General features: G+C 33.3%; 57 protein-coding genes and 3 pseudogenes (2 of these 60 cut by a window edge). 19 read left to right on the top strand and 41 right to left on the bottom strand.

Going from position 1 to position 57,671, the window contains the following annotated elements:
• The 3 genes in view from JX000_RS01600 to pgsB are tightly spaced (at most 26 nt apart) and all read right to left on the bottom strand, a layout consistent with a single transcriptional unit that may run on beyond the window.
• A protein-coding gene (locus JX000_RS01600) for a CapA family protein (RefSeq protein ID WP_037551667.1) crosses the window boundary here: on the bottom strand, positions 1-316 show its start. 758 nt of this gene lie to the left of the window's left edge; the window shows 316 of its 1,074 coding nt (coding positions 1-316); its start codon is at positions 314-316; its stop codon lies off the left edge, out of view.
• 26 nt (positions 317-342) lie between these two features.
• Positions 343-795, bottom strand: coding sequence for a poly-gamma-glutamate biosynthesis protein PgsC (gene pgsC / locus JX000_RS01595; RefSeq protein ID WP_002450119.1), 453 nt, complete (start codon positions 793-795; stop codon positions 343-345).
• Position 796: 1 nt separating this feature from the next.
• Positions 797-1,954, bottom strand: coding sequence for a poly-gamma-glutamate synthase PgsB (pgsB, locus tag JX000_RS01590; RefSeq protein ID WP_206140802.1), 1,158 nt, complete (start codon positions 1,952-1,954; stop codon positions 797-799).
• A gap of 455 nt (positions 1,955-2,409) precedes the next feature.
• Here pgsB and JX000_RS01585 point away from each other — a divergent pair, with 455 nt between their 5' ends.
• Positions 2,410-2,739: a hypothetical protein gene (locus tag JX000_RS01585; protein ID WP_002450121.1), complete on the top strand. Its 330-nt coding sequence runs from the start codon at positions 2,410-2,412 to the stop codon at positions 2,737-2,739.
• A 58-nt stretch (positions 2,740-2,797) separates the two neighbouring features.
• On the opposite strand, the gene JX000_RS01580 is transcribed toward JX000_RS01585, so the two are convergent.
• From JX000_RS01580 to JX000_RS01565, 4 genes are all read right to left on the bottom strand, one after another.
• On the bottom strand, positions 2,798-3,769 hold the full coding sequence (locus JX000_RS01580) for an alpha/beta hydrolase fold domain-containing protein (protein WP_206140801.1): 972 nt from the start codon (positions 3,767-3,769) through the stop codon (positions 2,798-2,800).
• An 81-nt stretch (positions 3,770-3,850) separates the two neighbouring features.
• Complete coding sequence (locus JX000_RS01575) at positions 3,851-4,699, bottom strand: YitT family protein (protein WP_002450123.1); 849 nt, start codon at positions 4,697-4,699, stop codon at positions 3,851-3,853.
• A gap of 313 nt (positions 4,700-5,012) precedes the next feature.
• Positions 5,013-5,345, bottom strand: a complete 333-nt coding sequence (locus JX000_RS01570) for a thioredoxin family protein (protein ID WP_002450124.1) — start codon at positions 5,343-5,345, stop codon at positions 5,013-5,015.
• Between the two features lie 75 nt (positions 5,346-5,420).
• Complete coding sequence (locus JX000_RS01565) at positions 5,421-5,828, bottom strand: acyl-CoA thioesterase (RefSeq protein WP_002450125.1); 408 nt, start codon at positions 5,826-5,828, stop codon at positions 5,421-5,423.
• 217 nt (positions 5,829-6,045) lie between these two features.
• Between JX000_RS01565 and JX000_RS01560 the strand changes: the two are divergent.
• Positions 6,046-7,102, top strand: a pseudogene (locus JX000_RS01560) (zinc-dependent alcohol dehydrogenase family protein).
• 127 nt (positions 7,103-7,229) lie between these two features.
• On the opposite strand, the gene JX000_RS01555 reads toward JX000_RS01560, so the two are convergent.
• From JX000_RS01555 to cidR, 6 genes are all read right to left on the bottom strand, one after another.
• The gene (locus tag JX000_RS01555) at positions 7,230-7,988 is read right to left on the bottom strand and encodes a CPBP family intramembrane glutamic endopeptidase (RefSeq protein ID WP_002450127.1); all 759 of its coding nucleotides are present in this window, start codon (positions 7,986-7,988) and stop codon (positions 7,230-7,232) included.
• 130 nt (positions 7,989-8,118) lie between these two features.
• The gene (ptsG, locus tag JX000_RS01550; RefSeq protein ID WP_206140800.1) at positions 8,119-10,185 is read right to left on the bottom strand and encodes a glucose-specific PTS transporter subunit IIBC; all 2,067 of its coding nucleotides are present in this window, start codon (positions 10,183-10,185) and stop codon (positions 8,119-8,121) included.
• 231 nt (positions 10,186-10,416) lie between these two features.
• Complete coding sequence (locus tag JX000_RS01545; RefSeq protein WP_002450129.1) at positions 10,417-12,156, bottom strand: pyruvate oxidase; 1,740 nt, start codon at positions 12,154-12,156, stop codon at positions 10,417-10,419.
• 44 nt (positions 12,157-12,200) lie between these two features.
• Complete coding sequence (locus tag JX000_RS01540; RefSeq protein ID WP_206140799.1) at positions 12,201-12,890, bottom strand: LrgB family protein; 690 nt, start codon at positions 12,888-12,890, stop codon at positions 12,201-12,203.
• Positions 12,887-13,279 (bottom strand): CidA/LrgA family protein, encoded by a 393-nt coding sequence (locus JX000_RS01535; RefSeq protein ID WP_002450131.1) that lies wholly within the window; start codon positions 13,277-13,279, stop codon positions 12,887-12,889. The genes JX000_RS01540 and JX000_RS01535 overlap by 4 nt, the downstream gene beginning before the upstream one ends.
• A gap of 244 nt (positions 13,280-13,523) precedes the next feature.
• Positions 13,524-14,402, bottom strand: coding sequence for a cidABC operon transcriptional activator CidR (gene cidR / locus JX000_RS01530; RefSeq protein WP_002450132.1), 879 nt, complete (start codon positions 14,400-14,402; stop codon positions 13,524-13,526).
• Positions 14,403-14,585: 183 nt separating this feature from the next.
• Here cidR and JX000_RS01525 point away from each other — a divergent pair, with 183 nt between their 5' ends.
• Both JX000_RS01525 and JX000_RS01520 read left to right on the top strand, forming a co-directional pair.
• Positions 14,586-14,801 (top strand): sterile alpha motif-like domain-containing protein, encoded by a 216-nt coding sequence (locus JX000_RS01525; protein ID WP_002450133.1) that lies wholly within the window; start codon positions 14,586-14,588, stop codon positions 14,799-14,801.
• A 311-nt stretch (positions 14,802-15,112) separates the two neighbouring features.
• Positions 15,113-15,550, top strand: coding sequence for a CHAP domain-containing protein (locus JX000_RS01520; protein ID WP_002450134.1), 438 nt, complete (start codon positions 15,113-15,115; stop codon positions 15,548-15,550).
• Positions 15,551-15,610: 60 nt separating this feature from the next.
• Here the strand turns inward: JX000_RS01520 and JX000_RS01515 are convergent, their stop codons facing one another.
• Complete coding sequence (locus tag JX000_RS01515) at positions 15,611-16,891, bottom strand: hydroxymethylglutaryl-CoA reductase, degradative (RefSeq protein ID WP_002450135.1); 1,281 nt, start codon at positions 16,889-16,891, stop codon at positions 15,611-15,613.
• A 354-nt stretch (positions 16,892-17,245) separates the two neighbouring features.
• On the opposite strand from JX000_RS01515, the gene JX000_RS01510 reads away from it, so the two are divergent.
• A complete protein-coding gene (locus JX000_RS01510) occupies positions 17,246-18,412 on the top strand; it encodes a hydroxymethylglutaryl-CoA synthase (RefSeq protein WP_075777978.1) in 1,167 nt (388 codons plus the stop codon).
• 89 nt (positions 18,413-18,501) lie between these two features.
• On the opposite strand, the gene JX000_RS01505 is transcribed toward JX000_RS01510, so the two are convergent.
• The gene (locus tag JX000_RS01505; RefSeq protein ID WP_124228156.1) at positions 18,502-19,023 is read right to left on the bottom strand and encodes a methylated-DNA--[protein]-cysteine S-methyltransferase; all 522 of its coding nucleotides are present in this window, start codon (positions 19,021-19,023) and stop codon (positions 18,502-18,504) included.
• Between the two features lie 77 nt (positions 19,024-19,100).
• Here JX000_RS01505 and JX000_RS01500 point away from each other — a divergent pair, with 77 nt between their 5' ends.
• Entirely contained in the window at positions 19,101-19,439 is a 339-nt protein-coding gene (locus tag JX000_RS01500) for a YrhK family protein (RefSeq protein WP_002450138.1), read from the top strand.
• 59 nt (positions 19,440-19,498) lie between these two features.
• On the opposite strand, the gene JX000_RS01495 is transcribed toward JX000_RS01500, so the two are convergent.
• The 7 genes from JX000_RS01495 to JX000_RS01465 all read right to left on the bottom strand — a co-directional run bounded on the left by JX000_RS01495 (position 19,499) and on the right by JX000_RS01465 (position 26,064).
• Positions 19,499-19,963 (bottom strand): hypothetical protein, encoded by a 465-nt coding sequence (locus JX000_RS01495; protein ID WP_002450139.1) that lies wholly within the window; start codon positions 19,961-19,963, stop codon positions 19,499-19,501.
• Between the two features lie 140 nt (positions 19,964-20,103).
• Positions 20,104-20,271 (bottom strand): FeoB-associated Cys-rich membrane protein, encoded by a 168-nt coding sequence (locus JX000_RS01490; protein ID WP_049423994.1) that lies wholly within the window; start codon positions 20,269-20,271, stop codon positions 20,104-20,106.
• Positions 20,272-20,283: 12 nt separating this feature from the next.
• Positions 20,284-22,278, bottom strand: a complete 1,995-nt coding sequence (gene feoB / locus JX000_RS01485; protein WP_124228155.1) for a ferrous iron transport protein B — start codon at positions 22,276-22,278, stop codon at positions 20,284-20,286.
• 3 nt (positions 22,279-22,281) lie between these two features.
• A complete protein-coding gene (locus JX000_RS01480) occupies positions 22,282-22,509 on the bottom strand; it encodes a FeoA family protein (protein WP_002450141.1) in 228 nt (75 codons plus the stop codon).
• Positions 22,510-22,721: 212 nt separating this feature from the next.
• On the bottom strand, positions 22,722-24,266 hold the full coding sequence (gene pruA, locus JX000_RS01475; RefSeq protein WP_206140798.1) for an L-glutamate gamma-semialdehyde dehydrogenase: 1,545 nt from the start codon (positions 24,264-24,266) through the stop codon (positions 22,722-22,724).
• Positions 24,267-24,593: 327 nt separating this feature from the next.
• On the bottom strand, positions 24,594-25,154 hold the full coding sequence (locus JX000_RS01470) for a sugar O-acetyltransferase (protein WP_206140797.1): 561 nt from the start codon (positions 25,152-25,154) through the stop codon (positions 24,594-24,596).
• A 40-nt stretch (positions 25,155-25,194) separates the two neighbouring features.
• Complete coding sequence (locus JX000_RS01465; RefSeq protein ID WP_002450144.1) at positions 25,195-26,064, bottom strand: SDR family oxidoreductase; 870 nt, start codon at positions 26,062-26,064, stop codon at positions 25,195-25,197.
• Between the two features lie 192 nt (positions 26,065-26,256).
• On the opposite strand from JX000_RS01465, the gene JX000_RS01460 reads away from it, so the two are divergent.
• From JX000_RS01460 to copZ, 3 genes are all read left to right on the top strand, one after another.
• Entirely contained in the window at positions 26,257-26,463 is a 207-nt protein-coding gene (locus tag JX000_RS01460; RefSeq protein ID WP_002450145.1) for a hypothetical protein, read from the top strand.
• 215 nt (positions 26,464-26,678) lie between these two features.
• Positions 26,679-29,063 (top strand): heavy metal translocating P-type ATPase, encoded by a 2,385-nt coding sequence (locus JX000_RS01455; protein WP_107532344.1) that lies wholly within the window; start codon positions 26,679-26,681, stop codon positions 29,061-29,063.
• A 93-nt stretch (positions 29,064-29,156) separates the two neighbouring features.
• Positions 29,157-29,363 carry a copper chaperone CopZ gene (gene copZ, locus JX000_RS01450; protein ID WP_049424001.1) on the top strand — a complete coding sequence of 69 codons (207 nt, stop codon included), beginning with the start codon at positions 29,157-29,159 and terminating at the stop codon, positions 29,361-29,363.
• 44 nt (positions 29,364-29,407) lie between these two features.
• Here the strand turns inward: copZ and JX000_RS01445 are convergent, their stop codons facing one another.
• The 8 genes from JX000_RS01445 to JX000_RS01410 all read right to left on the bottom strand — a co-directional run bounded on the left by JX000_RS01445 (position 29,408) and on the right by JX000_RS01410 (position 39,949).
• Positions 29,408-30,406 (bottom strand): D-lactate dehydrogenase, encoded by a 999-nt coding sequence (locus JX000_RS01445; RefSeq protein ID WP_002450148.1) that lies wholly within the window; start codon positions 30,404-30,406, stop codon positions 29,408-29,410.
• A 21-nt stretch (positions 30,407-30,427) separates the two neighbouring features.
• Positions 30,428-31,582 carry an aminotransferase class I/II-fold pyridoxal phosphate-dependent enzyme gene (locus JX000_RS01440; protein ID WP_172852457.1) on the bottom strand — a complete coding sequence of 385 codons (1,155 nt, stop codon included), beginning with the start codon at positions 31,580-31,582 and terminating at the stop codon, positions 30,428-30,430.
• Positions 31,583-31,787: 205 nt separating this feature from the next.
• Complete coding sequence (locus JX000_RS01435; RefSeq protein ID WP_124228153.1) at positions 31,788-33,293, bottom strand: phytoene desaturase family protein; 1,506 nt, start codon at positions 33,291-33,293, stop codon at positions 31,788-31,790.
• A gap of 12 nt (positions 33,294-33,305) precedes the next feature.
• Entirely contained in the window at positions 33,306-34,169 is an 864-nt protein-coding gene (locus tag JX000_RS01430; RefSeq protein WP_206140796.1) for a phytoene/squalene synthase family protein, read from the bottom strand.
• Between the two features lie 340 nt (positions 34,170-34,509).
• Positions 34,510-35,250 (bottom strand): aggregation-promoting factor C-terminal-like domain-containing protein, encoded by a 741-nt coding sequence (locus tag JX000_RS01425; RefSeq protein ID WP_002450152.1) that lies wholly within the window; start codon positions 35,248-35,250, stop codon positions 34,510-34,512.
• A gap of 457 nt (positions 35,251-35,707) precedes the next feature.
• On the bottom strand, positions 35,708-37,132 hold the full coding sequence (locus tag JX000_RS01420; RefSeq protein WP_002450153.1) for a polyphosphate--AMP phosphotransferase: 1,425 nt from the start codon (positions 37,130-37,132) through the stop codon (positions 35,708-35,710).
• A gap of 99 nt (positions 37,133-37,231) precedes the next feature.
• Entirely contained in the window at positions 37,232-38,287 is a 1,056-nt protein-coding gene (locus JX000_RS01415; RefSeq protein WP_124228152.1) for a PTS sugar transporter subunit IIC, read from the bottom strand.
• Between the two features lie 288 nt (positions 38,288-38,575).
• Positions 38,576-39,949 carry an amino acid permease gene (locus JX000_RS01410; protein ID WP_002450156.1) on the bottom strand — a complete coding sequence of 458 codons (1,374 nt, stop codon included), beginning with the start codon at positions 39,947-39,949 and terminating at the stop codon, positions 38,576-38,578.
• A gap of 219 nt (positions 39,950-40,168) precedes the next feature.
• Here JX000_RS01410 and JX000_RS01405 point away from each other — a divergent pair, with 219 nt between their 5' ends.
• Complete coding sequence (locus JX000_RS01405) at positions 40,169-40,732, top strand: TetR/AcrR family transcriptional regulator (RefSeq protein WP_002450157.1); 564 nt, start codon at positions 40,169-40,171, stop codon at positions 40,730-40,732.
• 245 nt (positions 40,733-40,977) lie between these two features.
• Complete coding sequence (locus JX000_RS01400) at positions 40,978-41,202, top strand: DUF896 domain-containing protein (RefSeq protein WP_002450158.1); 225 nt, start codon at positions 40,978-40,980, stop codon at positions 41,200-41,202.
• 67 nt (positions 41,203-41,269) lie between these two features.
• On the opposite strand, the gene JX000_RS01395 is transcribed toward JX000_RS01400, so the two are convergent.
• The 3 genes and pseudogenes from JX000_RS01395 to JX000_RS01385 all read right to left on the bottom strand — a co-directional run bounded on the left by JX000_RS01395 (position 41,270) and on the right by JX000_RS01385 (position 42,814).
• Positions 41,270-41,647 (bottom strand): VOC family protein, encoded by a 378-nt coding sequence (locus JX000_RS01395; RefSeq protein WP_124228151.1) that lies wholly within the window; start codon positions 41,645-41,647, stop codon positions 41,270-41,272.
• Positions 41,648-41,678: 31 nt separating this feature from the next.
• Positions 41,679-42,494 (bottom strand): annotated as a pseudogene (locus tag JX000_RS01390) (NmrA/HSCARG family protein).
• Positions 42,495-42,511: 17 nt separating this feature from the next.
• Positions 42,512-42,814 (bottom strand): annotated as a pseudogene (locus tag JX000_RS01385) (DUF2316 family protein).
• Between the two features lie 125 nt (positions 42,815-42,939).
• Here JX000_RS01385 and JX000_RS01380 point away from each other — a divergent pair.
• The 4 genes from JX000_RS01380 to JX000_RS01365 all read left to right on the top strand — a co-directional run bounded on the left by JX000_RS01380 (position 42,940) and on the right by JX000_RS01365 (position 46,146).
• Complete coding sequence (locus JX000_RS01380; protein WP_002450162.1) at positions 42,940-43,491, top strand: TetR/AcrR family transcriptional regulator; 552 nt, start codon at positions 42,940-42,942, stop codon at positions 43,489-43,491.
• A 4-nt stretch (positions 43,492-43,495) separates the two neighbouring features.
• Entirely contained in the window at positions 43,496-44,200 is a 705-nt protein-coding gene (locus JX000_RS01375) for an SDR family NAD(P)-dependent oxidoreductase (RefSeq protein ID WP_124228150.1), read from the top strand.
• Positions 44,201-44,267: 67 nt separating this feature from the next.
• Positions 44,268-45,269: an amidohydrolase family protein gene (locus JX000_RS01370; RefSeq protein ID WP_107532316.1), complete on the top strand. Its 1,002-nt coding sequence runs from the start codon at positions 44,268-44,270 to the stop codon at positions 45,267-45,269.
• A gap of 43 nt (positions 45,270-45,312) precedes the next feature.
• On the top strand, positions 45,313-46,146 hold the full coding sequence (locus JX000_RS01365; protein ID WP_075778497.1) for an alpha/beta hydrolase: 834 nt from the start codon (positions 45,313-45,315) through the stop codon (positions 46,144-46,146).
• A 49-nt stretch (positions 46,147-46,195) separates the two neighbouring features.
• Here JX000_RS01365 and JX000_RS01360 read toward each other — a convergent pair whose 3' ends face one another.
• Entirely contained in the window at positions 46,196-47,053 is an 858-nt protein-coding gene (locus tag JX000_RS01360) for a fructosamine kinase family protein (RefSeq protein ID WP_124228147.1), read from the bottom strand.
• Positions 47,054-47,290: 237 nt separating this feature from the next.
• On the opposite strand from JX000_RS01360, the gene JX000_RS01355 reads away from it, so the two are divergent.
• Entirely contained in the window at positions 47,291-48,358 is a 1,068-nt protein-coding gene (locus JX000_RS01355) for a quinone-dependent dihydroorotate dehydrogenase (protein WP_002450167.1), read from the top strand.
• Positions 48,359-48,444: 86 nt separating this feature from the next.
• Positions 48,445-48,729 (top strand): hypothetical protein, encoded by a 285-nt coding sequence (locus JX000_RS01350; protein ID WP_049424023.1) that lies wholly within the window; start codon positions 48,445-48,447, stop codon positions 48,727-48,729.
• Positions 48,730-48,781: 52 nt separating this feature from the next.
• On the opposite strand, the gene JX000_RS01345 is transcribed toward JX000_RS01350, so the two are convergent.
• The gene (locus JX000_RS01345; protein WP_398575065.1) at positions 48,782-49,468 is read right to left on the bottom strand and encodes an epoxyqueuosine reductase QueH; all 687 of its coding nucleotides are present in this window, start codon (positions 49,466-49,468) and stop codon (positions 48,782-48,784) included.
• A gap of 257 nt (positions 49,469-49,725) precedes the next feature.
• On the opposite strand from JX000_RS01345, the gene JX000_RS01340 reads away from it, so the two are divergent.
• Positions 49,726-50,178, top strand: coding sequence for a VOC family protein (locus JX000_RS01340; protein WP_002450170.1), 453 nt, complete (start codon positions 49,726-49,728; stop codon positions 50,176-50,178).
• Positions 50,179-50,229: 51 nt separating this feature from the next.
• Here the strand turns inward: JX000_RS01340 and JX000_RS01335 are convergent, their stop codons facing one another.
• The gene (locus JX000_RS01335) at positions 50,230-50,817 is read right to left on the bottom strand and encodes a TetR/AcrR family transcriptional regulator (protein WP_049424029.1); all 588 of its coding nucleotides are present in this window, start codon (positions 50,815-50,817) and stop codon (positions 50,230-50,232) included.
• 147 nt (positions 50,818-50,964) lie between these two features.
• On the opposite strand from JX000_RS01335, the gene JX000_RS01330 reads away from it, so the two are divergent.
• A complete protein-coding gene (locus tag JX000_RS01330; protein ID WP_206140795.1) occupies positions 50,965-52,647 on the top strand; it encodes a CocE/NonD family hydrolase in 1,683 nt (560 codons plus the stop codon).
• A gap of 92 nt (positions 52,648-52,739) precedes the next feature.
• On the opposite strand, the gene JX000_RS01325 is transcribed toward JX000_RS01330, so the two are convergent.
• From JX000_RS01325 to panD, 5 genes are all read right to left on the bottom strand, one after another.
• Positions 52,740-54,089 (bottom strand): zinc ribbon domain-containing protein, encoded by a 1,350-nt coding sequence (locus JX000_RS01325; RefSeq protein WP_002450173.1) that lies wholly within the window; start codon positions 54,087-54,089, stop codon positions 52,740-52,742.
• Positions 54,089-55,171 (bottom strand): zinc ribbon domain-containing protein, encoded by a 1,083-nt coding sequence (locus tag JX000_RS01320; RefSeq protein WP_206140794.1) that lies wholly within the window; start codon positions 55,169-55,171, stop codon positions 54,089-54,091. Before JX000_RS01320 ends, JX000_RS01325 begins: the two co-directional genes overlap by 1 nt.
• Before the next feature lie 248 nt (positions 55,172-55,419).
• Positions 55,420-56,481, bottom strand: coding sequence for a TcaA second domain-containing protein (locus JX000_RS01315; protein WP_241004996.1), 1,062 nt, complete (start codon positions 56,479-56,481; stop codon positions 55,420-55,422).
• Between the two features lie 87 nt (positions 56,482-56,568).
• Complete coding sequence (locus JX000_RS01310; protein WP_241004995.1) at positions 56,569-57,417, bottom strand: zinc ribbon domain-containing protein; 849 nt, start codon at positions 57,415-57,417, stop codon at positions 56,569-56,571.
• Positions 57,418-57,575: 158 nt separating this feature from the next.
• Positions 57,576-57,671, bottom strand: partial view of an aspartate 1-decarboxylase gene (gene panD / locus JX000_RS01305; protein WP_206140793.1) — the end only. Its footprint extends 288 nt past the window's final position; 96 of the gene's 384 nt are visible here — the last part of the coding sequence; its start codon lies beyond the right edge, outside the window; its stop codon occupies positions 57,576-57,578.

The following is a 57,671-nucleotide window of genomic DNA, read 5'->3' as shown; positions in this document are numbered from 1 at the left end:
AGTCATTAACTAAAAGCGATGCTGTTGAGAAATCACTATTTTTTAACGGATCTTGTAAACCAGCAAAGACACTATTGAGATTATTTTGTCGAATATGTTTATTTAATGTAATATTGCCTAAATATGTCATTCGGATACTACTTGGATCTTTCGCATCACTCTTAACTGGTACTACTTTGACCGCGCGAATAGCGAAGACTATTAATACTAAAGCGATAAGTAGGACGATGGCTGTATACAATGTATTTCTACGCTTATGCCGTTTAGATTGTTTGAGCAACCATTCGCTTGGCGTTAATCGTTTTTTCTTTTTCATTGTTATTACGCGCTCCTTGTTCTTGATTAATTAATAAAACTGTATAAGAACAAGATGACATATGTAATACATGTTAATAACATTGTAGATGATAATGTTATTACAACACCTTGTTTTTGAATTGTGTTAGCGATGATACCAGGAATTACTACCCCAATACCGGAAACTTCGACCATTTCAAATGGGGTCAATGGATAAATCAAATCAAATATAAACTTCAATACCATACCTGTTAGAATCATGGCTGCGAACTTTCTTCTACCATATAAAATAACCCATTTACTAATACCGTTATTTACAATGAAGAATGTTAAACAACTAATTATAAGTACTGATAAAAGCATGATGGGTTGATCAAAAATTAAAGCTAAATAACCTGGTACAACCAGTCCTGCAGGGTTAATACCAAATTTCTCAGCAAAAATAAGACTGAGAACGACACCTACAAATAAGGAGAAATATAATTCTGAACCTATCATTTTATTCTATCCCTTCTATGAATTCCGCTATTCTTCCACCTGGGCCGTGGATATTACCTACACAAAAGACAAGTGCATTGTCAGATTCTTTCATAATAGCTTTTTCAATTTCTGTAAAATCTTGTCCTTCAAAGTTCAAATATCTCTTGTCTGGTAAACGATGCATTAAATCTGACACCATCTGAGTACTTTTTCCGGTACAAATCAACGTATCGTAATCAATATCTTCTAAGAAATTATCAACAAATAGTTGTGTTCTATCGATTCTGTCAGAACGACAATTTAAAATGACCACTTTTTTCGTATATGGATAATTGTATGATTCCACTTTATTTAAAATGGCCTTAGTGGATTGTGGTTCGTTGGCAGCAAATGCATTAACAAATACATTTTTAGTATTATTAGCATGGAAGTATTTAATCCTCACTGCTCCTGGATCTGCTGGCGCATTAAACATACCTTCTAAGGCTGTCTCACTATCAATGCCTACTGCTTGAGCAATGCCTAACACAATGGCTACATTATCTGGAAAGACTAAATAATCAAACTTTCTTAAGTAAGACTCTGGTATTTGCTCTTTGTCCACCACGATTAATTCAGTTTTACGCTTTTTAGCTTCTTTAGCGAAAAATTCTGTAAATTCATCTTTCATTACAACTAATTTACCTTTATATGGAATCGTTGCTGTAAATGATTGGGCAACATCTTGTAATGTTGGACCTAGCACATCCATGTGGTCTTCCATAACATTGACAATAACGCCAATATTCGCTTTAACTAAGTCCTTTTGGAAAGTAATTTGATAATCTGGATTAACAGCCATACATTCGTTAACAAGTGCATTCGCTTTTTGTTTAACAACTTTACGGATGATATCACGTTGCTCACCAATGTTGGCGCCTTGAGGTTTTCTAATCACTGGGTACTCTTTTTGGGTAAACCAGTACATCATTCTTGCGTCAGTTCCTGTTGTCTTCCCTATGACTCTATAGTGGTCTTCTCTAAGCACACTATATGCCATTCGAGTTATGGTTGATTTACCTCGAATACCATTAATGTTGATTCGTATAGGGATTTTCTTAAGTCGATTCGCATGGCGATTTTTCTCCTTAATGCCTAGCCATAGAATCAACACGACACATACTATTATGAGAATCACGCTATAATCCCTCTCTTTTCTATGTATATTGAATTGTGAATGGAACAATACATGTATAATTACATTTATATAAAATTTAGATAAATACAAATTATTCAAACGTTTCCATCACTATAAAGTCTATAAAAACCATTAATTAAAAGTCAATATGTTTTAAATATTAGCTTAAAATTCTTAGTCAAAAATGCTTAATCTACTACTTACTAGTAGTAGCCTATCATTTGGTTGTTGATTCAGTTTTAATTCTTTTAACCAAAGATTAAAAATTTGTAAAGGAATGTAAAGATGCGATTCCTGATTTAACAGATAAGCTTACATTATTAGTAATATCCATAGTTAGACGTATTTGTGCCAACGTCTAATTAAGTCATATATTTTTTACTAGGAATTTACACTATCTTAAAAATTAAATGTTACATTAAGAGTGTAGTTACTCAGACCTTAGGAGGAGAAGAATGGAAAAGTCAGTTAAATTCGCTATCGGTATTTATTTGGCGATTATCTTAATTGTGACAACTTTATACTTATCATTCATTCTAATTGGGAGTTTACAAGGGAAAGACATGACTAATTCTGTATTAGATACAGATCATACGAAGATCAACAATAAAACTCGTAATAGCGATGAAGCCGTCAATACTTCTCTAAAAAATGAAGAAGCTTCATCAAAATCTCATTCATATACAACAACAAATTATAAAAATGTAGATACAAATGACAAGAGTAAGCATCAAAATGAACATATAGATAACAAAACAGCGAATTCAAATTATCAAACATATTGATAAATGAATTCGCTGTTATATTCCAAACAAACCCTAGCGAAAATAATTTAGCATAGGGTTATTTTTTTATGATGTTTTGAAGTTGCTTTAAGAAACGCTCGCGTTCTGGTAACGGAAAAATAGGATAAACATGAAACAGATTATAGCCTTGTATAAAGTCATGTGCAATGCCTTTTTCGTTGAGCATATGAGAGAGTTTGAGTGCATCTGGATACAATGTTTCTTTGGTACCAATCACAATCGTAATGTGACCTAGACCTTCTATATCCCCATTCATAGGTGAGATTCTATAATCCTCTAAAGGCGTATCGCCTGCCCATAATGTAGCTAAATATTTACTACCTTCTATACCTAACATAGGGTCTTCTTGCTCATACTTCTTGGCTTCTGGATTACTAAATGTAGCATCTAATACAGGTGATAAAAGTACAATATGTCCTGGTTGTGTTAATTGCTTTTCTTTTAACGATTGTGCAAATGATAAAGCAATTTGACCACCAGCAGAATCACCCATTATCACAATTTGTTTAGCATCATCAACTTTATTAAGTAAATGTTGGTATAAATGATGTAACAATATATCTGTTGTCACATAATCTCTATGTGGTACTTTCGGATAGATTGGCATTACAACTTTTGCATTTAACGATTCTGCAAGTAAATCGATAAATTCGAAGTGATACGGTAATGGATCTTGAAACCAAGCACCACCGTGTATATATAATACCGTTTTTTGTTTACGGTCACTTTGATCATTAACAATATAAACTAGTGAGCCATAATAATCTTTTATCTTCACATGATGTTTAAATTCATACGATGTACCGCCATATTTACCTGCCGTCTCATCTTTAGTTCGTTCAAGTGCTTTTTTCGCACCTTCAACATTATCAAATGACTTTTTCATACCGTTCAATCGCATCATTTTCTCCTGTACAAAACTACGGTAACTTCTTTTTTCTTTTACTTTAGCAAAAAATATACTTCCTAATACAGTTGAGCTAATTACAGCAAGTGCTTTTTTAAACAATGACTTGCACCTCCTATATTCTTTACTTCTATCATATAACACTTTCTCGTGATTGGTCTTATAAACGCTCATCACATTGTATTATTTGATATTCATAAAGCCATTGCCTAAGACGTCTCTTACGTCATGGATAACTAAAAAGGCTTGGTCATCATAACGATTGACAATCTTTTTAACTGTAGCAATTTGTGTCTGAGATACTACAGCATATAATATATCGGTATTATCAAGTTGATACGCACCTTTACCATCTAATAATGTCGAACCTCTGCCAGTCGCTTGGTATATTTCCGAACTGATCTCTTTATTGTGATCAGAAATAACGGTTACCGCTTTTTTAGGATTGAAACCTTCAACGACAAATGCCATTGCTTTTTCAACAATAAACAACATCACAATCGTATACAACACATTAGTCACGGGTAATACGATTAAGAATGATAATACGACAAGTGCATCTAGAATAAACAACGCTTGAGACGTTTTTACTTCGGAATATTTACTAATAATACGGGCAATAACCGATGTACCACCTAGCGTACTTCTAGAAACAATGACTAGACCTGAACCTACGCCAATAAATACACCTGCAAATACCGCATTAATAAAGTTTTCATCGATCCCCAAACTTAAAGACTTTGTTAAATCCAAGAAAATAGAACTTGCAGTAATTGTAATGACTGTATAAATGGCTGTTGTTTTACTTAAATACTTCCAACCGATAACTATTAAAAAGGCATTGATAACGAAAGACGTTAGTGCCGGTGATAAACCAAGTGTATACTTCAGTACTAAAGACATACCGATAGCGCCACCTTCACCTAAGTTTCCAGGAATAACAAAACAGTTAACTCCAAGTGCAATTAACAATGTACCTAACAAACAAAAAATAGTATTTTTAATATGATAACTACGAGAATGTTTTTCCATTTGAGCCTCCTTATTACATAAAAAATATTTAAAACTAATGCCTTTACATGTTGATAGGTGATGAAAAGTTTACATGGTGTCATCAATCTATTTAAATCACGCCTGTCCTACTTGTATGAAACGTCCTCTTTTAACAAGTTAAATATTAATGATTAACGCCATATCATACTATAATCTAAAATTTTCACACGTTTTTTATCATAACATTTATCATATCTATGCCCCAACAACTCGGGTTAAATTGATATTGATTTTTCCATAAAAAACACCCCAAATTGAATCATCAATTTGAGGTGCCTTCATCATTTCTTATTTAATCATCTATTTGGTCATACATGATAGCTAATTGTTTTTCGAATGACTGCATATCAATAAATCTACCTTGTCTATGCATTTCTTTACCATTCATAAATATTAAATCAACAGGTACTGTAAAAATAGTTAACTCTCCTGCAATTTCGGGTACTTCATTTTGATTAATAGTCGCCAATGTCACTTTTGGATACGACGTATCTAATATATCTTTCAATTGTGGTAAAACAGCATGACAAACACCACATTGTTCCCTCATTACATGTACCACTACTAAGGGTTGTGTATTAATTATTGTTTTAAATTGGGATACATCACGAATTGACTCAACCATACCATACACCCTCTTGTCTTGAAATTGGTATATATCATAAGGTATGCAGTTCTATTTCGTCAATCAACTTCCACTCTAATTTAAAATATCTTGGAAAACTTGTGGCAATTTTGTTATCTTTTGCTTTTCTAAGTCATAAAAGCCACCCGTTTGATAGCCAATACAGTGAACGTTATCCTTAGTCGCGATTTCAAATTTGAAAATCCATTTCATTTTACTTGCTTTTATCATCCAACAACGCGCTCTTGGACGATCATGTATCGTCACAGGTACTTTATAATCCACTTCTGTTTTCATTAATATAGGCGAAATACCTCGTGTTATCATTTCAGAATAATTCATATATTGATTGATAAAAATAGTACGCAAGTCTTCAAACCATTTAATAAAGACGATATTGCTCACAATCCCCATTGCATCAATATCGTAGCCATTGACTTCTATTTCAGTATCTACTACTAATTTCCCTTCAGTCGTATGCATTACTGATAACTCCTTTATATCTATACTCAATTCTATTTTACGCCATATAATCAATATTTTCATCTTTTCAAAATATTTCTTTCTATAATTAATTGTGCATTTATAGGTAAGTGTTTTTATAATTTTTCTACTATATTTTTTTGATATTAAATTATCACTCGTCATTTTGTGGTATAATAATTGTGAAAAAAATCACAATATCATTGGAGGGATTTATATGAAAGCCTATAACTATGCAAAGCCTGGTGTGGCACAATTAATCGATAAGGAAAAACCTGTTATTACAGAAAGTACTGACGCCATTATTCGTATGGTCAAAACGACAATTTGCGGTACTGACTTACACATTATTAAAGGAGATACACCTGAAGTACCTGAAAATACAACACTAGGTCATGAAGGTATTGGTATTGTAGAATCAGTAGGATCTAATGTAAACAATTTTAAAGTTGGCGACAAAGTTATTGTCTCTGCCGTTTCTTCTTGTGGTAAATGCTACTATTGTAAAAAAGGAATTTATGCACATTGCGAAAACGATGATGGATGGATTTTAGGTCATTTAATTGATGGTACACAAGCTGAATACGTTAAAGTACCATTTGCCGATAATTCTTTATATCATGCACCTCAATCATTACCTGATGAAGCACTTGTAATGCTTTCAGATATTTTACCTACTGGATATGAAATTGGTGTGTTAAAAGGAAAAGTAAAGCCTGGTAGTACAGTAGCCATTGTGGGTGCTGGACCAGTCGGATTAGCGACATTATTAACTGCTCAATTCTATTCACCTTCTAAAATTATTATGATTGACTTGGATGACAACCGTTTAGAAACTGCTAAATCATTAGGTGCTACACATACGATTAATTCAAGTAATGTTGAACAAGCGATTCAAGAAGTATACAAACTTAACCATCGTGGTGTAGATGTAGCAATCGAAGCTGTGGGTATTCCACAAACATTTGATTTATGTCAAAAACTTATTGGCGTAGATGGTACAATCGCTAATGTAGGTGTTCATGGTTTACCTGTTCAATTTGATATCGACAAATTATGGATTAAAAACATTAACGTTTCAACTGGATTAGTTTCTGGTAATACTACAGAAGAAATTTTTAGAAGCACTTAAAAGTAAAATCATTCAACCAGAACAATTAGTGACACATTACAGTAAATTAAGCGATATTGAAAATGCATATGATTTATTTAGAAATGCTACAGATCATAAAGCGATTAAATTATTAATTGAAAATGATATCACAGAAGCTTAATTATTCTTATTATTTTAGATATTGAAAAATAAAGGGTCATATTATTGATTACACATTTAATCGATAATATGATCCTTTTAAATTAAAGTAAAATACTTTTTAATTTATTAAAAGAGATGATTTGCTATTATTTAAAGTAAATATATAAGTATACTAAAAACAAAGGAATTGTCGTAATAGAATTGTTTAACATATGTACCATCATGCTATCTTTAATATTTCGTCTTCTATCATAAGCGACATAAAGCACACATCCCATTAAGAAATATAATCCAAATGAGAATATATTTGTTGATAAATGTTGTGAGCTAAACACTACAGACGAAATGATTAAAGGTAACCAAAATCGGCTTTTCATAAATAAGGTTTCTTTAAAAATCCCTCGAAAAACGAGTTCTTCAAGGTAAGGGCCTATGAAACACAGACATAATATTGTTACTAATACAATAGAAAGATGAGGTAAATGACTTTTATCCATTAATGAATCGAGACTCTCATCAATCATTTTTTCATTTTTGGTTCCTGAATCACCAATAAAAATGAACATTAAAGCATTACTAGTTATGCTACAAATAATAGCTAGAATAAAGAAGGCAATATTTTTCAAGACATCTTTCATAGTCATTTTAAGATATTGGTTTTCATATGTACGAAATAAGTAATACGACCTTATTGCCCAGACAATAAATAACGCTAAACCAAGAATAAGCATACTTAAAGCGATAGTATACCAATCATTGAGTTTTAATGAAAAAGGCAGTGCAATAATAGACATGGCTGCAGGAATTTGTATCACGATTGTCAAAACAATGATAATGAATATATTCATCATTTTATTCCCATTATGTCTTACATTATCTTTCTTATTCATTTTGGAATCAATCATACTTTGAACCTCCAACAGTATTAAACATATTATGTGCTATACAATTTTATACTGCTAGTTATTAATATACATGTCAACCCTATTAAAAAAGTGCACATTTTAAAAATTTAAAATGTGCACTTATATATAGCTATTTAACTTTCATAATGCGTTGGCTTGGTTCAACACTGCTTGTCTTTTCAACTGTTAATGTTTGATCACCTAGATTAGTAATTACTAACGGTGTTACAACACTTGGTGCATGTTCTTTAAGATAAGCTAAGTTCACTTTCATTAACGGTTGTCCTTGCGTTACTTTATCATCTGCTTTAACTAAACTTTCGAAACCTTCTCCATCTAGTTTAACTGTATCAATACCGATATGAATCAATAATTCAATACCTGTATCTGATTCTAAACCAATGGCATGTTTTGTAGGGAAAATGGTTTTAACTGTACCATCGAATGGTGCTACAATTTCACCTTTTTCAGGAATAAATCCAACACCGTCGCCCATCATTTTTTCTGAAAATACTTTATCAGGTACGTCAGATAATGGAACAATTTGACCAACACCTGGTGCGTAAATTTCAGTTTCTTTAATATCTTCTACATGAACTGGTTCTTCAGAGTCTTCCTCTGTCACAGTCGTTTCACTTGGTTTAGTAATTTCACCATTCATGATTTTCGCCATATCATGTTTAATTTGGTCTGATTTTGGACCAAAAATCGCTTGCATGTTATTACCAACTTCAAGTACACCAGAAGCACCTAATGCTTTTAATCCTGGAACATCTACTTTAGCTTTATCATTTACTTCAACTCTTAAACGTGTAATACATGCGTCTAAGTGTTTGATATTATCTTTACCACCCATTGCATCTAAAACATCAAATGGTAATTTAGCGACACTTGAATCTCTGACCTCTTGCTCTTTATCTTCTCTACCTGGTGTTTTTAAGTTGAATTTACGGATTGCAAAGTCGAATAAGAAGTAATACACAACTGCGTATACGATACCAACTGGAATCACTAGTAATGCATGTGTTTTATCCCAGTTTAATAAACCGAATAATACATAGTCGATAAATCCACCTGAGAATGTCATACCAATTTTTACATCTAATAAATGCATGATTAAGAATGAAGATCCTGCTAATACGACGTGAATCGCATATAATAATGGTGCTACAAATAAGAATGAGAACTCAAGTGGTTCTGTAATCCCTGTTAAGAATGCTGTTAAACCTGCTGATAGCATTAAACCACCAACGATTTTTTTACGTTCTGGACGTGCATTTTTATAAATTGCAAATGCTGCAGCTGGTAAACCAAACATCATGAATGGATATTTACCAGTTGTAAATGTTCCTGCAGTAAATGGTACGCCATCTTTTAATTGCGCCATCCAAATACGTTGGTCACCACGTACGAGTTCTCCAGCATGATTTGTATAATGTCCAAATTCGAACCAGAATGGTGCATAGAAAATATGATGCAATCCAAATGGAATTAAAGAACGTTCTATAACCCCGAAAATAAATGTTGTTAATACTAAGTTCTTCGTTAGTAAGAAGTTAGATAAGTCATTTAATCCCGTTTGAATAGGTGGCCATATCCAACTTAATACAATACCTACAATAATTGCAGCTACTGATGTCGCAATTGGTACGAAACGTTTACCTGCGAAGAATCCTAAAAATGCTGGCAAAGTAATATTATAATACTTGTTGTAACACCATGCGGCTACAGCCCCCATGATAATACCGCCAAACACACCCGTTTGTAGGGTTGGAATACCTAATACAAGTGCATATTCAGGTTGTTTTACTGCTTGGCTTAATTCTTTTGCGCCTTTTGCATAAGAGAAGATATCATCAATTGTAATATTTAAATATTTACCCATTGTCGCGTTCATAATTAAATATCCAACTAACGCTGCTAATGCTGCTACGCCATCTCCTCCTGCTAATCCAAGTGCTGTTCCGACTGCAAATAATAATGGTAAATTATCAAAGATAACTTGCCCTGCTGCTTCCATGATTGAAGAAATCATGACAAATACATGGTTTGTTAACCATGGTGCAATTTTGACTAACTGTTCATTATGCATTGCATTCCCAAATGCAAGTAAAATCCCAGCTGCCGGTAAAATTGCGACAGGTAGCATTAATGCTTTACCTATACGTTGCAATTGCCCAAAGAGCTTTTTAAACATGTAAAAACATTCCTCTCATATTGAAATCACTCGCATGCACATAAAAAATGGCATGAACAAACAAGACCATATTAAATGATCATCTGTTTGCTCATGCCTGCTTAACCAGTAACACGCAAATGTTATATTTAATTTAAATATAGTATACACATTTGTTTAAGCGTTTACAATAGTAATTTCAAAAAACTCAGCCAAACTATTTTGGCTGAGTTTAAGCACTTTGCTTCTATATTATAAGAAACGTTTAGTTGCTACTGAGATTGGTGGGATTTGATCTAAGTCTAAGTGTTTATCTTCAGTGATAGATCTGTATGCCCATTTACCATAACCAAGTGCTTCTGCGTTAACAATTTTACCTGGTAGTGGTGCAGCGTTAGGGTCAACATGTACGTCAACGATAGTTGGTACGTCTTGTGACATTGCTTCTTCAACAATATCATCTAAACGACTAACGTCTCTAACTGTGTAACCTTTACCGCCAGCAGCTTCAGCGAATTTAGCATGATCCATATCAGAGAAATCAATGGCATATTCTAATTCACCTGCAGCTTGTTGTTCATATTTAATGAATGCTAATTGTTTATTGTTTAATACGAAAATTGTTAATGGTAAATCGTATTGAACTGCAGTTGCAAAGTCTTGCATAACCATTTGGAATGCACCGTCACCAGCGATAGCTACAGCTTGACGATTTGGGTATGCAATTTTAGATGCCATAGCACCAGGAAGTGCACAACCCATTGTACCTAACCAACTTGAGATGATGAATTTATTATTAACACCTAAGTTTAAGTAACGTGTTGACCATACAGTTGATGTACCAACATCTGCAGATACAATTGCATCTTCTTTTAAGTTGTCATTGATTGCTTTCATTAAACGTTCTGGACGTAATGGTGAATTATTGTTATTTAAGTCTTGTTCCATCCATTTATCCCAAACCGCTTTACGGTCTAATGCTTTGTCTAAGAATGGACGTTTAGCAACATGTTTAATGTTTTCAGTTAATTGTTGTAACGCAATTTTACTGTCGCCTAAGATACCAACATTGATGTCGAAACGGTGACTGATATTTTCTTCTTTAGTATCAATTTGAATCGCTTTAATATTTTTCTTAGGTAAATATTTAACGAATGGGAAGTTAGTACCAATCATGATTAATAAGTCTGCATCTTGAATTGTTTGATAAGATGCTTTAGTACCGATTTGGCCTAAGTTACCTAAATTATATGGATGATCATCAGCAATAATTGCTTTTGCTGGTAATGTGTGAATAACTGGGATTTTAGCCATTTCTACGAATTCACGTAATTCATCTTTCGCATGTTGTGCACCAACACCGAAAAGTACAACTGGTTTTTTACTTTTATTGATTAATTTAGCAGCTTTTTTGATGTTTTTGAATTTAGGTGCAATTGCTTTTGGTTTAGTTGTGTTAACTGGTTTATCAGTTGTGTCTTTAATTGGTTGAGTTAAAAGATCGTTAGGGCAGATAACAACAGCTACACCTTTTTTCTCATAAGCAGTACGGATTGCTTCGTTAACAACCTCAAATACATTGTCGCCTTTTTGAATTTGGTGATTGTAAACCGCTACATCTTCACATAACTTAGATAAGTTAGTTTCTTGGAAAGCACCTGTACCTAAAAGACTATCGTTTGTTTGACCAGAAATAATCAATTGAGGAACGCTATCCATTTTAGCGTCGTACATACCGTTTAATAAGTGAACTAAACCAGGACCACCAATACTTAATGCAACCCCAATTTTACCTGTGATTTTTGTATAACTACCAGCAGCTAAACTTGCTACTTCTTCGTGACGTACGTGGTAGAATTTGAATTGATCTCTAACTGTACGTAGAGAGTCTACTACTGCGTCGATTGAATCTCCTGGGATTCCGTATAAGTGATCGATGTCCCATGCTTGTAATGCTTTAACTAATGCTTCATTTGCTTTGATTTTTGCCATTTTTTCAAATAGCCTCCCTTTCTATTTATATGAGTTTCTTCCCTTTAATAGAACAATAAAATAAGAATTGGTATTAAAATCGAACTGATTACTGCAGTTAATATCATACCAATCGAACTAAATGCGCCTGATTCTATATCTAATTCTAGTGCTTTTGCCGTACCGAAAGCATGAGAAGCGTTACCATAGGTTAAGCCTCTCGCGATAGATGACTGAAAGCCTCCCATACGCAATAGCATTGAACCTAGAATGCTGCCTATTAACCCTGTAGCTATTATAAAGAGCACTGTAATGGTGTCTGTACCACCAAGTTCATTGGATACTTCTATCCCTACGGCTGCCGTAATAGACCTTGGTAGCATCGTTACAATGGTTTCTTTTGAATAGCCAAAGATTTTCAACGTTACGTATACTAACATAAAATTAAGTACTACACCAGTTAACACGCTCGTGAAAATCACAAATAGATATTTCTTTATCTTATGTCTATTTTGATAGAGTGGATAAGCCAAACAAACGACGGTTGCGTTTAAAATATGATTTATCCATTCCCCACCTTTCATGTAACCTTTATAGCTAACGCCAAACATAAGCAGAATAGCTATAATGAGTATCGATGAAATTAATGCAGGGTTCAAAAAAGGATTGTTGTATCGATCTTGTAGTCTTCTAGCTATGATATATACCACAATCGTAAGCAGAATCATGATAGTACCTTGCAATATATTTGTCATAACTTATCCGTTCCTTTTCCACCATCATCTCTTTTCACTAGCGTTTCAGCAATATAACCAGAAGATAAAGCCACTAAACATGTCCCTAAAATGATAATTAAAAAGAACAGTATGTAGTTTAGTGTAATATCTGATGCTACATTCATAACGCCAACTACAGACGGGATAAAGAAAAATACCATTGTTTTTAATAGGAAGTTTGCACCTTCGTCTACCCATGATACAGGGATAATTTTAAACTGTAACAATAGATAAAACATGAGTAGACCCACAATACTACCTGCTAAAGGAATGTGTAATAAGCGCTGCACTTCGGTACCGATGTATGAAATAAGTAATATAAGAATGATTTGTACAAAAAGTTGTAGTAAATCTCTCACCTTATGCATGCGATCTATCCCTTCTAAAAAATTTGTCCAAATTGTTACAACAATTTTTTAGTGATACATGTAATTATAGTCTCCCTTGTTCTATTATTAAAATACATTTTTCGAATATTAAACATTCCTCAAATCTATGGAAGCGCTATCTTGAGCAAAATACGAAAAAAGCCCCCAATTTGACGGGGAGCTCTACTTTATATTTATCATTCGTCTTACATTCATACTAAATAATTGATAATTCATTATTCACTTATACTAAGCGTTCTCTTAAATAATCAATCCATTTATTCGCTGCATAGCTTAAACGTTTCCCTTGCTTCCAAACAATACCTAACTCCCAGTCTACATGTGCATCTTCGATTTTTAGAACACGTACATTTTCATTCATGAGTTGTGTAATAGAATAAGGTAATATAGCGATACCAAGTTGATTACTGATTAAATTTTCGATGACGTTCCACTGTGAAATTTGAGACACCATATTAGGTATAAAACCAGCGTTTTTAGCAATTTCTATAATTTTATCATTTAAATAGAAATCATCATTAAATAAAATGAAGTCCTCTTGAATTAACTCTTTCATTTTTACAGATTGGAACCGTGCTAAAGGATGCTCATGGTGGATAACTACACATAACGATTCTTTATTTAAGGAAATGGCTTCAAATCGTTGTTGATCAACAGGTAATGTTGTAATACCAAAATCCAATTCATCATTTAATAGTTGCTGTTCGATATATTTTCCGCCATTCTCCACAAAGTTGAAGGTTACATTGGGGAAATGTTGGTGGAAATCACCAATCATATTAATTAAGGATTGCATATTCATCACTGCTGAAAGCCCTATATCCATATGACCTGTTTCTAATCCATATAAACTATTGATTTCAGATGGCAAGTTTTCATAAAGTGCAATGATTTCTTTACATTTATTAAAGAAGATTTGGCCTGCATCTGTTAATATAAGTTGCCTCTTCTCCCTATCAAACAATGGTACTGCCATCTCACCTTCAATATCTTTGATTGCTTTACTAATAGTAGGTTGAGCTATGAATAAAGACTTCGATGCATTAGTCATACCGCCTTGCCTCACAACTTCAACAAAATATTTCATATGTTTAATATCCACGCAACTCACCCATTCAAAAATGTATTTCTTTTATTATACATTATCACTTTGTTTTATATGTATGAAACATCAGTATACGATTGATTGTAGTTTTGTATATTTTTATTTACACATTATGCATTGTCACTTTGCTAACTGTGTTATAATTTAGTCTGGCTCAAATTGATTATTCGAGGTGAGGTATTGAGCTTTTACGAATTTATGCAAAATTTTCTTGGTGATGACACACCATTAGGCGAATTGGTTGATTGGATTAATCAAGATAACAATTTTCCTAGACAAGTGAAGAGCCAAAGTGAAATATTGTCATATTTTCGAACTAATCCGTGTCCCGAAGACTTATCAATGACGATTGTTAAAAGAGCATTGTCAGTCTTCAACCAATTCACTAATGTATGATCTATGTTAATTGTTATTTAGCATTCATCTAACATAATGAATACATGGAGTCTATCATCTCGAAAACGTCTTAAATGACGTCGAACGCTGCTAATAAAGTTTCGTACTTTATTGGCAGTTTTTTATTTTTTAACCTAATGTAAAATAATGCAAATTGCATGCAAATATAAATATTATTACAAATAACCTATTTTTATTTCAGTAGCGTTACAGTTACTTGTATAATTCGTTTCTAATGTTGTATTCTATCTTTTTTACATCTATTATGAATACGGTTACTAAATAAAAAAAACGATTTTTGGGAGAAAAAAATGAAACTAAAACAATTACTATCTCGTGTCATAATCGCTACTGGAATCTTGTTAACTGGGACTATTGCTTATCAAACAGCTGAACAGACACACGTGTCAGAAGCAGCTTCATATAAAAATTATTACAATAAAGGTCAATGTACATGGTGGGCCTATCAACGACGTGCTCAATTAGGTAAACCTGTTTCTAATCGATGGGGAAATGCGAAAAATTGGTATTACAACGCAAGACGTTCTGGATATGCTACTGGTCATACACCTAGACGATATGCTGTTATGCAATCAACAGCAGGTTATTACGGACATGTTGCCGTAGTAGAAAGAATATATAATAACGGCAATATCAAAATATCAGAATACAATTATAATCGTCCATATGGATATGGGACGCGAATTATAAGTAAAGCATCTGCTCGTAATTATAACTACATTTATTAAAGACATTAAAAAGGACATTGTTACTGCAATTGTGATTGCAAACAATGTCCTTTTTTATACTTATTTATCTTGTCTTATTTGTTCTAAAATAGCTTTTGCCTTTGCTGAATTGGCTTTGTCTTCTTGTTTAAGCGCATCTGCTACTTGTGCAATTTCATCACCTTTTGCACCTACGATAATAGCTAATGATTTATACTGCAAACTCATATGACCTTGTTGTATCCCTTCTGATACAAGAGCTCTACATGCTGAGAAGTTTTGTGCTAAACCAACTGCTGCCACAACATGCCCTAATTCTTGTGCAGATTTAACATTCAATAAATCAAGTGATGCTTTAGCAATTGGTAATACTTTCGTACCTCCACCCACTATTGCAAGTGTCATTGGTACTTCAATTGTGCCGATAAGACGTTGACGTTCTTGATCATATGTCCAAGTCGCAATGCCTCTATATTGTCCGTCTCGACTTGCATATGCGTGTGCACTCGCCTCTGCGCCACGTGTATCATTACCAGTCGCTAAAACGACAGCATGAATACCGTTCATCACACCCTTATTATGTGTTGCTGCTCTGTGGATATCTACTTGTGCTAATACTGAAGCACGTTCCATTCTACGTGCGACCGCTTCACCATCACGTCCACCTTTATTAAGATCTTTGATGTCTATTTCTCCTTGTATCTTAACTACTGAGGCAGTTGCATGATTTGATAATATACTCATTAATACATCTTCATCTGGGAATTCATTTTTCAGATGTGCTGTAATGGCTTCTAAAATGGTATTTAACATATTAGCACCCATCGCATCTTTAGTATCGACATAAACTTTAAGCGATAACAATTGCTGATCTGGGAATGAATCTATTTCAATCTTTTGATAACCGCCACCTCTTGCTTTAATAGATGGATAAGCTTCATCAGCTATTTGATGGATTTGATCTTCTTTATCTTGAATCGCTTGTGATAGACTTTCCGTATCAGTCACGCCATCAAATACAATTTGTCCGATCATTAATCGTTGACTAGAAACTGTTTTAAATCCACCGGTATTGTTTACTAATTTAGCCCCATAACTTGCAGCAGCTACTACGGATGGTTCTTCTACCATCATTGGTACCACATAAGATTGATCATCAACTATAATTTCAGGTAATAATCCCACCGGTAAAGTACCTTGTCCAATTACATTTTCTATTAAACTATTTGCAACATCTTCATCTATCAGTGGATGATTTAAAAGAATGTCATGATTATCACTAGATAACCAACCATATGATTCTAATTGCTCTAATTTATCTTCTCGTGAAAGATGACGGAACCCTTTGTCTAATTTTTTCATTTATGTTTCTCCTTTATTTAACATTTTTTAGTTATCATCGTTATTCGCAATCAAACGTGTATGCTTTAATCTAAAATTTAAAATATTTCCATAAAAGCGTAATCGTCTTGTAGATGATACTACCTATATGTCTCCTCAATCTTATAAAACATTCTAAAATTTTTAAATTATAACAACATTGCTCGCTATGTTTTTTAAATTCAACTTGATTCAAAAAGCTATTTAAAGCAATTATTAAAACGCTTACATAACTGTTATACATTAAGAGTAAAATCTGTTATATTCATTGTATATCACTAAATGATTTTGGTATGATACTAATGCTACTTTTAAAACTGAAAGGATGTACGCCTTATGAACATAGGTATAGATAAAATTAACTTTTATGTACCCAAATTTTATGTAGACATGGCAAAGCTTGCAGAAGCACGCCAAGTTGACCCAAATAAATTTTTAATTGGTATTGGCCAAACTGAAATGGCTGTAAGTCCAGTCAATCAAGACATCGTATCAATGGGAGCAAATGCTGCTAAAGATATTATAACAGACGAAGATAAAAAGAAAATCGGTATGGTTATTGTTGCAACTGAATCTGCAATTGATTCTGCTAAAGCCGCAGCCGTTCAAGTGCATCGTTTACTAGGAATTCAACCTTTTGCACGTTGCTTTGAGATGAAAGAAGCATGTTATGCTGCAACACCTGCCATTCAATTAGCTAAAGATTACCTTGCTAATCGTCCAGAAGAAAAGGTATTAGTTATTGCAAGTGATACTGCACGTTACGGCTTACAATCTGGTGGAGAGCCTACACAAGGTGCTGGTGCCGTAGCAATGATGATTTCACACAATCCTAGCATCTTACAACTTAATGATGATGCTGTCGCTTACACAGAAGATGTATATGATTTCTGGAGACCAACAGGCCATGCTTATCCATTAGTTGATGGTGCATTATCTAAAGATGCCTATATACGCTCATTCCAACATAGTTGGAACGAATATGCTAAACGTGAAAATAAATCATTAGCTGATTTCGAATCATTATGTTTCCATGTGCCATTTACAAAAATGGGTAAAAAAGCATTAGAATCAATTATTGATGACGCTGATGAAACAACGCAAGAACGTCTAAGAGCAGGTTATGAAGATGCGGTTTATTACAATCGTTATGTAGGTAATATTTACACTGGTTCATTATATTTAAGTCTTATTTCATTATTAGAAAATCATGAACTATCAAGTGGACAAACAATCGGACTATTTAGTTACGGTTCAGGTTCTGTCGGCGAATTCTTTAGTGCTAATGTTGTTGATGGTTATCAAAATCACTTAGATATCGAAAGTCATCAATCTGCGTTAAAACAACGTCAAGAAGTGTCAGTTGAAGACTACGAAACATTCTTTAAACGTTTTGACGAATTAGAATTTGATGAACAACAAGATAAAGTTGAAAATGATCAATCCATCTTCTATTTAAAAGCAATTAATGACAATATTCGTGAATACCACGTTCCAAAATAAACTTTATCAGAAATTGCATTTCTCATATGAATATAAACAAGCCTAGATGTATCGGACCATCATCATTGATGTCCACATCTAGGCTTTTATTATGGCTTTGTTGTGTGTTTCGGTGTAAATAAATGCGTCATGTCTATATTTTCTATTTCTAATAATTTGATTTTATTAGGCAATGTCCCACCATACCCTGTCAAGCTACCATTTTTTCCAACTACCCGATGACATGGGATAATAATTGATATCGGATTACTACCTACCGCACCACCTACTGCTTGTGCTGACATCTTATCTTTATTCATTTTCTGAGCAATACATTGAGCTATATCACCATAAGTCGTTAATTTACCGTATTCTATTTGGTTCAACTCTTCCCACACATATTGTTGAAATGTTGTTCCTGATGGTTGAATAGGAATAGTTTCTTGTGGACGTTCTTCTTTAAAATACGTATCTAGCCAGGATCTTGTTTGTTTAAATATTGGTAACGATGCTTTGTTTTCTCTTTCAGTTGGTTGTTGTTGATTACTAAATAATAATTGAGTTAAATATTGACCATCACTGACCAATTCTAATTGGCCAACTGGTGATTGATAAAAGCAATTATATTCCATTATGATCACTCCAAATTCGTCTATTTCTATTTCAAGTTGTTTGAAAATGACTACCATTATATAATCAATTGGGGGTGATGATTGTGAAAAAGCATCCTAATGATGTCGATTTACATTTCAATACAAATAACCAACTTAATAGCAAAGCCACAGAAGCACATGCGAATCAAATCACTAACTTTTATAAAGCAATTTATCAAGTTAATGATATCGTATTAGGACTTGTCTTTTTAGTTGGTAGTTTCTTATTTTTTAGCGATAAAACCGTAACAATTGGAACAGTTCTCTTTGTTATCGGTAGTATACAAATGACGATAAGACCTGTCATCTCTTTCGTCCATGATTTGAAACTCGCCAACTTTTATCATAAACAATATTTAAAAGACTTGAATCAAAATACTAACAATAAAGACTAAAGGCTCTGTCACCTTTAGTCTTTATTCATTCAATCGCTTGATATTCTGAATACTACTAATTATTGAAAATTGTATAACTTCATATTTTCTTGTTTCGCATATTCTAATGCTAAAATTTCTAAAATATTAATAAATGCCGGTTCATCTTTGACCTTGATATATTGAAATGTTAACCCGTATTCTTCTGCAGTTACACCTTTTAAATCTGATGTATCTTTTTTCTTACTTTTAGCAAGCTCTCGTCTAAATTTAGTTGTACCACTATCAGATTTAGAATTATATTGAGCTAATTTGCTATTTAAATCCTTTTGAATCGGCTTATACCCAGTTGAATAACCACCCGTTTGGCCGACAAAGACAGGTTTTTTATTATCAAATATCACATATACACCAAACTGATTCTCGACTTTTTCTCTATCTTCTTTCGTGAATGACAATGCCTCTTTCTTATCATATTTAAATAATTTCTTTAACTTCTTCTCATTGTCTTCTAATAACTGATTTAATTTCTTACTACCTTTCATGATTAAAATCCCCCAATAGTTTTTTATTTTTCTGCTTATTGACTATATATCACTATTTAAAAGTTTTAATCATTTTTCTAGTAAATTAATATTTCATCAATCATTTCTTAATATATTAAAAATCAGATATCGAACTTTTTTCATTTAAAAATTTTACTGTGGGTACTTTTAATTTGATCATCGCAATGACATTTAGAACTACATGAGCCGCATTGTCCAGACTTGGATTGTTTAAAATATTTGATTAATACATAAGCTGTATAGCCAAATATTGCTAAAAATATCAAAATATTAATAATTATTGACATCATGCCACTTCCTTAAACGATTAATCTAGCAATTTGATAAAATGCTAGTGCTAAAATATAAGCTGTTGCTAATGGGTAAATCATTGAAAATAAAGTCCATTTGATTGAATATGTTTCTTTACGAATCGTTGCTACTGTTGATAGGCATGGAATATATAATAATATAAAAATCATAAATGCATATGCTGATAAAGGTGTGAATTGTTGTTGTAAAACATGTACAAGACCACCTTCACTTGATGAATAAATGATTGCCATTGAACTAACAATGACTTCTTTAGCTAAAAATCCTGGAACGAGAGTTGCACCTGCTTGCCAAGTACCAAATCCTAATGGATGCAGTACAGTTGCTACAATTGAGCCAACGATGTGCAAGAAACTTTGGTCGATACTCACATTAAACCCACCCGGTCCTGCATAACTTAGAAGCCAAATTACGACCGATCCGCCAAATATAAAGGTACCTGCTTTTTTAACAAAGCCTTTTGCTTTTTCCCATGTACTTCTCCATAATGTTTTGATTGATGGAATTCGATACGTAGGTAACTCTATGATAAATAACGAATGCTTATTTTTAAGCACAGTCTTAGTTAAAATAGTACTTGCAATGAGTGCAATGACAATGCCCAAGACATATAGACTGAGCACCACTAAAGATTGGTGTTCTTTAAAGAAGACACCTACAAACAAAGCATAGACGGGTAATCTTGCTGAACACGACATAAATGGTGCAATTAATATTGTCGATAGTCTTTCTTTCTCATTCTCAATGCTACGTGCAGCCATAATACTAGGCACATTACATCCAAACCCAATGATCATCGGTATAAACGCTTTACCACTTAATCCAAAATGTTCCATTAACTTATCCATTAACACAGCGATTCTAGCCATATACCCTGAATCTTCAAGCAGTGAAATAAAGAAGAATAATACGATAATTTGTGGTACAAAGACAAGTACTGACCCCACACCTGCAATGATTCCATCTGTAATTAAATCTTGTAAAAATGGTACAACACCAATTTGATGCATGCCTGATTTAACCCAATCAGTTAAGGTGCCTCCAATAAAACCATCTAATTGATCAGATAATGGCGTTCCAATCCAAGTAAAAGTAATTTGAAATATCAACCACATAATCCCCAGAAAAATAGGCATTCCGATATATTTGTTGATTAATATTTTATCTAATTTTGATGAAAAGAATTGCTTTTCTTCATCTGGATATGTCACGACGTCTGTTAATATTTGTTCTATATAATGATTACGTTTTTGTTCTATATCATCACGGATGGATAAAGTGAGTTGTTGTGAAAGTTCTGATTTAATAGGTTCTAATTGTTGAATCAATGTCTGATTTAACGTTTGACAAATTTGTGCATTGTCTAACAAATATTGAATCGCGATAAAACGCATTTGCTGCGACGTATAATGAGTACTGTGTTTTAAACACGTACAAATCGCTTTGATAGCTTTTTCTACTTCTGTTCCATAGTTCAATTTGAAGTGTGGCACATGAGCTTGATCTAAATATTGTAACTCTTCAAGCATATGCGCTGTGCCCTTACCATTACGTGCAATCACGGGTAATACCGGCACTCTTAGGCGACGCATTAGTTTGTCATGATCAATCATAATACCTCGTTTAGCAGATACATCGATCATATTTAAACCAATCATCATTGGCACATTCAGTTCTAATAATTGAATGGTTAGCTGCAAGTTTCTCTTAAGTTGGCTCGCATCTATAATGTTAATCATTCCTGTATAATCATGTTGTAATAAATACTTTGTCACAACTGTTTCATCTTTAGAAATTGGAGATAAATCATATGTCCCAGGTAGATCAACGAGAGTTCCTAATTCTTGCTTTAATTGTCCAACTTTCTTTTCAACAGTGACACCGCTCCAGTTACCTACATATTCATAAGATCCTGTTAAATTATTAAAGAGAGATGTTTTGCCGACATTGGGATTACCTAAAATACAATAGCTTTGACTCATAAATTATTCCTCCAAAGCTATTTGACAAGCATCGCAGTGCCTAATGCTCACTTGTTGGCCGCTAATCTCAATTACACATGGCCCATTAAACATGCAACGCTGTTTCACTTTAATGTCAGATCCTACTCGAATACCAAATGCATTCAATCTATAAATCATGTCTTTATTATCGATATCAATTTGTTTAATTCTATATTTTTTATTTTTTAATGCTGATTTTATATTTGTCATTTCCCTCACACTCCGCAAATAATATTGATAATCATTATTAATTAAAGTAAGCGTATACTTTTATCCATTGATATTCAATATCATTTACCCCGATATTATTAACAATTTATGACAACTTATTTTTTTACTCTATTCTTATGAAACACAAAAACGTTGTTTAAGTCATAATGCAACTTAAACAACGTTTTTATAGCTTTTAATTACTATGTGATTTAGAACATTTCAGATACGACTTTTTGTTCTAAGAAGTTTAATAAGTAATCTGGACTACCTGTTTTGGCATCCGTACCTGACATTTTGAATCCACCAAATGGGTGATAACCAACAACTGCAGCTGTACAACCACGATTTAAATATAAGTTACCAACATCGTATTCATTAACGGCTTTAATCCAATGTTCCCGATTATTTGTAATCACTGCACCTGTTAGACCATATTCAGTATCATTAGCAACATCAATAGCTTCATCAAAGTCTTTAACTTTAACAAATCCAACTACTGGTCCGAAGATTTCTTCTTGCATGATACGATCTGAAGATTTTAACCCAGAGAAAATAGTAGGTTCAATGAAGTAGCCAGTAGAATCATCCGTGCCGCCACCTTGTTCTAATTTACCTTCTTCTTTACCAATTTCAATGTAATTTTTAATTTTATCAAATTGTTTTTGGTTAATCACTGGACCCATGAACGTGTTGCCAGTCGTATCACCTAGTGATAATGCTTTCGTTAATTTAATTGCTTTTTCTAAAACTTCATCATAAACATCTTTATGAACAATGGCTCTAGAACAAGCTGAACATTTTTGTCCTGAGAAACCAAATGCTGATGTAACAATGGCTTCTGCTGCTAAATCTGTATCTATATTTTCATCGACAACAATCGCATCTTTACCACCCATTTCAGCAATGACACGTTTTAAGAATGTTTGTCCTTCTTGAACTACTGCACTTCTTTCATAGATACGTGTACCTGTCGCTCTTGATCCAGTAAATGTAACAAAATGCGTATCTTTATGATCAACTAAGTAGTCACCAATTTCTTTTGGATCGCCCGGTACAAAGTTAACTACCCCTTTAGGTAAGCCTGCTTCTTCTAAGATTTCCATTAATTTGTATGCAGTTAATGGTGTATCTTCTGCTGGCTTTAATAATACTGTGTTCCCTGCTACTACTGGTGCTAATGTTGTACCAGCCATAATTGCGAATGGGAAGTTCCAAGGTGGAATCGTAACACCTGTACCAATCGATTTATAGAAGTATTTGTTATGCTCTCCTTCTCTATCTAATACCGGTTTACCATCAGCTAAATCCATCATTGAACGGGCATAGTATTCGATAAAATCAATACCTTCAGCTGCATCGCCTACTGCTTCATCCCATGGTTTCCCCGCTTCGTAAACCATTACTGCAGAAATCTCTTCTTTACGACGACGAATAATTGCAGCAACACGTAACATTAATTCAGCACGATCTTTATGAGACCATTTTTTCCATGTTTGGTATGCTTCGTTAGCAGATTGAAATGCTTTCTCTACATCTTCTTTTGTTGCTTTTGAGACTTTAGCAATGGTTTGAGATGTTTTGGCTGGATTGATAGATTCAAATTGATCTTTTTTGCTGATTTTTTTACCATCAATCACTAATGGAATATCTTGACCAAGTTCTCCTTCAACCTTTTTGAGCGTCTCTTTAAATTTATCTACATTCTCTTGAACCGTAAAATCAATACCTGGTTCATTCTTAAAATCTATTACCATTATTGCGTACCCCCTATGAAATATTAAAGTGAGTTCTTCAAACCCTTTGTTTTATGATATTGAGGTCTAGATAAATGCCTCTTGATGTTACTGACTTTCAGTGCAATTTTATCTTAACCTTTCTTACATTCTACTATGTACTGTTACACTTTTGCAATCGCTTTCATTTAAAAATCTTAATATTTCAAAAATTTAATATGCAAATGAATCAATCCATAAAACTTTTTGATTCTAGCAGTTAAGTTAGCGACTAAAATTCAATAAAAAATAAGTCCACAAGAAGCAAACGTATTGAACAATACATACCTCTTATGGACGACTATATGATTAATTATCAATTTGACGTATGACTTTACATGGATTTCCTACTGCTAAACTATTGGGAGGGATATCTTTCGTTACAACACTTCCTGCTCCGATTACACTACCTTCGCCGATTGTAACACCAGGTAATACTGCCACATTACCACCAAACCACGTATTACTTCCGACATCAATTGGTTCAGCTAATTCTAACCCTTTATTTCTATCATTATATTTCAATGGATGTGTCGCTGTATAAAAGCCACAATTGGGACCCACAAACACATTATCTCCAAATGTAATACCACCACCATCCATTAAATAACAATTCGTATTAAGAAATACATTTTTACCAAAGGACACATTCCACCCGTAATCAGTATCGAATGGAATTGCAATGTCTATATTTTCGGGATTGGTTTGGAACAATGCCTTTAATATTTCATTTCTTTTGTCTTCATGGCTTGGCTTTGTATGGTTATAGTCAAAGCATAAATCATTAGCTTTTTTTCTATCATTGATTAATTCCGAATCGAAATTCGCATCATACCATTGATGTGCTAACATTTTTTCTTTTTCTGTCATTGATTACGTCATCCTATCATTTAATCTGTTTATCTATCTTTTATGTGGTCATAAAGTCTCCACCATTAACATGAATCACTTGTCCAGTGATATATGAGCTATCTGCAGGTGTTGCTAAAAATACATATGATGGTGCTAGTTCAGCCGGTTGACCACGACGCCCCATTGGTGTACCGCCACCTTGATTTTCAACTTTCTCTTCATCAAATGTTGCAGGAATCAATGGTGTGTAGATTGGCCCTGGTGCTACTGCATTCACACGAATATTTTTCTCCATTAAAGTCGTCGCTAATGAACGTGTAAATGACACAATAGCACCTTTAGTCGCAGAATAATCAATCAAGTGTCCTGACCCTCTATACGCTGTCACACTTGTGGTGTTAATAATTGAATCTCCGTCATTTAAATAAGGTACTGCTGCTTGAGATAAGAATATCATTCCAAAGATATTCGTCTGGAATGTCTCTTTAACTTGTTCCGGTGTAATCTCTTCAAAATGATCTCTAGGAAATTGCACGCCACCATTATTAACTAGAATATTAAGACCACCAAAGTCATCAACGACATCTTTCACAAGTTGCTGCGATTGTGTCTCGTCTTTTAAATCATGTGCATATGCTTTAGCTTTAACACCTAATTCTTCTAAACGACGAACTGTATCTTTAGCGTCTTGATGTTCATTATAGTATCCAATGGCTACATTAGCGCCTTCTTTAGCAAATAGTATCGCAACCGCACGTCCAATGCCTGAATCACCGCCAGTTATTAGCGCTACTTTATCTTTTAATTTTCCTGCTGCTTGATATGTGTTTAACTCAGCTATTGGCTTAGGTGTCATATCCGCTTCAATACCTGGTTGATTACTTTGCGTATAACCTTTAATTTGTTGATGAAATTCTAATAAATTCATAACTTTTCTCCTTTCCTAATCAATATTCAAGTTCCCTATAAATATTCTTTCAAAACTATTTAAACACTTTCACTAGGCATCTTTTTAAACATCCTACCGAAGTACGAGATGATATCAATACCATAGCCCCATGTATTCGCGCGCTTTATTTCCTATAATATATAGTATCAATACAAAAAGGAGCCGATCATAATGAAACGGATATTAAAAACTGTTATTGCAGTCCTTGTCCTCTTAGGTGTCATCAAAACAGTACAAACACATGATGTCATTACCGAAGCTGACGAATACTATCAACAAATGAAAAGCGGACAACTTTTAGAGAATATTTCCAACTATGATATAAACCAAGTTAAAGATATTGATTTAAAACAATTCTCCCCATCAGATTTCTTCTAAATCATTACTTAATCACCGACTCGCTTGAATGACAATACCAGCGAATCCGCTGTTAATATAGATGATTAAAGTACAATTCTCATGTCATACACATGCTAGAATTGTACTTTTTTGCGTTTTATATCACCTATTTACTGACAAAATTGTAATTCATACAATTGACTTAAATACCTATAGGGGGTATATTAAATATGAATAGAAACGGAGGCTTTCGCATGGATAAAAACAAAAGAACAACTCTAGATATCACAGGCATGACATGCGCTGCGTGTTCCAATAGAATTGAAAAGAAATTAAACAAATTGGATAATGTTAAAGCTCAGGTTAACGTTACAACTGAGCAAGCCACTATTGAAGATTTAAAAGGACAATATCGTACTAATGACTATGTTAATGAAATCCAATATTTGGGATACGATGTAGTTAAAGACAGTGTTGAATTAACTATTTCTGGTATGACATGTGCAGCATGTTCAAATCGTATTGAGAAAGTCCTTAATAAAATGGATGGTGTCGATCAAGCGACGGTTAACTTGACTACAGAACAAGCAACTGTGAAATATTATCGAGGTGTCGTTAATAGTGATGATTTTATTTCTAAAATACAGAATTTAGGTTATGACGCTGAAGTCAAAGAAGGACAACAACAATATTCAAATAAAGATAAACAATTGAAGAAACAGTTCTATAAATTAATCTTTTCTATCGTATTATCAGTACCGCTACTGATGACGATGTTGGTTCATTTATTCCATTTACCTTTGCCCTCCATGTTGATGAATCCCTGGTTCCAATTCACATTGGCTACACCAGTACAATTTATCATCGGTTGGCAATTTTATAAAGGTGCTTATAAAAATCTAAAAAATGGCTCTGCAAACATGGATGTATTAGTCGCTTTAGGTACAAGTGCAGCTTATTTTTATAGTATCTATGAAATGTTTAAATGGCTCAATCATTCAACGCATATGCCACACCTTTATTTTGAAACGAGTGCTGTATTAATTACACTTATTTTATTTGGTAAATATTTGGAAGCAAAAGCTAAGACACAAACGACCAATGCCCTAGGTGAATTATTAAGTTTACAAGCTAAGGAAGCGCGCATTGTTAAAGATGGTATTGAAAAGATGGTTCCCATTAAAGATGTTCAAGTTGGTGACCATATTGTTATTAAACCTGGTGAAAAAATCCCAGTTGATGGTGTTATTATAAAAGGGATGACGTCTATAGACGAATCTATGTTAACTGGCGAATCTCTCCCAGTAGATAAAAATATCAATGACAAAGTTATTGGGGCAACCATTAATCAAAATGGATCAATTATTATGGAAGCAACACAAGTGGGTAATGATACAGCACTAGCTAATATCATTAAGGTCGTCGAACAAGCCCAAGGTTCTAAAGCGCCTATACAACGCTTAGCTGACCAAATATCTGGTTATTTTGTGCCAACCGTTGTCGGTATAGCACTACTGACGTTTATCATATGGATCACTGTGGTCCATACCGGACAATTTGAACCTGCACTTATGGCAGCTATTTCAGTCCTTGTTATCGCTTGTCCATGTTCATTAGGCTTAGCTACACCTACATCTATCATGGTGGGAACAGGACGCGCTGCTGAAAAAGGCATTTTATTTAAGGGTGGTCAGTACGTTGAACAAGCGCAACACATTGATACCATCGTACTAGATAAAACGGGTACCATTACTTATGGTAAGCCTGTAGTTACTGATTTTGATGGTGACACACATACGCTACAATTACTTGCTAGTGCAGAGTATGCTTCTGAACATCCATTGGCTAAAGCCATTGTAGACTATGCTGAAGGAAAAAATCTTGAATTAGTGGATACTGATGAATTTAACGCTATGCCAGGCCACGGTATTTCCGCAACGATTGACCATTCAACAATTTTAGTTGGTAATCGTCAATTAATGACAAAACATCACATCAATTTGAATTCCCATATAGACGAAAAAATGACCCACTGGGAACGCAATGGTAAAACTGTCATGCTGATTGCCATTGATGGTATATATCAAGGTATGATTGCGGTAGCAGACACTATTAAAGACAATGCTATAGAATCAATACAAAAACTACACAAACTGAATATAGATGTCGTGATGTTGACTGGTGACAATAACAATACCGCCCGAGCAATAGCACAACAAGTCGGTATTGATCATGTCATTGCCAATGTTCTTCCAGACGAAAAGTCTGACAACATCACACGTCTACAAAATGAAGGTCGACAAGTAGCTATGGTTGGTGATGGTGTTAACGATGCACCTGCTCTGGTTACTGCAGATATCGGTATTGCCATGGGTACAGGTACCGAAGTTGCGATTGAAGCAGCCGATATTACAATATTAGGTGGTGATTTATCATTACTACCTCAAACATTAAATATTAGCCAACTAACAATGCGCAACATCCGTCAAAATCTCATTTGGGCATTTGGATATAACATCGCAGGTATCCCTATTGCTGCTTTAGGTTTACTTGCACCATGGATTGCAGGAGCTGCGATGGCATTAAGTTCTGTTAGCGTTGTAACCAATGCATTAAGATTGAAACGAATCATTAAATAAGACAACCCAATTAAGTTATGTCAATTACTTTTAAGTCATACAACTTAGTTATAAAATGAAGATAAGTCATTAAATAAAATGAGGTGAATTAAAATGGGACAAGAAATTATTAATGTAGAAGGTATGAGTTGTGATCATTGTAAAAATGCTGTTGAATCTGCTTTAGCTAAAATGAATGGTGTTTCAGCTGCAGAAGTTGATTTAGAAAAAGGACAAGTACGTGTTGATTATAATGAAGAAAAAGTTCAACTTTCTGACATGAAAGATGCTATTGAAGATCAAGGCTACGATGTTAAATAAAGATTAAAACGGGAGCGACCTTAATTGGTATCGCTCCCGTTTTTTTAATTTACCCGCAAATGAGTGGTGCCTGTTTGAATAACTTCCATCGTTGCATCTAACGCATCAACGATTAAGTTTTTCACTGCTGCTTCTGTATAAAACGCAATATGTGGTGTTATGATGATATCTTCTCTATCAATTAATTGTTGAAGTAATGTATCATCCATATTTTTATCTCGTTGATCACTAGGGAATAAACCACGTTCAAATTCATACGTGTCTAGAGCAGCACCTTTAATTTGCCCACTATCTAAACATGATAGTAACGCATGTGTATCAACTAAAGATCCTCGTGCACAATTGACAAACACTGAACCTTTTTTAAAATGATTAAATGTATATCGGTCAAATAAGTGATGATTATATTTAGTAGCCGGTACATGTAAAGTAACAATATCTGCCCCTTCAATGGCTTCTTGAAAAGTGGTTTGGTATGAGACTATATCTTTAATATGCTCATTAGGAAAAGGATCATATGCTACTACCTCAGAACCATAACCATTAGCAAAAATTTTAGCTACAATACTTCCAATTCTTCCGGTACCTATAACTGCTACTTTCAAATCACTGATTGATTGTGATAATATTGACGGCTCCCATCTAAAATCGTGTGATTTCATTTTAGTTTGAATAGCATTAAAATGTCTGACAACATTAATAGCTTGTGTCACTGCGAATTCTGCAATTGAACTTGGTGAATACGAAGGTACATTAGAGACGATAATGTCATATTTTGATGCTAACTCTAAGTCGTAGGTATCAAATCCCGCACTTCTTTGTGCTATTTGTTTGATACCGAATGATTTTAATTTAGCAAACACCGCTTCTGAAATGGGTAGTTGTTGTGATAACGATAAGCCATCAAATCCTTGAACATCATCGACATTATCTTCTGTTAACGGTGACTGAGTTAACTCATATTCCACGTTATTTTCCTTTGCCCATGATTCAATATATACAATATCCTCGTCACGCACACTCATTATTTTAATTTTTGTCATAATAACGTCATCCCCTATGCACTATTTTTCATATAAATTTGCTAAAGTTGCTAATCGTTCTGCTGCTGTTTCAAGTTGTTCTTCTGATAGTGCTAAAGATAGCCTTACATAGTTTCTACCATTTTCACCGAACGGGATACCAGGTGCCACTAAAATGGAATATTCTTTTAATAAGAACTGTTCAAATGATTCACTCTCATATCCAGGTGGCGTCTTTAACCAACAATAAATACCACCTTTTGAGTGTACAAATGGCAATCCTGCTTCGCTTAATTTATGTTCAAACATATCTCTTCTTCGTTTGAATATGTCATTTTGTTGTTCTAAAAATTCGTCATAATGATTTAACGCATAGGTTGCTGCGTCTTGTAAGGCACCAAACATACCTGCATTCGTATGTGTTTGGTACTTTTTCAAGGCCTGAATCATGTCACGGTTTCCTACTGCAAAGCCTACTCTAAATCCTGACATATTATATCCCTTTGATAAGGAGAAAATTTCGACTGCTACATCTTTGCCATTTTCACAAGATAAAATACTTGGATTTTTAGCATCAAAACCGAATGCACTATAAGCAAAATCATGAATAATTTTAGTATTGGTATCTTTAAATCTTTGAATTGCTTCATCAAACACTGATTTAGTAGCAGTAGAGCCTGTTGGATTATTTGGATATGTTAAATAGATGAGCTTTGTATTATTTAATATATTTTTATCTATTTTATCCCAATCTGGCAGATAATGCGGTGGTTCTAAATTTAATGGGACAGGTTGCGCATCTGCAAGCATGACACCCGCTAAATAATCTGTATACCCTGGATCTGGTAATAATACGTTTTCTCCAGGATTAACGAGACAAGTTGGCAGTGCAACAAGTCCATTTTTCGTACCATATAGAATACAAACTTCCTCTTCCGCATCTAATTCAACATCATAATGTCTTTGGTAAAAATCAATGATGGCTTGCTTAAATGATGCTTTACCATGAAAGGCACCATATTTTTGGTTCTCAGGTACGTTCAATCTTTTAGCAAAATGATTAATGATACCCTGTGGTGTTTCACCATCCGGAATACCAACAGCCATATTAATTAATGGAAGAGGCCCATATTCGATTTTTCGTCCCATGGTTTTGCCAAAATAACTTTCAGGAATTGCCGCCAATCTCTCAGACATTTTCACGTCTCATGCCTCCTTCATCTCCTATTTTCTACGCTATGTTTAGATATTATCATTCTATCAAGCAGATTAACATTGTCAATATTAGCAATATTCTGATTTTTTATTACTAGTAAATTTCTTTTCTAATATAAATAGAGAGCGGGAAGTCGAAATGATATGAATGTCATATGATTTCTATCCCACTCTCTACGCTAATAAATTATATATGATTGTTAATATCTTTAATGATTTCATCAACGGTGATTTTGGCACTTGTTAAAACAATAGGTACACCGGCACCTGGATGTGTACTCGCACCAGCAAAGTATAAATCTTTATAATCTCTAGATACGTTCGGAGGTCTATAATAATTACTTTGTGCTAGCGTGGGCATTAAACCAAACGCTGTTCCAAATTTAGCATTATACTGTTGTTCAAAATCTTTAGGTGTAAAAATCGTTTCGGAAATAACATGATCTTGAACATGTTCAAGTGCAGTTATAGTAGCTAATTTACGATAAATATGTTCTTTAACACTTTTTATAAACTGTGGATTTTCCCATTCTAGAGGGCCTGTTTTAAGCTCTGGTGTTGGCATTAAAACATATAATCCTGTCTGTCCCTCAGGCGCTAACGTGGCATCTCCTACTTTAGGTACATATAAATACAGAGATGGATCTTCGGAAATATCCCCATTAAATATTTCATCTATATTTTGTCTGAAATGATTTGAAAATATGACATTATGCAACAATACATCTTCTGTAATATCTTTATCAATGCCTATATACATCATAAAAGCTGAACATGAATAATCTAATTGGTCTATTTTTTGAGGAGGATATTTTTTAACGGGTGCATGTTGTGGCATTAATTGTTGCGCAGCATATGGAAAGTCTGCCGTACAAAGTACCTTATCAAATCGTTTAACTAGGCCATTCACTCTTACGCCGTCTGCTTGCTTATACTTAGGATCAATAATAATTTCTTCTATATTAGCATTACATTGTATATCCACACCTAGCTTAAGGTTTAGTTGTTCTAAACCTTTCACCATGCCATACATACCACCTTTAATAAAATGAACACCAAACATCATTTCAATCATAGGAATAATCGAATATAGTGAAGGACCTTGTTTAGGATCTATACCAATATATAGCATTTGAAATGCTAACAATTTTTGAACTTTTTCATTTTTGACATATTGCTCAATCAAGTTATCCGCATGATTTAATGTTTTTAATTTATATCCTTGAATCAGTGATGTTAAATTATAAAAATCAGACGGTTTCCTATATGTTCGTTCTAAAAAATATTTTCTAGCAATTTCATACCTTCCATATACATCTGCTAAAAATTTCATAAATCCATGCGTAGTACCAGGTTCAATTTGTTCTAAAGTGTCATGTAACTCAGCTAAATCGGTAGGTACTCTCACTTTATCTTCTTTATCAAAATAGACATCATAAATATAAGGTAATTGTTCCATATCTATGTAATCTTCAAAACGTTCACCACACGCTTCAAACACAGCTTTATAAACTTCAGGCACCATGACTATTGTAGGTCCCATATCAAAGGTAAAACCGTCTTTCTTAAATTGGTTCATACGTCCACCAATTTGGTCGTTCTTTTCATATAATGTTACTTGATGACCGTGTGCAGCAAGCCTAGCTGCAGAAGCTAAGCCCGTTACACCCGCACCTATTACAGCAATATTCAATTGACATTCCACCTATTTATTATATTTATCTTTAACTTGTCTGTAGATGTGTAACTTATCCAACCTTGAGACATATACTCTTCGATGTAATGGATAACCATATTCACGAACTTCATCTATAATACCTTTGTATATACGTGCCGCTAATTCGATAATTGATCTAGCTTCAGGCTTAAAAACATGTAAATGATCTAATGCAAATTGATAATCCTTTTCTGCAATTTGAGCATAATGTTCCCATAAATTAATATAATTATCAGTTGGCTGATGTTGATAAACGTCTTCAATATTTACATCATATTGATTTAACATCTCTTGACTAAAATAAATACGACCCTTTTCAAAATCTTCCCCTACATCTCGTAAGATATTAGTTAATTGCAATGCCTCTCCTAATTCACGTGCTACTTCATATGTTTCATCACTCGGTTGTTCAGTCAGAATAGGTGATAGTACCTCTCCAACTATCCCAGCTACACCATAGCAATATCTCATTAATTCCTCGTCTTTAACGAACATTTCAAAATGTTCATCTTCAAATACAGATTCTATTAAATTATAGAAAGATTGATACTCCATTTTGTAATTTTGAGATGTATCGTAAAAAGCTAACATAATACGTTGATTACTCTTGAATTGATCCGGTGAATCAACTTGTTGTGACTGAATCAGTTGAATATCTTCTTTAATAGCTTGTAATTTTTGAGGATTTTGTTCTTCATCAATACTATCATCTATAATTCTACAAACCGCGTATACTGCCCAGACAGCACGCCTCTCACTTTCTGGTAATAAGTCAAACGCATAAGAAAAACTTTTAGAATATTTTTTCATTATTTGATGACAATATTTATAACTCTCATTAACCGTTGTCATTGATTGACCTCCTGTTACACTTAACCTTTTATACGTTACTATCATTTCTAGTCGTAGAAAATGATATTTATGGAATGAATATATAGAAATTTCTTTCATATTTAGCCTATATCTATATCTATCAAATTCAATGTTTCGTCATCAATTCAATTGATAAAAAAACGGAATGCTGTGCCATATATAGTTTTTCTTAAATTCCCGTATTTAATGGTAATCAAACACCTTACACTAAATATAAAAATATTCTAATCTTTCATTTTTACGCATAAAAAAAGAGGATGACATAGTCATCCTCTCAATCATTTATAACTCGAAGGGCTTTCCAGTTATAAATTAAATCCTACCACCAACCGTGGCTTTGACGGAAAGCAATTGCATTGCTTAATGAACCGTAACGGCTATTAGCATAGTTAATCATACCTTTAGTTTGGCTAGCTACTGAACCAGTTCCCCATGATTCCATAGTTTGTCCTAAACCTCTGTAACCAGCTGGGTTTACTGCGTTAGGGTTACCGCCTGATTCTGGCATAACGATAGCGTTCCATGCTTCTTCAGTACCACCATTAGCTAAGAATTGCGCTTTAGTTGAACCACCAGTTGAAGCACTTGAAGTTGATGGAGCTGAGTATGAAGTTGTTTTAGTGCTATAGTTGTGGCTTGAACCATTGTTTGATGTAGTTGGAGCTGAAACAGCTTCTACATTAGTGTTGCTTGATTGTTGGTTAGAGCTTACTGATTGAGTACCAGCTTCTTGATTGTAAGAAGTTGTGTAGTCAGCTGATTGAACAGCAGTGTTTGATGTTTGAGCTGAAGTAGAACCAGCTTCTTGGTAGTTCCAAGAGAAGTTAGTACCATCTGAAGTGAAGTTATATTCGAATCCACCACTTACAAAGTGAATGTCATAAGCGCCTTCTTGAACTGGTGCAGCGTTTAATTGTTCTGGGTGGTTATGAGCTAAGTCTACTAAGTGTGCTTGATCTACGTTAGTAGTTTCTGAAGCGTGTGCTTCGTGTCCTGATACTGCGTAACCTGCTGCGCCTAATGTTAATGCTAAAGTTGATGCGATAAATGTCTTCTTCATAATTGAAAAATCCTCCAAAAAGTTTTTGTTTTTTTATATGTTTTAATGTATTTAATTTCGTTGTGCAATATTGAAAATGTTTTTGTTTAACTTTCGACGGTATTCACTATACCATAAAAAATCGCTTTGTATATTACACGTTCCTTACAAAACATTACAAACAAAATCAAGTTTTGTAACTTTGAAATATTACTGAAGTCCTTGTAATATAAATTTTTACGTAATTTAGTTTAATTTTTCATCATAAAGCCTTATATTACATGAGATTTCTTTAAGTTTTTCTCAACTTTTACATTATTCGTAATATTACAGATTGCAATGTAGTTACATAATTGTAATAGTTCTAAAAATTTTAAAAAGATCTAACTTCCCAAAAAAAGATGGATATATTCAAATTTTTGACATTAATTTGATATATCCACCTAATATTTTCACTATTTAAAATGTGATCATGAAGTTAATAATCTTTAACACCCCATAATACGTTTTCACACTGTCTAATAATATATTTTAAAACTTCAATCCTTGCCGTCTTTTTATGATCAGCTGGAACTATAAGCCAAGGCGCATGTATTGTATCTGTTTTCTCTATCATATCGTGACTTGCTTCTAAGTATAAATCCCATTTTTCACGATTGCGCCAATCTTCATCTGTGATTTTCCATTGCTTATTTACATCTTGTTCTCTATCTTTAAATCGTTTCAGTTGCTCGTCTTTATCTAAACATAAGAAGAATTTTAATAATATTGCCCCTTCATCTGTCCACATTTTTTCAAAATGATTAATTTCCTCATAAGCACGTTGCCACTCATCTTTATTGGCAAATCCTTCTACTCTTTCTACTAATACTCTGCCGTACCAACTACGATCAAATATTTCAATATGTCCGCTCTTTGGCATTTCTTTCGCAAAGCGCCAAAGATAGTGATGCGCCAGTTCAACGTCTGTAGGCGCACTTATACCATTCACTTCATATCCCGTCGGATCTAATTTCTCACGAATACGTTTGATATTACCACCTTTACCTGCTGCATCCATGCCTTCAAATGTTAAGATAAGCGGAATTTTTCTTTCATATAATGCAAATTGAATTTCTCTCATACGTTTTTGTAATGGTTCTATCAATTCTTTATATTCTTTTTTAGATACTTCATCCAATGTGACATCAAATTTAGTCGTTGAAAAATCTTTAGTAAACGCACCGTCTTTATTATCTTTTGATTGATTTGCTTTTTGAATCGCTTGTTCTAATCTTTCTATAATATGTTTATACATCTTTTCAAATGCAACTTCTCGTTGTGTATAGTCAATAACTTCCCATTGTTTATCCGAATGCGTAAACTTTCTCATTTCTTTCAAATAGATATCTTTAGGTATGATTTGTTCATACTCTTGTACTTTCCAACTCATTAATGGATTATCTTTCGTTTGTTGAATATGCTCCTGTCGTTTTTCTTCACTAACTTCAATATAAAATTTAATTAGCTCATAATGATCATTCTGAAGCATCTCTTCAAAATGTTTGATTTGATTCACGAGTTTATTATCGTTTTTGTAATAATCTTGCTTAATATTATTTTGTTTATAATCTAAAAAGTGAGAATACCAGCTTCTAAAATAGATATTGATATTTCCTTTTTGAGGCAGTGTATTCCAATATTTTTGTAAAAATTGATATCTTAAGTCTTCAACATCTGGTGTTTTTGTTGATATAAACTGTGTGTATTTAGCATCAAACGTAAGTAATAGTTCATTGGATAAACGCGTCTTTCCTGAGGCAGGTACACCTTCAAACACAATCATGACTGGGATACCTAAGTCATGTGTTTGTCGTGTTAAACTTGCTGCTTTTAATTTTAATTGTTCTATCTTTTTATTCATTTTACCCATCCTTTATAGATAGCGATTTTAATAAAGTATAGCATAATAAAATATAAACGCCTCACTTATCAAAGTAAGACGTCTATATTCTATCTAGCTTTACGCTAAAAATTTAAAAATGTCGTTCGTATATATTTTGAATACCTTTCTTAGAAGAATATCTAAAATCCATGCAACGAAGAAAGGCACAATGAAGAATGCGATGATAATCAATAATAAACTCAACCAAGCTGAGTCAATACCCATAAATTTAAATGCATTAATCGGTCCAACCATTCCTATAAAACCAAATCCTGCAGATTCTTTTGTACCTGCGATACCGACAATGCCGGATGCGATTCCTGAAACTGCAGCTGTAATCAATATAGGTAACATGATAACAGGATAGCGTACCATATTAGGCATCATCATTTTGACTCCACCAAAGAAGATAGAAATCGGCACACCTGCTCTATTAACTTGGCTCGTACCAATTAACAATACCGCTTCTGTAGCTGCTATACCGATTGAAGCCGAACCTGCTGCAATACCTGAAATGCCAATTGCAATCGCTATGGCAACAGTAGAAAGTGGCGATATAATAATAAAACTAAATACCATCGAAATCAGCATACTCATTAAAACAGGTTGTAACTCTGTAAAACTATTAATCATATTACCAATACCAGTAGTAATCATATGTACATATGGAAGTATCAACACACCTATAGTTGCTGAAATACCACCTACAATTGTTGGATATACGATTAACGCCATACTCCCTACACGATGCTCTATTAATAAAATCAATAACACCGCAATAGATGCAGTAATCATTGTATTAATTAAATCCCCAATTCCAGCTATAACCCATGTGCCATTTTTAAATTGTGCAGCACCACTACCAACATACGAAGCACTTGCAACAACTGCCATCGCTAAAGGTGTCAGATTAAATTTCAATGCTATCAAAGCACCAACAAGTGCCGGCACCGTAAATTGAATTGCTTGAACAACACCTAGTAATGTTTTAAAAATGGGATGAAACTGCATTAAATACTTAAATATCTCCCCTAATATCGCATTGGGTACTAATCCTGCGACAATACCAACTGCTACACCAGATAGCACTCTAAAAATAAATTCTTTCGGTCCAATTTTACTCAATGTTGTCATTTCTAGCGCCTCCAATATCTAAATACGATAAATCAAACATAAATAAATAGCCTTAATTGAACTAACTATACACATGATGAAATCTAAGGTGTGTTGGTAATTCGTTGATGCAATCATATGTTGTGTAAAGTTGGGCCAATTAAGACTATGGAGAATAGTATATCACATTATTAGAATTTTCAGATAAATATATTTGTAAAGTCATTAATTTTACAAATTTTCTTTTAACACGACTGCTATTTAAAAAGCACCGCCAACAAAGCTTTCTTGTTGGCGATGCAAATGGATCTATTCATCTGGAATCTCTGCTTTTCTAGATTCTTTTTTATATCTTAAATACATCAGTCCTAAGATTCCCATCCAGAAGGGTGCAATGATTACTGCAAGTCTCGTACTCGGATTAATCAGTAATACCACAAAGATAAATATAAAGAATAGTACAATAGCATATGCCATCCATTTGCCACCTGGCATTTTATATTGACTCGCTTTATGAAGTTCTGGATTATGTTTTAAATATCCTAAATAAGCAATCATGATGATTGACCAAATCACTATATTTAAAACTGTTGATACTGTTGTAATATATACAAACACTTGCGTTGCATCTTTAAAGATGGCATTCAGTATCACAGAAATACTTAATAATGCACATGTCACTAATATCGCGTAATATGGTACGCCATTGCGATTTGTTTTACCAAGAATAGGCGGTGCTTGTTTACGTTGAGATAAACCAAACATCGTTCTACTATTGGCAAACACACCGCTGTTACAAGCGGATGCCGCAGCAGTTAACACTACAAAGTTGATTAAACCTGCTGCAAATGGAATGCCGATTAAACCAAACAATTTCACATAAGGACTATCTGAAGGATTTAATTGATTCCAAGGCACTGCTGCCATGATGACTGCAAGTGATCCAATGTAAAATATCAAAATGCGATATGGTACATTATTAATCGCTTGAGGTATCGTTTTATGAGGATTTTTAGTTTCTCCTGCTGTAATACCAATTAGTTCAATTCCTATAAATGAAAAAATGGCCATTTGGAAGGACATGAAAAATCCTGAAGCACCATGCGGGAATATACCACCATGGCTCCATATTTGAGATACGCTAGCAGTACCATAAGGTGTCTTCATTGCAAAGACAATCATAATAATACCCACAATAATTAAAGCTAATATTGTTAATACCTTTATAATCGCAAACCAAAATTCTAATTCTCCAAATAACTTTGCACTAAATAAATTGAGCGTCATTAGTACTAACAATGTAAATAAAGCTGTTAACCAATTAGGCATTGCTGGATACCAATATTCTATGTATTTAGCAACTGCTGTAATTTCTGCCATTCCTGAAATAATCCATGTTAACCAATAAGTCCAACCAACTACAAAGCCTGCTAATGGTCCTATATGTTTATGTGCAATATCAGCAAATGATTTGAAGCCAAGGTTAGATAACAACATTTCCCCCATTGCTCTCATAAACATAAATAATACAAAACCTACTATAATATAAGTCAACAATATCGATGGCCCTGCCAGATGAATTGATTCACCTGCACCTAAAAACAATCCGGTACCAATCGCACCACCGATAGCAATCAATTGTATGTGTCGATTGCTTAATTCACGTTGCAGTTTATCTGCCATATCCGTCTCCCCGTTCTGTTTCTTTAACAGTTTCTCCCCTAAAAAGATTACAAACTTTGTTTGAAAGTAAATTCACTTTCTATAAAACTATATTTACCCATAATTTAAATTTACAATCACTATTAAATTAGTTCATAGACACTATTTTTGACATATAAGACATTTAGCAAGATAATTTGAATTAAGATAAACAACACTTGTTAGGTAGGTGCAAACATATTGACTGACAAAATCGATCCCCGTATCACACGAACAAAACAACTACTTGTAGATGCATTTCAAAAAGTATCAAAAGAAAAGAAGTTAAGCCAATTAACAGTCAAGAATATTACTGATGAAGCAACTGTTAATAGAGCTACGTTCTATGCACATTTCACAGATAAATACGATATACTCGATTATTCTTTAGATGTCACTATTCTTAAAGACTTGAATGACACGCTTAACATTTCAAATATCATAGATGAAGTGGTCTTAAAAAATATATTCATCACAATGACTCAATATATGGAACAAGTACAAGCATCTTGTGAAATGAACCAAGATGTATTTTGTGAACAAGCGCATAAGAGAATTAATAACGAATTAGAAGATATCTTTTCTATCATGTTAGAAAATAGTTATTCAGATATTGATAGAGACATATTGGTTAGTAGCGCTAGTTTTCTAGCGGCAGGCATGAGTGGTCTGTGTAATCATTGGCTATCTACAAGCCGTGATACAGCTGAAAACTTTATAGACAAAAATCTTCCATTCTTAATTCATCACATCGCACACTTATAAAGATTCCACCATTTTACATAATATTTTTATCTAAAACAAATGATGCCCCTATGTACATTAATAAAATAATGATGCATAGGGTCATATTTTTTAATTTATACAACAAACTGATCAATATGTTGCATAGACAACATATAAATTGAGCATGTATATTGCTATATCGTGCATGTGCGCGTATATTATATTTATACAACAAGTGTTGCTTAAAAAATATTTGTTGTAAATATCGATTGGAGGTTTCATTTATGCAAATTTTAGACAGAATTAACGAATTAGCAAATAAAGAAAAAGTACAAACATTGAGTGTAGCAGAAAAACAAGAACAACAAGCACTCAGACAAGATTATTTAAAAATGATACGAGGACAAGTACTTCATACATTTTCTACTATGAAAGTTGTTGATCCACTTGGCCAAGATGTTACACCAGATAAAGTTTATGATTTGAGAAAAGAATATGGAAATATTTAAGTTAATCTTACGTCCAAATTAAAAGGCACTCAGCATCCAAACACGAGAACTGAGTGCCTTATTGTATTTAACAAACTAAAAAATTAAATTTATGTCCATCTGTATCAGTAAACATAGCACCATAATAGCCTTGTTTAACTGTCGGTTGTTCTAAAATACGACCGCCTGACGCTTCAACTTGCTTAACAAGTTGATCAACTTCTGCATTCGTCTTTACACCTAGAGAAATAATCGTTTCATTAACATTAGCATGAACTTTATCCTGAGTGACCGCTTCAAAATGTTTATTTTCAATTAAGATGACAATGGTCGATCCAATTTTAATGCCTACCATTTTATCAAGCATGTCAGGGTTATGTTTAATTTCAAATCCTAAAGATTGGTAAAACTGCTCACTTCTTTTTAAATCTTTAACATGTAAATTGAACCACATCGACTGAATCATAACCATTTCTCCTTATTAACATAATCAATTACTAAAATTGTACTTCTTCAATCCATTGGGCTAATGATAGTTTATCTGGATTAATTTGATTCATTAAATCAAAATCGACAACATAACCTTTTTCTTCTAGCCAATTTCTTTCTGCTGTACCACTAACAAATTCACCTTTAATTTCAGTTGGCATACCTGTGACAGTTGCAAATGTTTTAACAACTTCATTAAGTGTTAACTCATCTGAAGCAATCTCAATCGCTTAATGATTATATTGAGCAGGGTCTTTAAATAAATTTGCAGCAATTCTAGCAATATCAATTGAAGAAATCATCGCAAATTTAACATCTGGACTAATAAATTCTGGTATTACAATTTGTTGATTTTCTTTTTTAGCTATTCTAAGGAAGTTATCCATAAAGAATGAAGGTTTGATAATTGCAAAATTCAATGATGACGCTTTTAGTGTATTTTCAATATCTGCTAAGGCTTCAAAGTGTGGTCCCTTTCTATCTCTATTCACACCACCAGCTGTACTATAAACCACGAATTCAATGTTTTGTTTTTCGGCAAGTTGAATAATCATTTTACCTTGTCTTAATTCTTCAGCAATATCATCTTTAACTATAGGTTGAACACTGTATACTCCATATTGTCCTTGCATTGCTTGTTCTAAACTTTGTTGATCGCTTAAGTCACCTTCTACAATTTCAAGTTTGTCACTGTCAATTGACGTTAACTTTTCATTATTCTTATTACGTGTTAGCGCACGTACATGCCATCCGTCTGATAACAGTTGCTTAACTACGGCATTACCTTGTTTACCTGTAGAACCAATTACTAAAATACTTTTCATTAATATTCTCTCCTTCATTACTGTTGTAAAAACCAATAATCTTCCTTTTCGCCTTTTAAATACGTATATTCTTTTGGTGATTTACCCGTATGCCAGATATTTTCATTCATTATATCTCGAACGTCTCAAACTAAATGTATAAATTGTTGCAAATGATTTCCGAATAATTTATTTGGCGCTTTCATTTGTAATACATGTGACACATCATTGATTGAAATATTCAATTCGTCTGCTATATTTTTTAAACTTAACGTTGTTTCGTCAAAATGCTCTTGTAGTTCTTTAGCTGTGATTTGTCTTTGCTCTTTATTTAATGACACTTATATCACTCATCCTTCTTATTTAAACATCTATATCACTTTATTTGTCTTTTTATATGATAGGCTTTATAATAAACGGATAGTTATCCGTTTGTCAACAAACTTATTTTAAGAAGGTGATGTATTTGCGACGAGACGCCCTCGAGAACCGGCAGCGCATAGAGAATAAAGCGATTGAACTCTTTAACCAACTTGGTGTTCAACAAGTGAGTATGAATCGCATCGCAAAAGAGTTAAATATTGGAATGGGAACTTTGTATCGTCATTTTAAGGATAAGAGCGCATTGTGTACGACGATTATCGAACATGACTTTACTGACATTATCAACCAAATGTACGAAGTGAAAGAAAAACATCACGATTCTAAAGCAGTCATGGCAAAGTCACTTGATATCTTTTTAAATTTCAAAACAATCAACAGTGATTTACTTCATTGTATTGAAGATACAACAGATAAAAATGACTTTTACCATAGTGATATTTATTTACAGTTATTTAAGTTTTATAGTGAAATTCTTGGCAATAATAAAAGTACAACATGGACAACTTTCAAAGTAGATATGTTATTGAAATCATTATCTACTAAATCTTTCGAATTACAAAAAGACGAACGCGGACTATCAAATGAAACAATCAGAGATTATATAATCAAACTATATTTTGATAAAGAGGAGTAATATCATGACTAAAATTACATTAATTACAGGTGGCAATAAAGGCTTAGGTTTCGAAACAGCTAAAGCATTGATCAATGAAGGTCATAAAGTCTACATTGGTTCTAGAAATGAATCACGTGGTCAAGTTGCAGCAAAAGAAATTGGTGCACAAAGTGTTCAATTAGATGTTACTGATGAGACATCTGTACAAAATGCTTTCGACTTTATTAAAGATCAAGAGGGTCGCTTAGATGTACTTGTTAACAATGCTGGTATCTCAGGACAATTTGCCAAACCTGCAGATATTACTGTTGATGATATAGATAAAGTCTATCAAACCAACGTATACGGCATTGTTAGAATGATGAACACATTCATTCCTTTACTAGAACAATCAGAACAACCTGTCGTTGTTAATGTAACAAGTGGTTTAGGTTCATTTGGTATGGTAACCAATCCTGAATCAGAAGAATTCCATGTTAATTCATTAGCTTATTGTTCTTCTAAATCAGCTGTCACTATGCTAACAGTTCAATACGCTAAAGGTTTACCTCAAATGCAAATTAATGCTGCAGATTCAGGTTCTACAAATACAGACTTAGTTGGTGATTTTAGCAATAATGCTAAACCAGCAACTGAAGGCATTAAACCTATTGTAGAATTAGCCACAATTGATGCAAATGGACCAACTGGTACATTTATTAATGGCGACGGCAAAATGCCTTGGTAATTTCAAATCATTAATCAGTAGTATTCCCACTATATAAATAGAAACGCACGATTATGGAGAATTTAAAATGAAAAGTATTACTTTCGAAGAACATTATGTGATAGACGACATTCAAAAAGAAACAATGAGTCAAGCTTCTGCTGACCCAAATGGTGTACCCATGAAAGTCATGCTAGAAGGACTAGAGAAAAAATCAGGTTTTACTGACGCTGATGAGATTTCTCATCATGATAAACGTATTAAATTCATGGATGAACAAAATGTACAAATGCAAGTATTATCATATGGTAATGGTGCACCTTCTAATCTTGAAGGTCAAAAAGCCATCGATTTATGTAAAAAAGCTAATGATCAATTAGCTGAGTATATCAAACAATATCCAGACCGTTTTGTAGGATTTGCGACATTACCGATTAATGAACCTGAAGCAGCTGTGGAAGAATTCAAGCGTTGTGTCAATGAGTTAGGCTTTAAAGGTGCACTCATTATGGGTCGTACAAAAGATGGTTTCTTAGATCAAGATCAATTTGACGGTATTTTTGCAACTGCTGAAGAATTAAATGTACCTATTTATTTACATCCCGCACCCGTAAATAGTGATGTATACCAAGCTTACTATAAAGGAAATTATCCAGAAATCACTGCTGCTACATTCGCTTGTTTCGGTTATGGTTGGCACATTGATGTTGGTATTCATGCGATCCATCTAGTTCTATCAGGTATCTTTGACCGTTACCCTAATCTAAATATGATTATCGGACACTGGGGTGAATTCATTCCATTCTTCTTAGAACGTATGGATGAAACTTTATTTGCTGATCATTTAAAACACCCTGTTAGTTATTACTTTAAAAATAATTTCTATATGACGCCAAGTGGTATGTTGACTAAACCACAATTTGATTTAGTTAAAAAGGAAATGGGGATTGACCGAATTTTATATGCGGCAGACTACCCTTATATCGAACCAGAACGTTTAGGCGTATTTTTAGATGAACTTGGTTTAACTGATGAAGAAAAAGAGAAAGTAAGTTATAGAAATGGCGCTAAATTACTTGGCTTAGAATAATATGACTGATAAATCATGCTTTAACTCAATGGAGGTATTTCATATGAATACAATAGAATTAAAAGGTGCTAAATTACGCTACCATCAAATTGGACAAGGTCCGGTATTAATATTCATCCCAGGTGCCAATGGAACTGGCGACATCTTTATGCCATTAGCACAACAATTAAAAGATCACTTCACTGTAGTTGCAGTAGATCGTCGTGACTATGGTGAAAGTGAGTTAACAGAACCACTACCAGAATCAGCAGCAAATCCAGACGACAATTATCGTGTAAAACGCGACGCAAAAGATATTGCAGAATTAGCACAATCACTTAGCGATGAACCCGTCTATGTTTTAGGCTCAAGTTCTGGTTCAATCGTTGCTATGCATGTACTTAAAGAACATCCAGAAGTAGTTAAACAAATTGCTTTCCACGAACCACCAATCAATACATTCTTACCAGATAGTAAATACTGGAAAGATAAAAATGATGAAATTGTAAACCAAATCCTTACAGAAGGATTAGAAAAAGGTATGAAAACATTTGCTGAAACACTTAATATTGCACCTATCGATGCTAAAATGATGTCTCAACCTGCAGAAACAGAAGAAGCTCAAAAAGAACAATATCAACGTGTGATGTTCTGGTCTGAATACGAAATTCGCCAATATACACACTCAGATATTACTTTAGATGACTTTAAAAAACATGAAGATCAAATCACATTACTAAATGGTACTGACTCTAGAGAATCATTCCCACAAGATGTTAACTTCTATATCAATGAACAAATTGGTTTACCAATCGTTGATATTCCTGGCGGTCATTTAGGTTATGTACAAAAACCTGAAGGCTTTGCCGAAGTATTATTAAACATGTGGCATAAATAAGCTGATTAAAAAAGCACGCGTTGAAAAATAATTCAACGCGTGCTTTTCTTTACTCTAATATTGTTTCCATTGAGCGATTAACACTGCTTGCATACATTCCACCGAATTTTAATAAATGTATCATCAATAAATATAATCTATAGAATTCTAATCGTTCATACGCACCCTTAGCTAACGGATAATGCTTTTCATATTCATCATAAAACTCTTGAGTAAAACCACCAAATACGGTTGTAATACCTAAATCAAATTCACGATCACCGTACAATGGTGCTGGATCAAATAAAGCTGGACGATCATCTGATAAAAACATATAATTACCACCCCATAAGTCACCATGTAATAACGATGGCTTACTTTGGTGTTGGTCTAATGCATCCAGCATAACCGCTCTCACCTGTTCATATACTTTATTATCTTCCTCATTCCATAGTTGTTTACGTAATAATTCATCTCGAATATGATCCATACGGCGATAAATAAAAATGTCTTTCCAGTTGTCCGTCCATGAATTATCAAATGAAATATCGCCCCCTTCATGTGGTAACCGGAATCCAAATTGGCCATCTTCTTGTTGTTGACTATGCATTTTAGCAACTAATTGTCCCAAATCTTTTTGACTGCCGGATGACCCTTCCTCAAGATAACTTAAAATTAAATACGCATCCCCATTTATCTCTCCACTTGCTATGACTTTGGGTGCAGTAATACCTGCATTTTCGAATTCATTCAGACCTGCAATTTCTGCAGCATAAAATGATTCATCTCGGTTACGTTGTACTAATAAGAAGAACGTATCATCTTGTTGTGTTATTACTTTAAATGCTTCATTCACATCTCCACCACTGACTGGTGTAATCTCTTTAATATAATCTAATGGTAAATGCTCTTTCCAATCTATAGCCATGACGTCACCTTCCCTATACTACTGAATACTAATTATATTACCTCATTTCCAATCGCTTAATCGTTAAAGCCGCCCTCAATGTGTATGACCACATTATAAAAGTTCGTCTATTTTTTTAATTTTTATAATTTAACTAGGAAATTGTAAATGAAAATGCTAGTCTATTAAAAGGAAAAGTTTCACATATATTAAGTTGAGGATAGTAAGCCTCAAATATAATGAACTAGGAGCGTTAACATGTATAAATTAATTAAACCCCTTTTATTTAAAATTGAACCTGAAAAAGCACACGGATTAACTATCGACGCCTTAAAAATTGCACAAAAACAATCCTATGTATTACCGATTATGAAAAAATTATTCGATTATCAAAATCCTATGTTATCTCAAGATATCCGCGGTATTACATTTGAAAATCCAATCGGTCTTGCAGCTGGTTATGACAAATCTTGCGAAGTACCTAAAGCTTTAGAAAATCTTGGTTTCGGTGCATTAGAACTTGGTGGTATCACACCAAAGCCACAACCAGGTAATCCACAACCTCGTATGTATCGTTTATTAGAGGATGATGCCTTAATTAATCGTATGGGCTTTAATAATATGGGTATGAACAAAGCACTTAGTCATCTACGCCGTTATGCTTACCATACACCTATTGGTCTAAACGTTGGGGTCAACAAAATGACCTCTTACGACGAACGTTATCAAGACTATATTAAAGTTATTGATACATTCAAAAATGATGTTAATTTCTTTACTGTCAATATTAGCTCACCTAATACTGAAAACTTACAAAATTTTCACGATAAAGATGAATTTTCAATGTTATGCAATGCGTTAGAAACGTTTAAAGCAAACAATGAAATCAATGTACCTATTTTCTTAAAATTAACGTCTGATATGGACGAAGAAGGTTTGAAATCTCTATTACCAACCATTCAAACACATTTCGATGGTGTCATTCTTGCAAATACGACACGTAAACGTGATGGTTTAAAATCAGCTAACCGTGTTGAAGAGGGTGGTTTAAGCGGACGTCCTTTATTTGAACGTAATTTAAAACTTGTTAAATTAGCATATCAAGAAACTAAAGGAGAACTCTTAATTATTGGTACAGGCGGTATCTTTAATGCTGAAGATGCTATCCAAATGTTACGCAATGGTGCCTCTTTATTACAAATATATTCTTCATTAGTTATTGAAGGTCCAGGATTAACTAAGAAAATAAATAAAGACATTGTACAATATTTAAACCAAAATGGTTATCATCATATTAGCGATATTATCGGATTAGATGTAAAATAATTAAAAAGCAGTTAACGATGAATCAATGACTTTACATCAAATGAATCATTAAAAGTATGTGTCATGATTATAGGAGGCATTATACAATGCGAGAAGATATCAAAGATAAAGAAATGAATCAGTCCACACAACAAGACACAACCGAGAATAAAAAATCACATTCTTCAAATGACGAAGATGAAAGAAAAGGCCTTAATGGTTATCGAAAAACAGATCTTGATTTAGAAATCGAACGTGAATTACAAGAAATGATGCAAAATGAAGACAAAGAAATTAAAAAAGAAAATAAACGATTTAAACTCTTTTCTTTTGCAGCAATGCTCGTCATAGCTATTATGGCTATCGTCCGTTTCATTCATAGAATGATTTAATCAATATTAAGACCCAGAGTCAAGGATATACCACCTTTGCTCTGGGTCTTTTTTAAAATTGCTGTAAAAATGCATTGGCTTCTTTATTAATTGCTTTAAAATCAATACCTTGTTTCATTGCAGCAAACACACACCCACAGTAACACTGTCTAAAAATATGATAATCTTTACACATTTCAATAGATCGTTCATAGCCCTTATTTTTCTTGAAATCACTGGGTAAATAATTAATATTATAAATTTGTTGAACATCCATACCAAGTTGATTAATTAATTGCGCATTCTTCTTAGGTGACAATGTGATTGCACTACCAAAGTAATCATAACCATACTTAATCGCTGCTTCAGCAACCATCTCAAGTCTCATTTCAAAACAAGTTGTACATCGTAGACCACCTTCTTTTTCTTCAGTAAGTCCTTTTGATTTAGCCATTTTCATAAATTCATGTGGTTGATAAACTGCTTCAATATATTTTACATTTGCCCCCGTCTTTTCATTAAAGTCATTTACAAACATTTCTTGAACTTTAGCACGTCTTAAATATTCACTCTTAGGATGAATATTGGGATTAGCAAAATATATCGCGATATCCGCATATTGTGTCAAAAATTCTAAGGTATAGGTACTACAAGGTGCACAACAACTATGTAATAATATTTTAGGTCGTTCCCCGTTTTCCTCCCATTGTTGAATCATTTTTCTTAAAACTTTGTCATAATTGACCTTTTGGTTCTTCATTTTCTTTAAAATTTCGCCCGCTTCAATCAAAAGAAACACCTTCTTTTTATGTCATAATATAATTTATGAATATTATACAATAAATGATACATAAAAAGTCATTTCTAGTTCACTACTATATCGATATAAATAAGATAATTAAAAACTGTGACTAACTTCCATTATTTATAAACCAATCATACATAATTCTATTCTTTTCACCTAAAACATTGTATGATGTGATTAGCAATAAAATAAAAAATAACAAGGGGTATCATATGACTCAATTATCACCATATTTAGCTTTTCCAAATACGAAAGAAGCGCTTAAATATTACGAAGAAGTTTTTGGTGCAACAAATATTAAACGTTTAGAGGTTGGCGAAGACCAAGCTGAACATTTTGGTATGACTAAAGAGCAAGCCAAAGAAGCGACAATGCACTCTGAATTTGAAATTATTGGTGTAAAAATCTTAGGCGCGGATTCATTTAGCCGAATCCAACCTATCAATAACGGCATTTCATTATTAATTGATTTTGATATTAATGATCAAGCTGATGTAGAAAGAGTAGAAACTTTCTATGATAAAATTAAAGACCATGATTCTATCGACGTTGAATTACCATTATCAGAGCAATTCTGGGGCGGTAAGATGGGCGTATTTACAGATAAATACGGCGTAAGATGGATGTTACACGGTCAAGATTACAACGCTATTCCACAATCATAATTAATACAATAAGGTTGAGACACATAAAGTTTGTGTCCCAACCTTTTATTTTTATTCTGTTCTTCTAATTATCGTAGCCGGCCCATTATTAACAATATCGTAAAAATACTGTATTAAATCATCTTTAGCAATGCGATTAGGATCCTCTACCCAATGTCGTATAAATGATAATCCAGCACCTGATACATAACTCATAAAATAAGAAAATGGGATATCTCCTATTTTATTATTTTCATTTTTAAAATGATTTAGATGACCTGTGATTAATTCATATAACTTTTCATGTAAATTTGAATCTTTCCCCATCGTAAACATTAATTGATAAAATTCCATATTCTTTTCTATATTACCTATTAAAAATTCCATAATCGTACGGATACTTTCAGTAGAGAATGTTTGATTCTTATATACATCTCCCTCTTCAATAAACGTTCTAATAATTTCTACCTGTTCATCTTCCAATTTTTCTAATAAATCATATTTATCTATGTAATGAGTATAAAAAGTACTTCGATTCACATCTGCCAAATCTGATATTTGTTGAACCGTGATTTGTTCTAATTCATATTTATGAAGCAAATCGATAAATGCATGTCTAATTGCTGCTTGTGATTTTCTAACACGTCGGTCTTGTGGCATTATGTCACTTCCTTAATAGCTTACTTTCCAACAATTATAAGGGGTTTGTTGGTTAACATACAAATCATCTACATTGATGATTGGAATTATCTACTTAACCCTTTACGATAAAAGTGTAAAGAAAATTAACTAAAAAGGGTGATTCATATGACAAGAAATTTATTAGGTAATCCTCAATTAACTGTTACAGATGTTAACGATGTTAAAGAAGGTCTTAATCATATCGTTGTAGATAGTGTACAATTCGGTAATCAAGAAATGATTATGGAAAAAGATGTGGCTGTAGAAATGAAAGATGGCGAAAAATTATACGTCAATATTTTCCGTCCGAATAAAGAAGGACAATTCCCCGTTGTCATGTCAGCCGACACTTATGGTAAAGATAATAAACCTAAAATTACTAATATGGGGGCGCAATGGCCTACTTTAGGTCCTATTCCAACTTCTAGTTTTACACCTGAAGAATCACCAGATCCAGGTTTCTGGGTACCTCAAGATTATGTAGTAGTTAAACTTGCTTTAAGAGGTAGCTCTAAATCAAATGGTGTGCTATCACCTTGGTCAAAACGTGAAGCTGAAGACTACTACGAAGTCATCGAATGGGCTGCACAACAAGAATGGAGTAATGGTAATGTAGATACCAATGGTGTCTCTTACCTAGCTGTTACACAATGGTGGGTTGCTACATTAAATCCCCCTCATTTAAAAGCAATGATTCCTTGGGAAGGACTCAATGATATGTACCGTGAAGTAGCCTTCCATGGTGGTATTCCTGATACAGGTTTCTTCCGTTTCTGGATTCAAGGTATTTTTGCGAGATGGACTGATAATCCAAACATTGAAGATTTAATTCAAGCTCAAAAAGACCATCCATTATTCGATGATTATTGGAAACAACGTCAAGCACCATTACATCAAATTAAAACACCATTATTAGCTTGTGCAAGTTGGTCAACACAAGGTTTACACAATCGTGGTTCATTTGAAGAGTTTAAACAAGCAAGTTCAGAAGACAAATGGTTATATATCCATGGTCGTAAAGAATGGGAAAGTTATTATGCTCGTGAAAACCTTGAACGCCAAAAAGCATTCTTCGATTATTACCTTAAAGAAGAAGATAATGATTGGAAAGAAACACCAACTGTCACTTATGAAGTAAGAGATCAATTCTATAAAGGTGAATTCAAAACAGCAACAGCATTCCCACTACCAAATACGAACTACACACCTTTATATCTAAATGCTAAAGACTTAACTTTAAATCAAAATGCTGTCAATGAAGAAAGTTCAACTCAATACGATTCTGAAAATGAACAAGATGATGTACGCTTTAGCTATACATTCGATCATGACACAGAATTAGTAGGAAATATGAACTTAAAACTTTGGGTAAGTACAGATGATGCAGACGATATGGACTTATTCGCAGGTATTAAAAAACTAGATCGTCGTGGTAACGAAGTGCACTTCCCAGACTTCAACCATATTGAACAAGGTCAAGTAGCTACAGGTTGGTTACGTGCATCTCATCGTGAGTTAGACCAAGACAAATCAACTATCGCTCAACCTTGGCATAAACATGAACAAGAGCTCAAACTTAATAAAGGAGACATTGTTCCTGTTGAAATCGAATTATTACCATCTGGCACACGTTTCAAACAAGGTGAAACACTAGTCGTTGTTGTCAAAGGTAGTGAAATTGTTAAAGGTAATAGTACACCTGGTATGAAAACACGCTATGAACATGAAGAACGCGTTAATAAAGGACTTCATCACATTCATACAGGTGGCCAATATGATTCTCAACTGATCATTCCAGTTACAAAATAATGGTATATTTAAGAAGGACCACTCTGATGAGTGGCCCTTCTTATTTTTAGTTTGAGTAATCAATTTAAAATGATCTATAAAGTATGGTTATCTTAGTAGCCTGAACCTACTTTTTCGCCGTCTTCATCATATTCTGTTACGTAACCATCATCTGTGTCTACTGTATATGACCCAGCTAAGTCTCCATCTTTATCTTCAAATGAGAATCCCCATTTACCGTCATCCGTTTTTTCTGGTTCTTTATACGTATACGTATCTGTATCTAATTTATGACCTTCATATGATTCTACTTTATCGATAACATTACTTCTTGTAACTTCACCTGAATCGCTACTGTCACTATCATCGTCTTCATCCATTTTCTTATCATATGCGTCATCAATCGCGTCTTCATCAAATTTCAATGTGACTTCCGATACGCCATCATCTTCATTACTTGCACTTGAAACATTCACTGAACTTGATTTAAATGATTGACCATCTAATGTACCTTGGGCATAAACAATTACCTCTTCATCAGGATCATAAGGACCATATGTTTTTGATTCATCTCCTGAATTTTTATCGTTCACATAGATTTTAATATCATCTAACATCGAACCGCCTTCAGTTGTTACAGTGAAACGTTTTTGTTTAAATGATTCCTTGGCAGTAGCTTCATCTTCACTCATAGTAATATCAAGCGCACCATTAAACGTTTTGCCACCCATTTTCTTAGATGCTTTTAGATTATAATCACCAACTGGGAATGCACCTAACGTTTTTTCTTCTTCTTTTTCAACAGAAATATGATGTTTCTCACCATTAAATGTATAAGTGATATCACCACTATCATTAGGATAAATAGATACCGTATGTTGCGGAATATTAAAGTTGTACTTATCGAAGAATAAATATTTTTTACCATTCTTCTCTATATTCAACACATTATTATCATTCGCATTGACTGATAAACTATTATACTTACCTTGCTTGATTTCTTTAGTATTATTTTTAATTTGATTCGCAACGTTAGTTAAGTCGTCTTCAGCTTTAATGTAATTTAAATATGCTCTTGCTTCTTCTTCACTCAATTTATGATTATCTGATGTTACTTGTTTTGCTAAACCTTTAGCATCATCTTTTTTCACTGCATGTGCGATATTATCTGCTTGACTTTCAGGTGAAAATTGATGTTTCAGGATTGCAAAAATGGCAATTAACATCGCCAATACAACCGCAATAATTAAAACAATAAAAATAACCTTTTTCTTACTTTTTTTGGGTTGTGGTTGATACTGTTGATGCATATTCGCATTATTATAACTTTGTTGTCGTTGTGCGTTTCCTTGACTTTGAGTTGATTGTGTTGCATTTGATGATCCATTAACTGGTGCACCACAATTCGTACATATCTTTACATCTGGGCGTAAAGGGTTACCACAATTACTACAATATTTCATTAATACGTACTACCCCCACCAAATAAGCTATTAAATAATGAATCTTTCGTTTCATTGAATGTTTCTAAGATACTTGAGAATGTTACCTCACCAAATATTCTCATTAAAATGAAAATAACAATTAAATAAATAATCATACCGTAAAAGCTTGAAAATCTTGTATGATTAATGCCACTATATTTGGCAATTAAATAAACACCTGAAGTGACAAGTATAACGAATGATAAGATAAGAATAACCGTACCAAACGTATATGCTTCCATAATTAATAAAATGATTGATAATAATAATGTTGCCACTGTTACACTATTTATAAATACAAAATCTGAAAGCACTTTTTTAAATGGTATTGCTTGGACTACAACTAATCTAGTAATACCAAACGTTGCACCTACATTTGCAGCTAATAAAATAATTAAGCTAAAAATGATAGAAAAAACAATTTTAGCTTCTGAAGTAAATAAAGATACTTCTTCAGGAATAGCTAAGAATAAAATAATTGCTATTAAAATTAATCCAATTGCTAATAGTGATCCTAATAATTTGAAACTAAATGTATGTATACTTTTAATTTCTCTGTCTGGATCTACAAAAGCACTTTTGAAAAAGCCTTTACTTTCAGCTGTAACCTCTTTAGCTTGTTCACTAAATTGATTAGGTTGTTTTTGATAACCATGTGGTTGTTGTTGGAATTGTTGATTTTGGAATTGTTGATTTTGTTGCTGATACTGTTGGTTTTGGAATTGCTGTTGATTAGTATTGTTTTGTGCTTGTTGATGCTGACTGTGATTGAAGTTTGAATTTGAACTATTTTCGGTAGATGCATTTTGTTGATTCATTGAATTAGATGGCGCACCTTGGTTCATAGATTGTGATTGCTCGTATGAGGCATTGCTATTTGAGTTGATTGCGTGTTGACTAGATGCGTGTGTTGAATGATGAGACTGTGAATTAGAATCTGCTTTTTGAATATCATTTTCAGCAGCTGTGACTGATTTTGATTGACGTTCTAATTTAGTACCACATTCCCCACAAAAAACGTCATCTTGTTCGACTTGATGACCACAATTTGGACATTTCATAATGTTACCCCCAATTTCTATTTTTAATCTTTGCAAAGTATAACATTATATTTATGTTGTTTTCTATCGATTTTTGAAATATTTATAAAATTCTTTATTAAAGTTAGTTATATTTTTAGATAGGTCAATTACCTTTAAACTTATATTTACTAAAATTTTTTATTTTAATATCTAATAAAATAACTATCATCAATATTAAACCAACAAAAAAAAGAGAAGTACTGTACGCTTTCTCCTTAAGATAAATATCATTTATTTTTTGTCATACCATGATTATCTTTAGTTCGAGTCTGACTAAAGATTTCCGACTCATTAAATTTAAGTACGACATTAACAGGACTTTCATCGCTATTAATGGATGGTACATTTACTTCATTTGATTTGAATGATTGATTTCCTATATACCCTACTCCATATACAAGTAAATCTTCTTCTCCGCTATAAGGGCCATAGGTGATATAATCTTTGACTTTTCCTACATGTTTATCGTTTAATACTAACTCTACTTTCTTAAACATATAACTATTTTTAGTCGTCACTTTAAATCGCTTTTCACTAAAGTCTTCTTTAGCCATCGTGCCGTACTGCTTTAAACTTAATACGACATGACCGTCGTAAGTACGGTTACCCACTTTTTTAGTCGCTTTTAATTTGTATTCTCCTAAAGGTACTGCTTCAAGACTCACAATATGACCTTTTACTAAACGTATTTCATGCTTTTTATCATTTAATTGATATGTTAATTCACCATTATCTTTATCATCTAATATAAAACGAAATTGGGGTATTTCAAATTGAAATTCTTTGATATAACCATATAATTGCGTTTTCTTATTGATCGTTAAAAACGTCACACCATCAATGTTGATATCTTTTGATGTAGCTTCATTCTGATCTAACTGATGGATGGCTGATTTGATTTGTTTCATATATCTATCGGATCCACCCATTGTTTGGATTAAAGCAAAATATGCCACCGCTTCCTCATCTGTCAATGGTTGATGATTTGAGGTCACTAATGATGTTAATTGCTCTTTATCCTTATATCTCATTGCCTCTGAAAATGCTTGAATTCTTTTGTCTGCTGAATTTTCATATCTAAAATAGTATATCCAACTTACTAATATAATGACCATAATCATCAGTAAAACCACAATCAAAAACAATGGTTTACGTGGTTTACGAAATCGGTATCTATGCGACGTATGTGCTGCATGTATTTGATGCAAATGATTTTTGTCATGTTTTTTATTAATGCCTTTTGAATAATAAGATGGACAATATTGAGTGAGATAGTAATGTTTAGGCATACCACATCTGTTACAATAAACCACTAAAACCACTACCAAACAGTTTCATCAAGTAATCATTAATTAATTGTTGTATAATCATATGCCCTATAAATAAACGATGACCATCAAGACAAATTGGTAAATGATAATACCATAAATACTCGCAAATTTTGTAGGATAGATACCACTATATTTCACTAACATGTACGTTAGTGAGATGATATATAATAGCACAAATGCTAATAGCATGATAATCAATGCTAATTTAAAGATAGATAAAATGGCTAATACTAATCCAATTAATAATGCTAAAACTGAGAAAGTGTTAATAACAACATAATCTGAAAAAACCTTATGAAATTCTATCGTCGTTGTTAAAGTACATTTCACGATGCAATATAAAATAGTAACTGATAAAGCTAAACTACCTAGGATGATCATTAACATATAAAAAATAGCTTTAAATGGTGAACTTTCTGGAAATAATAAAAATATATCAGATGCTAGAATGATGATTAATAATGTACTTAAAAGTAATCCAGCACATATTAACGTCACTAATAATCGATAACTATATATCACATCGCTTTGGTCTGATGATTTAAACACATGGTTAAAAAACTGTTTACTTTCGTCTGTTAAATCTTTCATTTTATGTTCAAAAGACGCCGTTTTATCTTTCATTACTTCTTCAAAATGCGCATCGTTTTCACCTAGTGTAGATAACTTTCTCTTTGTTTGGTGTGATGTTGTACCTTGTTTAAAGTTTTCGTTATCTCTTCTACTTTTCACATTGTCATCGTTAGTTTTAGTAGAATGTTGTTGTGTCTCTTTTATTGTAGATGCTGTTGTACTAGTTGTTGTATGATCATTTTGACGCGTTAATTTGTATCCGCAATGACCACAACATTGATCTTCTTGTTGATAATTCTGACCACAATTTGGACATTTCATGTCTATTCAATTCCTCTGCTATATTTACTTAGATAAATTATATCCCATTTAACCGCCCTATTCTATATTATTTTTATTTTATTTAATAAAAATTAAAAGTCCTAATCAACCACTTCTCGTGATGAATTAGGACTTCATTTTATATCGAATGATACAACTTATAACACAATCGTATTCTCTTTTTCATGTATCATCTCAATGATTTCATTATGTTCATTCAATACTGCTACTTTAGGTGCATGATAATTCAATTC

This window comes from Staphylococcus sp. SB1-57, assembly GCF_017086425.1.
In the GTDB taxonomy this organism is placed as follows: Bacteria; Bacillota; Bacilli; order Staphylococcales; family Staphylococcaceae; genus Staphylococcus; species Staphylococcus warneri_A.
Note: the sequence above shows the minus strand (reverse complement) of the source record. Positions and strands in the feature narration are given on the sequence as shown.

Excerpts from the sequence above, each read along its gene's own strand:
- pgsC (WP_002450119.1), bottom strand. The coding sequence starts at position 795 with ATGATAGGTTCAGAATTATATTTCTCCTTATTTGTAGGTGTCGTTCTC.
- JX000_RS01585 (WP_002450121.1), top strand. The coding sequence starts at position 2,410 with ATGGAAAAGTCAGTTAAATTCGCTATCGGTATTTATTTGGCGATTATC.
- JX000_RS01575 (WP_002450123.1), bottom strand. The coding sequence starts at position 4,699 with ATGGAAAAACATTCTCGTAGTTATCATATTAAAAATACTATTTTTTGT.
- JX000_RS01570 (WP_002450124.1), bottom strand. The coding sequence starts at position 5,345 with ATGGTTGAGTCAATTCGTGATGTATCCCAATTTAAAACAATAATTAAT.
- JX000_RS01565 (WP_002450125.1), bottom strand. The coding sequence starts at position 5,828 with ATGCATACGACTGAAGGGAAATTAGTAGTAGATACTGAAATAGAAGTC.
- JX000_RS01555 (WP_002450127.1), bottom strand. The coding sequence starts at position 7,988 with ATGATTGATTCCAAAATGAATAAGAAAGATAATGTAAGACATAATGGG.
- ptsG (WP_206140800.1), bottom strand. The coding sequence starts at position 10,185 with ATGTTTAAAAAGCTCTTTGGGCAATTGCAACGTATAGGTAAAGCATTA.
- JX000_RS01545 (WP_002450129.1), bottom strand. The coding sequence starts at position 12,156 with ATGGCAAAAATCAAAGCAAATGAAGCATTAGTTAAAGCATTACAAGCA.
- JX000_RS01540 (WP_206140799.1), bottom strand. The coding sequence starts at position 12,890 with ATGACAAATATATTGCAAGGTACTATCATGATTCTGCTTACGATTGTG.
- JX000_RS01535 (WP_002450131.1), bottom strand. The coding sequence starts at position 13,279 with ATGCATAAGGTGAGAGATTTACTACAACTTTTTGTACAAATCATTCTT.
- JX000_RS01520 (WP_002450134.1), top strand. The coding sequence starts at position 15,113 with ATGAAACTAAAACAATTACTATCTCGTGTCATAATCGCTACTGGAATC.
- JX000_RS01515 (WP_002450135.1), bottom strand. The coding sequence starts at position 16,891 with ATGAAAAAATTAGACAAAGGGTTCCGTCATCTTTCACGAGAAGATAAA.
- JX000_RS01510 (WP_075777978.1), top strand. The coding sequence starts at position 17,246 with ATGAACATAGGTATAGATAAAATTAACTTTTATGTACCCAAATTTTAT.
- JX000_RS01505 (WP_124228156.1), bottom strand. The coding sequence starts at position 19,023 with ATGGAATATAATTGCTTTTATCAATCACCAGTTGGCCAATTAGAATTG.
- JX000_RS01500 (WP_002450138.1), top strand. The coding sequence starts at position 19,101 with ATGATTGTGAAAAAGCATCCTAATGATGTCGATTTACATTTCAATACA.
- JX000_RS01495 (WP_002450139.1), bottom strand. The coding sequence starts at position 19,963 with ATGAAAGGTAGTAAGAAATTAAATCAGTTATTAGAAGACAATGAGAAG.
- JX000_RS01490 (WP_049423994.1), bottom strand. The coding sequence starts at position 20,271 with ATGTCAATAATTATTAATATTTTGATATTTTTAGCAATATTTGGCTAT.
- feoB (WP_124228155.1), bottom strand. The coding sequence starts at position 22,278 with ATGAGTCAAAGCTATTGTATTTTAGGTAATCCCAATGTCGGCAAAACA.
- JX000_RS01480 (WP_002450141.1), bottom strand. The coding sequence starts at position 22,509 with ATGACAAATATAAAATCAGCATTAAAAAATAAAAAATATAGAATTAAA.
- pruA (WP_206140798.1), bottom strand. The coding sequence starts at position 24,266 with ATGGTAATAGATTTTAAGAATGAACCAGGTATTGATTTTACGGTTCAA.
- JX000_RS01470 (WP_206140797.1), bottom strand. The coding sequence starts at position 25,154 with ATGACAGAAAAAGAAAAAATGTTAGCACATCAATGGTATGATGCGAAT.
- JX000_RS01465 (WP_002450144.1), bottom strand. The coding sequence starts at position 26,064 with ATGAATTTATTAGAATTTCATCAACAAATTAAAGGTTATACGCAAAGT.
- JX000_RS01460 (WP_002450145.1), top strand. The coding sequence starts at position 26,257 with ATGAAACGGATATTAAAAACTGTTATTGCAGTCCTTGTCCTCTTAGGT.
- JX000_RS01455 (WP_107532344.1), top strand. The coding sequence starts at position 26,679 with ATGGATAAAAACAAAAGAACAACTCTAGATATCACAGGCATGACATGC.
- copZ (WP_049424001.1), top strand. The coding sequence starts at position 29,157 with ATGGGACAAGAAATTATTAATGTAGAAGGTATGAGTTGTGATCATTGT.
- JX000_RS01445 (WP_002450148.1), bottom strand. The coding sequence starts at position 30,406 with ATGACAAAAATTAAAATAATGAGTGTGCGTGACGAGGATATTGTATAT.
- JX000_RS01440 (WP_172852457.1), bottom strand. The coding sequence starts at position 31,582 with ATGTCTGAGAGATTGGCGGCAATTCCTGAAAGTTATTTTGGCAAAACC.
- JX000_RS01430 (WP_206140796.1), bottom strand. The coding sequence starts at position 34,169 with ATGACAACGGTTAATGAGAGTTATAAATATTGTCATCAAATAATGAAA.
- JX000_RS01425 (WP_002450152.1), bottom strand. The coding sequence starts at position 35,250 with ATGAAGAAGACATTTATCGCATCAACTTTAGCATTAACATTAGGCGCA.
- JX000_RS01420 (WP_002450153.1), bottom strand. The coding sequence starts at position 37,132 with ATGAATAAAAAGATAGAACAATTAAAATTAAAAGCAGCAAGTTTAACA.
- JX000_RS01415 (WP_124228152.1), bottom strand. The coding sequence starts at position 38,287 with ATGACAACATTGAGTAAAATTGGACCGAAAGAATTTATTTTTAGAGTG.
- JX000_RS01410 (WP_002450156.1), bottom strand. The coding sequence starts at position 39,949 with ATGGCAGATAAACTGCAACGTGAATTAAGCAATCGACACATACAATTG.
- JX000_RS01400 (WP_002450158.1), top strand. The coding sequence starts at position 40,978 with ATGCAAATTTTAGACAGAATTAACGAATTAGCAAATAAAGAAAAAGTA.
- JX000_RS01395 (WP_124228151.1), bottom strand. The coding sequence starts at position 41,647 with ATGATTCAGTCGATGTGGTTCAATTTACATGTTAAAGATTTAAAAAGA.
- JX000_RS01375 (WP_124228150.1), top strand. The coding sequence starts at position 43,496 with ATGACTAAAATTACATTAATTACAGGTGGCAATAAAGGCTTAGGTTTC.
- JX000_RS01370 (WP_107532316.1), top strand. The coding sequence starts at position 44,268 with ATGAAAAGTATTACTTTCGAAGAACATTATGTGATAGACGACATTCAA.
- JX000_RS01365 (WP_075778497.1), top strand. The coding sequence starts at position 45,313 with ATGAATACAATAGAATTAAAAGGTGCTAAATTACGCTACCATCAAATT.
- JX000_RS01360 (WP_124228147.1), bottom strand. The coding sequence starts at position 47,053 with ATGGCTATAGATTGGAAAGAGCATTTACCATTAGATTATATTAAAGAG.
- JX000_RS01355 (WP_002450167.1), top strand. The coding sequence starts at position 47,291 with ATGTATAAATTAATTAAACCCCTTTTATTTAAAATTGAACCTGAAAAA.
- JX000_RS01350 (WP_049424023.1), top strand. The coding sequence starts at position 48,445 with ATGCGAGAAGATATCAAAGATAAAGAAATGAATCAGTCCACACAACAA.
- JX000_RS01345 (WP_398575065.1), bottom strand. The coding sequence starts at position 49,468 with ATGAAGAACCAAAAGGTCAATTATGACAAAGTTTTAAGAAAAATGATT.
- JX000_RS01340 (WP_002450170.1), top strand. The coding sequence starts at position 49,726 with ATGACTCAATTATCACCATATTTAGCTTTTCCAAATACGAAAGAAGCG.
- JX000_RS01335 (WP_049424029.1), bottom strand. The coding sequence starts at position 50,817 with ATGCCACAAGACCGACGTGTTAGAAAATCACAAGCAGCAATTAGACAT.
- JX000_RS01330 (WP_206140795.1), top strand. The coding sequence starts at position 50,965 with ATGACAAGAAATTTATTAGGTAATCCTCAATTAACTGTTACAGATGTT.
- JX000_RS01325 (WP_002450173.1), bottom strand. The coding sequence starts at position 54,089 with ATGAAATATTGTAGTAATTGTGGTAACCCTTTACGCCCAGATGTAAAG.
- JX000_RS01320 (WP_206140794.1), bottom strand. The coding sequence starts at position 55,171 with ATGAAATGTCCAAATTGTGGTCATCAAGTCGAACAAGATGACGTTTTT.
- JX000_RS01315 (WP_241004996.1), bottom strand. The coding sequence starts at position 56,481 with ATGCCTAAACATTACTATCTCACTCAATATTGTCCATCTTATTATTCA.
- JX000_RS01310 (WP_241004995.1), bottom strand. The coding sequence starts at position 57,417 with ATGAAATGTCCAAATTGTGGTCAGAATTATCAACAAGAAGATCAATGT.